The organism is Pseudomonas syringae pv. coryli str. NCPPB 4273 (assembly GCF_000972175.1).
GTDB lineage: Bacteria > Pseudomonadota > Gammaproteobacteria > Pseudomonadales > Pseudomonadaceae > Aquipseudomonas > Aquipseudomonas syringae.
The window spans coordinates 115344-159378 of the sequence record NZ_AWQP01000002.1 but is presented as its reverse complement, the minus strand read 5'-3'; the positions used below and the strand labels follow the sequence as shown (position 1 = coordinate 159378).

Sequence of the window (44035 nt, the reverse complement as noted above, 5' to 3'; positions counted from 1 at the left end):
GGCGACGGCCTGAAGAAAAGCATGCGCATCGTCAACAAAGACCCCGAACGCTACGCCCCGGTGCTCTTTGACCTGCTGCGCTTCGTGCTGCAGGAATGCGGAATCAAGACCAGCCCTGAAGAACTGCTCAAGCAGGTATTCAACGCTGGAAAACTGACGGCTGACGTGGACCAAATCATCACCGGCGTCAAAGGCTCCTCGACCTTCCAGAACCTGCCCAATTGGGCCAAAACCTCCGTGATCACCGTCCTCGCCGCCTCCCGCGACAATATGCCAGCAATAGTCGGCATCGTTGAGAAGCGACTGGTGAAATGGAAGGGAATGCAGCGAAACAGTTCGGCAGCATCATCCGGGTCCAGTCACCCGAAAAGAGTGGAGAAGCCCGCCAGCAAAGACACGACCGTTGCGGCGCAGGGTAAGGAAAACGCAAGCAGCACCCATTCCAATCAGGTCGAAGCCTCCAGAGTTGGCCTACAAGCGCCTTCAAGTATTCTGAACGAAGGACTGGGCGTCAGTGGCGAGCACATTGCCGACTATATCTGCGCAGTCGAATTTGGCTGGGGCAAGGACTGGGATGGGCATGACAAAGGCTCGGATGGGAAGTGGCTTGAGGGCGTGCCAAGCGCTAACAAGATGGGGAAGCTATCGGCGGGTGGGAGCCCCAAGGCAAAACATGTGCTTTACAAGCTGACTGATGGAGCGAATGGGACGGGGATTGATGCAGTTTGGCGAGCTGATCCGGCCACCAATGACGGTAAGAAATTCGCTATTGTCGAAGCTAAAGCGAGTCGTAATGAAGATGCGCCGAAGTTTATGCGCAAGCCTAACAATACCCGGAAACCTGGAATCAGCTCCAAACTAGGAGTATCAGGCTTGAGTGACCCAAGCGAACTGCTTGAGCCTATAGAAAGCGAGCAAGATGGTCGGCGCGGCAAACAGCCACAATCTTTCAGAGCAGGTAGAGCAAAACCGAAAGCCACAACGACTTCAAAGGCCACCCCTATCAAAGATAAACAGATTTTGGTCCAGATGAGCACTGAGTGGATACTTAAAAACATTCTTCAGGCAGTCTCTGTACGCGCTCTTCGTAGACAGATAGTGGTCTCCTTTAGTCGTCATCTTTTCTACTCGCCCCTCTATCATCAGAGCTTAAGCCCTAAACAGCACGCTGCGGCCAGATTGAACAACTCAAATGAAACCGAGCATAACGCGCACAGCTCATTCCATTACAAGGAATCTGAGGTTAAAGGCTTTGTTAATAAACGCAAGAAAGCCCTAGCAAAAAAATATGGCAACTTAAACACGTTGAAAGTTGAGGCTTAAATCAAATGGTTAAGCGACAGAAATTTTTTAGCCAGACACAGTATGAAAATTTCCTCATAGAATATGACGAGTCGATAGAGTTTTTCAAAGACAATAAATTTCAATCTGACTCTGCTGAAGAAGAAGCATCTCTTCGCTCAGCTTTTTTCCAGACTTTAGCTCTGGAGAAATTGATTATTAGCTATACGGCTGGAGAGAAGATGGAGTCTCTCATTCCGTTGCTTGAAATCCTGATTGATCAATATATAACCCGTCAAAAAACGTTGGCCATATATGAGAACGCCCCTAAAATCTCGCCACTGGCAATAGATGATTGGCCAGACCAGTACGAAGAAGCCGTTCAGGTCATTAGCCTGTGTGTATTATTGCACCGTACTGATCTGCTACCACGCTTTGTTAAGCTAATTGATGAAGCGGGCTATGCTGGTGACGACACACTTTATGAGGACCTACTAAAGAAAGTCTTACCTGATAGGCACGATATAGACCAGTGGTATCACGATGTATATACACTCCTGATACAGGCAGTTCATATGCAGAACAAAGACAAGGCCTCAGACCTAATAAAAAAATATTGCCAACAATGGTATTCAGCTTTTAAACAAGCTCCGTGGCATGACTCCCACCTTCAAGGAGAGGATGGTAGCTATGTTGGTTATTGGGCTTTCGAGGCGGGAGCCGTCGCTTTTTTATACGGCATCGACGACACCAAAATAGACCACATGGTCTACCCAAAAGACCTGGTCGAATACGCTAGAAATTACAATGGTGAAGCTGGCTCCCAAATCAACCGCATTGTCGCAGGCGATCCGTGCACCAAAACCGGCTACTGGTTTACTCCAGCACAAGCAAATTCGAGGCGCCACTTCCAGCAAGGCGAAATCATGCCGAGCATCAGTGATTCGACATGGGGCGATACGCTTTGGTATTGGTCTGGGGAGGAATAGCACGATGATGCTGGTGCTACTCCCTTTGGACCTGTTGTCTAAAACAACCCTCCTAATTCGGCGGGTTCCCAATTCATGATAACTAGTTCACCGCTGACATCAGCCTTCCCCTTTCTCTGGTTTGCTGTGCTGTAGCGAATGTCGACCGTTTCAAAATGGAAGCCTTCAAATACGCGCCGTATGTCAGGGTGGTCATTGAGGCTGACCATTACCTTCCCCTGACACCGCCGCATGAACTCCGCCATGCGCTCGTAGTTCTCAAACGGAAAATCCACACCATACCCAGCCGTCTGCCAGTACGGCGGATCCATGTAGTGGAATGTGTGGGGCCGGTCATAGCGCCCAGCGCACTCCAGCCAAGGCAGATTCTCAACATAGGTGCCCGACAAACGCTGCCAGGCCGCAGAAAGATTTTCCTCAATCCGCAGCAGGTTGATGGCAGGACCGGTTGTGGCGGTACCAAACGTCTGCCCACTCACCTTGCCTGCGAAGGCGTGGTGCTGCAGGTAGAAGAAACGGGCAGCGCGCTGGATGTCGGTGAGGGTTTCGGGGCGGGTCATCTTCTGCCACTCAAACACCTGGCGCGAGCTGAGTGCCCACTTGAACTGGCGGACGAATTCTTCAAGGTGGTTTTGGACGACGCGATACAGCGTCACCAGATCACCGTTGATGTCGTTCAAGACCTCAACGGGGGCAGCCTGGGGACGCATGAAGTAGAGTGCCGCACCCCCAGCGAACACTTCGACGTAGCATTCGTGGGGTGGGAAAAGCGGGATAAGACGGTCGGCCAGGCGGCGTTTGCCGCCCATCCAAGGGATGATGGGTGTGGACATAGAAAGCAAGACCTTTACTGTATATATAGACAGGTGCTAGGCTCGCTCCGCTTTGTGCACGAAGCGAGAGCCTTGGCTGGACTTGCAGGGGTAATCTGCGGGGACAGTGACCAGCCGCGATGTTGACGCATCTCGACTGGTCGCTCTTTTTCAATCTGCTGCGTTATCTCTTCAGCTCAATCAGACCAGTACCTTCAGGGCCCGCTCGTAAAGCGCCTGACGGTCGGCAAGGCCATTTGTGCCACCGTTGATCCGTTTGGTAATTGTCAGGAAGTCGCTTCTATCTGCGAAGGTATTAAGCCCAGCACGGTGCCAGAACCAAGCAGCCGACATGGCGGCATGCTCCGGACGCTCGAGGAGTTCAGGTTGCTGTAGCAGATCCAGGCCCAATGCCTCACCGCAGGCCGCGTAGTTCGCCCGCCCGGTAATTTGAATAAGCCCCCTGCCCCGGTATAACTGACCGTCGCCGTCGTCCTCTGGCGTGTTGCCCAGGCGTTCGGCGAGCCGCCCGGTATCGTATTTTTCGAGGTAGGCATCACTGCCCAATTCCCGCACGTAGCGAAGCTGGCCAGACTCATGGCCCACCTGCGCCAGGAAGGCAGCGATACGCAGCTTCGTAACGATGGCGTATTTGCTCATCGCAACGTTTAAGACGGGAACAAAAACGCCAGCTCGGGAGCTGGCGTTGGGGAGAATCTGCAGCAACTGCTGCACAGTAATCGACATTCAGACATCTCCTGAATAGAGGTGATTTGTGATGGAGGTGATGGTCAGAGCTGCACGACCTTGACTGGTTTTTTCTCTTTCTTTTTGCCTTTGGCTTTTGCCTTGCCCTTGTTGCCACCATTGCACTCGGCCGTGGTGGACCAGCCAGCTTGGGTAAATACCTGTTCGACCGAATCGGTCAGGTACTCGCCATCAAGCCCCTCCTTGAACCCCTGCACGCTGATCATGCGCTCCGCGAAAAGATCAGTACGCCCGACCATTTCAAGACGAATGCCTGCAGTGCTACGGTTGAAAGCAGCAAGACGCGCTTTCGCGGCCTGCTCCGCTGCGGTTTTGTTGGGGTAGATATGCCGGTCGGTATGAACAGGCGGGAGACCGTCCGGGGCCGTGTCGTTGTTAAGGGTCACGATCTGGAGCTTCCCGGTCTTCTTGTCCTGATGCTTAGTCGACACGGCTTTGTGTGTCGAACGATCACCCAGTCTGAACTGCCATCGGCTGACGTCTTGGCGCGTGATGGCCAGAACGCCAAACGCTTTCCCGGACGCGCTGACTCCGTTTTGCCTGGGCATGACGAGCAATTTGCCGTCGGCGACCTTGGCAGTGCAGTCGTACTTTTTTGCCAGCCGTGTGATGAAGTGGTAATCCGACTCGTTGAGCTGGTCAGCCCGTGGGACCTTTGTCGCTACGTTGCAGGCTGACGCCCAGCCATTGCGTGCGGCAATGTCGCTGACAATCTTGGACAACGGCACATCCTCCCAGCTACCGCTGCGCGTGGTCTTACCACTTCCACGCATGCTGCTGGCCTTGCCTTTGATGACCATTGTGTCGGGAGGACCAGACACCTCGATCTCATCAATGGTGTACAGGCCGATCTTGGTCAGCTTCTGGCCGTCATAGCCCAGATAAACCTCAACATCTGCCCCCCTCGATGGCAATGCCACTGCACCGTCGCGATCATCAATGCGCAGCTCGAATTCGTCTGAGTCCATGTCGGGCTTGTCAGTGGTACGCAGCTGGATCAATCGGTCGTTGATGAGCGCCGTAATGTCGGTGCCGTCGGCAACGATCCGGAAAGTGGGTTTCATGCGCAGATACCAAAAGAAAGCCCCGCACTAGACGGGGCTGGGCAAAAGGAAAGGTTCGTTACGCGTAACACCGAGGTCAGCCCCAGAGCATCACGGTTTCGTCGGAGGATGCGGGAAGGTCCGGCAGAGTGATGATCAGCCCCACCCGAAAGGGTTGAGCCTCATCAGCCAGGCCCTGATTGGCATCAAGCACGGCCTCCACAGAGCCGTTTAAATGGCCGTAATGGTTGAAACACAGGGTATCGAGGATATCCCCGTCAGACGTTCTGCATATCGTCGCCATAGCGTGTGAACTCCAACGTGAACGCCTGCTTGCGAGGGATACCCCCTTGCATCAGAGCGCTCTGGTCTTCCTGAACTTTCTTCAAGCACCAGTTACCTAGCACTGCCCCATACCCTGTGGTCAGGGCCAGAGGCACGCCCAGGCCTGCAATGCCACGCAAAGTATCGAGCTGTTTGATCCCGCCTTTGACGTTGGGGAACACCGCCCCCTTGAGCGTCAGAGACTCATCACCCATACCGATGTTCTGCTGTGCCGGCCGACGCGTGAGACGCTCTTGCGACGCCCAGCGGAACTCACTGGAACGGCTCAGTTCGTCGAACGCAGCGGTGTCCAGATTGAAGTAGTACGGCTCGGCTTTCGCGCTCAGCGGCTGCAAGATCAGCAGATGCTCAAACGGTTTGACCGCTTCGACAGCCGGGGTTTTCTGCGCGGCAAATGACGAACTGGGCACCACGTTGGCCAGCGCGGGACTGATATTGCCAGCCACCTTGTTGATGGCCGTCCCGGCTTTTGCCGCCTGCTCTTTGAGCACGTCCAGGCGCTCGTCAATCTGCGTTACCGCCCTTGATGCACGACTGTACGTCGACACGACAGACCCGACCTTCGCCTGGGCCGCGTTGACACCCCGCATCACGCGTTGAAGCTTGACCCCGATGGCGGGCCCCACGATGGGCAGGCCCTCAAGCTCGGCGGTCGCACCGCTGATTTCGCTGATCGCACCATTGACCGGCGAGAGCATGCCGTCCAGATCGCGACGACCAGACTCGCCTGCCGCCACCAGGTACTTCATACCCGACTGCAGTTGTTCCATGTAAGCCATATATCCCCCTACTCGACGTGCGGAGCATCAAACAGATTCGACCGTTGCGACTGCTGCGCCGAGTCGCGCATAGCTCGCTGAATCATCGGCTCCAGATCTCGCATCAGTTGCTGCGGATCTTTCACATCACCTTGAACGGTCAGTGTTATTGGCGCATTTATCGAAACCTGCTGTTCGTACTTGGGTGTCGGCATCTTGGGTGCCTCGGGCTTGATGACAATCGGCGCGGCAGGACTCGCTGCAGGCTTTTCTGTCATGGCCCGACCTACATCCCCCATCAGCGGCCCGGAAGGAGCCAACGCTGGAGCTGGCCCCCGAGCCATAAGCGGCACCCGGTCGTTATCGAAAGCCTTGGCCGTCGCACCCAGCGTGGGCACTACTGGGCCGGGCAGCGCGACCAAAACCGGAGGCGCAGCCAGCAACGACACCGGCTTGTTCTCTTTCTCCGGACTGCCGAATAGCTCTTTGCCCAATAAGCCGCCGACCTCACTGCCGCCCCAAGAACCCAGGGCACCGCCAATGGCCGCACCTATCGCCGTGCCCACGACCGGCAAAATCATCGTGCCAATCGCCGCACCGGCCGCAGCACCACCCCAGCCGCCCAGCGCGGAGCCCGCAACCTCGGTAGCCCCTTCCAGTTTCTTCTCGATAGGGTCATCTGACTGATACAGCTCGACCGCTTTCAGGCCAGCGCTGATCACCGCTTCGCCAGGCAAAACCTTGGCCTTGCCTGCCATCTTGCCCAGCAAAGGCATAATGCTTCGCTCAGCAGCCGCAGGAAGCGGCGGCACAGGGATGGGCAGACGTGGGACCGGACGAATCCGAGGGGCGTCGGCCGGACTCGGTGGCACCGGCCGGATGCGCGGCTCACCGGTCGGGTTTGGCGGTACTGGGCGAATACGCGATTCACCGGCCAGGCTTGGCGGTACCGGGCGGATGCGCTGCTCACCGGGCGGGCTTGGTGGTACCGGGCGGATGCGCTGCTCACCGACCGGACGCGGCGGAACAGGCCGGGTACGCGGTTCACCAGTTGGACGCGGTGAAACGACGGGCGGACGAGACGCAGCGCCTGCACGACGACGTGCACGGGCTGATCGCCGTCCTCGACGTGGCGTATCGCGCTGGCCCGGCAAACCCGATCCCGCCCCTATCTCCGAGGCGTTCACCACGAAGACGCGCTGCAGGCCGCCCCCTTCGCCAGAAGCATTGGAGCCGCCATCTGAATCGGCACCAGCCTCCAGCGTTTCGCGGTAAGCCTCCAACGCCGTGAACCCAACCCCGAGCAACCCTTTAGGCCTTTTGGCCTCACCGCCTGCATCAGCGTCTTTGGCTTCCTCGTCCTTGGCATCATCACCTTTGACGTCATCCGGCTTGTCCTTGTCGACCAGCTTCGCACCGGCTTTGGATGCCACTGTCAGGCCAACGCCCAGCAGCGCAGCGACACGCGCTTTGCGCCCAGAGGCTGCAGCACCAGGCGCGGCCGCTGCGGTACTGCCAACACCTGCAGCTTTTGCGTTGGTCACAAAAACCTGCTGGACCTTCCCGGCTCCGCCGCCGACCGACCCTCTGGCAAGATTCATCAGGCCCTTGCCGATTTTGAATGCACCGAAGGCTGACTTGGCAACCAGCAGAGCCCCGATGGTGCCCGTCAGTCCCATAGCCAGGTTCGGCATCTTGTCGCTGACGGTCGTGATGCCTTGGGCCACGGTCGTCAAACCTTGCGCCACAGCATCGGTTGCTGGACGGATCGCATCGCCCACGCTGCGCATGGCATCGTTGGCCGCCTGTGACAGCTCGGCCCACTTCTGTGACGAGCCTTCTCGGCGCTCGGCCAGGTTCTTGTCGAGAATGCCCGACGCGTTGCGGGACTGCGATTTCAGATCGTTGTACAGCTGCTTGTTCTGCAGATACGCAGTAAGCGCCGCCTTGACCTGCATATCCGCAAAAATGTCGCCGGTTTTCAAAGCCTGCGACAGCGATTCCATCATCGCCTTGGCCTTGGCCGGATCTGTTTCCTTGCTGATTTTAGCCGTGGCGGCCGCCATTGCTTCGGCCTTTTTCGGGTCCGTCTTCTGGATGTACTGCTGGGCCAACGCCATGCTGGACTCCAGCGTGGACATACCCTTCTGCAGGCCGGTTTGCATCGAGCCTTCGTAATCGATACCAGCCTTTTTGTAGGCATCCACCGTATCCGAAGCACCGATTTTGCCCATCCAGTTTTTCAGGTTGTTGGCCGCCTCGTCAGAGCTGCCCGCCGTCTTCATCTGGACCTGCAGCATTGCACCGAGCTGCGTCACCGCGTCCATGCCGGTGATACCGATACTGCCCATGTTGGCCAGCAGTTCGGGAAACCACTTTGCCATGTCGGAGGCTTCGAAGCTGCCCGCCTGCCCTTGATAGGCGATGGCCTCAAGAGCCTGCTGCATTTCCTTGGCGTCGGTGATCTTGGCGTTTTGCCCAAGGGCGTTGATCATCTTCGCTGTGTCGGTCCCTTCGGAACCCTGACCGACCACGAATTTGGCGGCAACCGGCGCGTACTCCAGCGCCTTGCTCAGTTCCATACCGGCACCGACCAGCTGGTTGACTACGTCAGCGACCTGATTGCGCTCCATGCCGGTATCACGCGCGGTCGTGATGATGGTTCGTGACATCTCCGCTTCTTGCGGTTTGTTGGCTATGCCTGCCTTGATCGCAATGTCACGAACAATCGCCCCGAAGTCCGCGCTGACTTTGGTCGGGATCGCCAAGGCCCCGGCCGCTACTACGGCTTGCCCGACCGAGCTTTTGACCGTCTCCCGTCCCTCGCTCATCTGCCGTCGGCCCTTGGCCTGCAACTCGGCAGAACGGGCCGTGCGCCCCATTTCCTTGTAGGCTTTGCTCAGCCGTCCGACCTCGACACCCTGCGCTTTGAGGCTGTCGAGGTTTGAATTCAAACGTGACAGTAGCGCGGTCGCGCCGGCCTGGCCCGTTGCATGGGCTTTGCGCCACTCCTCGCGCAACTTGATCGTTTCGCCAATCGTGCTCTGCAGGACGCGAGCCTTGGCGCCTTTGTCGTCCAGCGCCTTGATACGGCTCTCAACGTCCTTGAAGGCCTTGCCTACGGTTGCACTGACCGCGCCACCGATGACAAGGCCCAGCTTCAAACTATCACTCATAGACCACCCGAGGCGTTCAAAGGGGGATCAATCCATGATCCACCACAACATTCGATTGAAAGGCATTGCCTCAATCTCAGCAGCGGAAAAGCCCGTCTCCGCTGCCAACTTGCGCGCCGCCTGTCTCAGGGTCTGCGGATTACAATTCATCCTCTTCGACCAGGCGAAAATAACCTTCCTGCAGGCGGCGATAATCGCGCTGTTTCATCCGGTCCAGATCGTCCCGGCCAGCCTCGATCAGGCTGCAAAACAAGTTGAGTTCGTGGGCCTCGGGGTTGCCGTTGGCGGCGGCGGCGGCAGCCCGGTTATCCTTCACGCTGGGCGCACGCATATGCACCTTGTCGACTTTTACGGTGTTGATTTCCACCGGGTATTTCAGCGTGATGGTTGCGCCTGAATCCGTCAGAACGATCCACGACGGCAGAGGGGTGGTTTCGGTATTACCAGTTACTTGAGTCATGTTTATTCCTTAAAGGCCGAGGGCTGTGCGTTCTGCTGCGAGTTGGTCCACGCCGTCGATCACGCGCACCATGTTCACCATGTCGATCTCGTAAACAACACGGCCGTCGACTTCCAGCTTGTAGTAGGAGACGGCAAGGCTGTGCTTGATCTCCGCCACGGTGGCGGGCTTCCACTCGCCTGGATCGACTTCTTTCAGCATGCCCCGCAAGGTCGCCACCACGGGCGTGATAACGCCTTTCAGGCCCTTGAACGAGCCACGGAACGTGCCGTTGAACGCGGTCTGATCAGACAGGCCGAAAAATTTCAGCGACTCGCGGCGAACGCCGTTGGTCGTGAAACTGGCTTCCATTTTTTCCAGGCCCATGTCGATTTCGATAGGACCGGCCATGCCGCCGCCGCGGTACTCCTCGGTTTTGAGCGTCATCTTGGGAAGCGTCAGCCCCGGCACGTCGCCGCTGAAATTGATACCGTCGACGAACAGGCTCGTGTTGGAGAGGGTTTGCGGAATCATGTAGAGCGCTCCTTAAGCGGCTTCGAGGACTTCGGTCAGCCACTGATTGGTGACTTCAACGCGGAAATTCGGGTTTTCGGCAGGCGGCACATCGGTGAAACGGATGTTCCAGTACACCTTGCCCTGCTCCAGCTGGCTGGCAGTGTTCAACTCGGTGTCCGCGTAGACCTCAAAATTGATGATCGCCCCTTGGTTTTTCAGGTCACGCATGAAGGCTTCCAGGCCGTCGGTCACGTCCTTGACGTAGGTTTTGGTGATCGAGCGGTCGACTGCCCACTTGTGCCCTGCCTGTATCGCATCCATGACGATGTCGAGCGTGCGGACCCGCGTCACGAATGCCCACTTCGCATCACTGGACAACGTGCGGTTGCCCCACAGGCGATAGCCGTCGTCGCGGATGATCGTGGCGATATTGGCGTTGTTGAGCAGGTTGGCCCGGCACGTCGCGTCACCGGCCAGGTACTCGATGGACCGGGTAGTACCGGTGATGCCGACAAATTCCTTGTTCGACGGTGACGCCCAGAAACCGTACTCCGTGTCAGTCCAGGCAAAGAGCCCGGCGACCCAGGCCGACGCAGGTGCATCGATAGTCTTGCTGGCTATGGTGTCCCAATACTGAACGCCCGGATCACACATGAAGATGCGCTTACTGCCGAAGTTTTTCGCATAGGCCATCGCCGCTTCATCGGTCGTACCTGGCCCGTCAACAATGGCGATGGCGCGCAACTTGGCAGCCAAACCATCCATCGCGGTGGCCACGGCGAGCGTGGCCGAATGCTTGGGCGCGATCAGCAGTCGTGGCTGTGCGTTGAACAGGCTCTTGCCGTCAATCAGCGCTTGCAGGCCTGTACGCTTGCCGGACGCGAGCACACCGCCAATGACGGCAGAGGTCAGTTCGGCAGCGGTCGAACCTGCAGCAACACCACACCCCACGATCACGGCCTTGGCGCGCGTAAAGATCGCCTGACACGCTTTGGTGATCGGCGCATCTGCACCCCAAGCTGCAATAGCTTCACGCTCACTGGTGATCAGTTTCAGCTCGTTGACGGCTGCCAACTGGGCGCCCTCAGGCGCGGTACTTGGGGTGAAAACGTCGCACAGGCCGATGATCGAAGACGACGGCAGCGCGATGGTGCGCGCCCCGGTGTCAACGGTCGTCATGGTGATGCCGTGAAAAAAGCTCATAAAGCAAACTCCAGAAAACAGAAAACCCGCACTGGGCGGGCTATTGGATTGGTCGGTGTAGAGGGTCTATCTGAGCGATTAACGCTTGCAGGCGTCAGCTGGCCTCACTGTTTCGTTTGAATTGCAGGTAGCGCTCGTCGGTATCCTGGAGCTGCGCTTGGTTCGGGTAGTCGGTTTCATCCTGGGCGCAGGAGAACACCGCAACGACTGTTTCACCGTCATCGGAAAGCTGTGCGTAGATCATTGATCACCTTAGAACCTGTAGCCCGAAATATTGACTGCACCCTCTTTGAAGGTGCCTGACAGAACACCAGCCAGCCAGAAAATGGTTTGAGCGGTAATTACCTTGAGGTTCGAGAACGAGCCGGTACAGATGTTTTGGACCGTTTCGGACATGCTGTTACCCGCTACCTGTTGGAAACCAATTCCAGACGCAGCCGAGGCAATCGATATCTGGGCGTTTGAGGTATTGAGGCCCGCGACGGACAGCCAACCCGTCACGGCCTTAGCCGCCAAGGGAATCACGGATGCGATACTCAGCGACTTAAATACCGTGATTTGAGCTGTGGTCACTGCCACCTTTTCATAGGTAAAAATCACCTCTCTTCCCTCCATGAATCCGATCTGAAACAGAGAGCTTTTGATTCTCCACACGCTGACCAACGCCGACGCCGTGAACCCTGCGGGCATATTTGCTCCGGTGTACACCTCTCCCATCGCCACCGAGGTGGCGTCAGTAGCCAACAGTGCTGACACTCCGGTGATGGGGTTATAGATTGCGTAGATCGCGACGAAACCATTCGCCGGCACTGCGCCCGTGTCCATGCCTCCGCTACCGACGGCGGTCAGGTTGATCGTCTTATTGAAAGAACTCAGGCGATACCCCATGCCACCCACACCTGCCTCAACGATAAGCTCATCGGCAGTGATGACAGCAGAAGCCGACGAACTGGCCACGCTCATGATCACGTTGCGGGCACTGCCTACGATGGTGGTAGGGACAAGACCGGGATCATCGACAGAGACCACTTCACGCCAGTTGGTCCAGACGCCGCTGGCCTGCGTCCGCCAATACCTGCGACTGCCTCCCCCCAACTGCGTCAACGTTTGCAAACAACCACCATTGTTCCAAGGCACAACCTCGACCGAACAACTCGTGGCACCCGGTTGATTGGCGGTCGCCGGGTTGGTGCGGTAGAGGCCGCCCAATACGGCCGTGTTCAGATCCGAAACCAACGAACTGTTGACTGTGCCGAGGCCCACCCCCGCTAGGGTTGCCTGAACAAAGGCTGTATTTGCAAGGGACAGATCGTTATCACCCAGCGCAGCCGTCGGGGCTTTGGGATCGCCCGTGAACACAGGACTGTCGAGCCCACCCACCTCGCGCCAGACCGTCCAGCCGCCTGCAGCCTGAGTGCGCCAGAATAGGCGAGCGACCCCACCGCTACCCGCCAGTGCCGAAAACAGCTGAAACGCCCCGCCGTCGTTGTAGCGCATGTTCAACAGTGTCGCGTTCGCCGCCAGAGGTATATTGGCCGCGTCGGCATTCATCCGAAACATACCTGCCAAGGCGACACTGTTCGCGTCTCCGACCGTAGTCGCGTTGTCAGTGCCGAGGCCGAACAGCCCTATACACAGACGGGTAAAACCGGTTGTCGCAACCGACGTATCGTTGTCGCCCGCTGATACAGTTGGAGCCCTTGGGTCCCCGGTGAAAACCGGTGACGCCAAGGGAGCCTTGAGCGCGAGAGCATTGGCCGTACTGGCCGCAAAATTGGGATCATTCCCCATAGCCGCTGCCAGCTCGTTCAGCGCATCCATCGCCCCCGGCGCACCACCCACCAGCGCCGCGATTTTCGCCACAACAAACGCGGTCGTTGCAATTTGTTCGCTGTTCGTTGAGGCAGCTGGAGTCGGGGCTTTGGGCGTTCCGGTAAAAGTCGGAGAATCGACGTTCGCTTTACGCAAAAGAGCCGAATCCATCTGCCCGACTGTATAGACATCAGTCAGGCCATAACCGGCAACCGTGGTCGGACTGGTCCCGCCGAGAACCCGCCCATACTTGTCTACGGTGACACTGCGATACGTGCCTGGCTCGACGCCTGTGCGGCCCCACGCCATCTCAAAACTCAGGGCCGTAACACCCAACGAGATAGGCCCGTCCGTGACCAACTGCCAACCGCTGTCACCGTTGACAGTCCCTTGCTCGACCTGCACCAGCAAACCCGGCGTGACGCGTAGGTCGGTGTCAGCATCAGCCGCCCGAGCCCAGGTACTGGCAGCCGTTACATAAATGCCGTTCTCACGCGCAGCCGTCTGCTTGGTGACCAGCACACGACGGCCCGCTGGCACCGTCACCCCGTCAATGGTCTGCAGGCCGCTGAGCGCAATGTTAGCGGTGGTTGCCACGAGAACCGAATGCTTGAAGTCTTGCCGCGCCAGCTCGCTAAGCACGAACTCTTGAGTCGCCAGCACCACGCTAGGGTCAATTTTCAACTCGACGCTGGCCGAGTTGCTGACGATCAGATTCATGCGTACCACTTGGGTCCGGCCGGAGCCTTGAGCCAGCAGCGGCTTGAATGACGGCGCGCAATTGGCGACTGCCACAAGATCATTGTCCGCATCGTAAAGGCCGATTTCGCGAATCCATTTGCCACCGACTTCGGCAGGTATAACCTGTTCGGCGATGATGATGGCCGGATTGGTCGGGTCCTGCTTGAGCTGATTCAGCGGAGCTCGACGCCACTCGTTGATCAGCGCTTTTTGCTTGGCGTCCGGCTGCGGGTCTGCGCCGTTGGCATCGCCGACGCCCATCTGGGTAATCTTCCAGCCAATGCCGAGGGCATCGGCATTGGCCTGTTTGGCGACGCCGATATTGGTCAGGATGGCGTAAAACTGCGAGTTTTGATCGATCATGAATACACATCCAGGGTGTCGATAGTTTCTTCACGTCCGCCACGGCCGATCACACCCGAGACGACGATGTCTCGCGATTGCGGTGGGTAAACGTCGATGATGTCGCCCTCTTGCACAGAGGCGCTCAGGTAGGTGCTGCCAGTGGTTTCAAGGCTGATGGCAAGGCCGATCAGATGACGGGAGACCGGCTTGGCGTCATCGATCAGCGCCGTCAGCTCTTCATACATCTGTTCCGTGATGCCGGTGTCCAGCACGCCTACTTTCAGCTGGAACGTGCCGGGCTCGCCCAGCGGATTGAGCTGCCACCACTCCACGATGTCGATCAGATAGCCCAAAGGCTCGACCACCCGACGCAACGCGCCGATGGTGCCCTTGTGCGCGTGGACATAGAACGAAGCCTTGACGGCATTACGCTTGACCGGCTCCGACCATTTCTCGTCCCAGCGGTCGACGGACCATGAGGAGGCCAGGTGCGGCAGCAACTCCACCGGACAGGTGTCCGGGTTGTAAAGTGTGCGCAGGGGCACGGGCGTGGCATCGACTATCGCAGCCTCAATGGCACGCTCAAGCTGCGTACTGTTGTTGGGTAATAGACTTTTCATGTCAGTCACCCTTGGCCAGCGTGAAGCCCTTGCAATAGGCGGCCTGTGACTTGCTGGGAAGAATGTCGACCCAGTCGCCCAGGTCCACGCGACGAACGCCTGCAATGTGCAGCTGGGCGTCGATGGCCGAGCGAGCCACTTCAATACCCAAACGCCGCCGAGGATTGATCCAGGCCTTCAAGCGCGCTTCGCACTGCGCCAGAATGGTCTCGTTCTCCGAGCCAGTACCGACCATGTGCACCACCGCGTTGATGGTGTAAGGCAGGATTTCAGCGCTCTGCACTATCAACCGATCACCCAGCGGACGAATGTTCTCGTCGCTCAGATAGTCGCGCACCTCGTCAAGCAATGACTGGGGTGCAATGCCGGTTTCACTCAAAGCCAGCACCGTGACGACCACCGTAGAGGGTGACGGGCTTTCGGCTGTGGCATCAGCAACCAGCCCCGACGAGTTCCGGGCGTGCAGGATGTAGCTGTTACGCGGACCTGCAGTAGTCAGCCCTTCATAGACCAACTGGATACGCTCGCGCAGCGCGTCGTCCTCCTCCTTCACCTCAGCTGTTGGGGGAAAGGTCGTCAGGTCTTCGGCTTGGATCACCAGGCGTTTGAGGTTGACGTTGAACGCCAACTGATCCAGGTCAGATTTACGAGCGTAAGCCAGCAGCAAGGCCTTGCACCCATCGTTGACACGGGCGCGATTGCCGAGCTTGTTGTAAGCACCCAGTTCAATCAGCTTCGTGACGGGATCGCTCTCAAGCGCGGCATTCCAGTTGTTGCCCATCCAGTCCCGGAAAATGCCCAGTGCTTCCTCATAGGTGGTTTCAACGTCCAACGGTTCCAGCACTTGCGGCGCAGGCAGCGCCGACAGATCCACCGCACTCATGCTGTGACCTCCAACGTGAAGCTATCGCCCTGATACGTGCCTTTCAAAGCGAACGTGACCTGCCCATCAATCACCGATATAGCGCGCACGGACTCGAGCCTCACCCGCGGTTCCCATCGCCCGATGGCTCGGCTGACCTCGGCTTGCACCGCGCTGCGCCAACCGGCCGTGACCGGCAAATCAACGAACCGGGCCAGCTTGCTGCCGTACTCGGGACGGATTCTGCGACTGCCCTCTGGCGTGGTCAGAATGTCCGCGATGGACTGACGCAGGTGATCGAGACCCGACAAGGGCAAGCCCGTCTCGCGGTCCATTCCGATCATCGTGATTACTCCAGCGGCTCGAACTCTTTGTGCGCTTTCAGGTAGGCCAGCGCGTCGGCATCGGAGGAATTCACCGAGGCAACGCCCTGTGCTACGTCGACTAGGCCACCGTTGGGCAGCACCACCGTTCGGGAAGTGAATACCGTGTCCCGGAAGCCAATCTGTGCAGGTTCCGATGCAGGCGACGCTGCACGCGGAGCGACGGTGATAACGAGATCCGTAGACGCCGGCTCGGTCTTGGTTTTGCTCATGCTTTTCTCCAGACGCAAAAACCCGCATAGCGCGGGGGTGGTCAAACGATGGGATCAATGTTTGTGGTGATTGCTGTTGCCAAGGGTGTCGAGGATCGTACCCATACCTGTCACGTTGCCGGTGACCAGCAGCGACCCGTCGATTTTCACGTTGCCCGTGAGGTTGATCGAGGGCGATTGAACGGTCGCGGAATCATCCGTCACAACCACCGTTGAAGCGCCCACCTTCACCGTCACAGTGCCCGTAGGCAGGCTGATCGTGTAGGTATGGGCCTGCCAGTCGTAGACCAGAGAACCGCCATCGTCGAAGCGCCATACCTCTACGTGGTCGCGGTTATCGGGCGGCGCACCTGCATTGCCGTAAAGCCCAGGAACGAATGTGCCTTGCGCAGGATCTCCGCTGGGGCTGATGAGGGCACCCTGCTCGCCCAGCGTTGGGACCCGCCAATGGCGCGCCTTGCCCGCTGCCTGGCTATGCCAACGCACCCAGGCACTGGTCCAGCCAGCGCCATCGGTCACGCGGACCATCGCGGCACCGAGATCAACGGCCTCTACGCGGCAGGGAATGATGAGCGCCGCCAGCATTCGGTCATGCGCTGCGCTCGCGTAGCTCATTCAGCTCCTCCGCAGATCGATAGAACTCTTCATTGCCAGGCCCGATGTCAGGGCTGAAACCCCAGACCAAGCTGCCAGGCGGCTGATCGGGCCACGGCCACTCCTCGTCGCCCAGATAGATCCCCTGCGTCCACTCGATCAGCCAGACCGCGTACCCATCCAGCTCGGGACGGGACCAGTCCTGAGCGGCCCGGACAAACTCAGCTTCGTTGACAGACAGACCCCACGTCTGTCCGCGCAACAACACCGCCAGTTGGGTCGCGGCAAATGCCGCTTGCTTCTGGCACTCCTCACGCTCTGAACCGACAATGACACGCGCTTCGAAGCGTGCGATGAATGCGGACTCGCCGGTGCCTTGATCAACACCGGGCTCAAACTCCGATACTTCCAACAGCACTGCTGGCACGGCTATTTGTTGCAGCATGTCGGGCATGGTGCCGACATACTCCAGCCCGACAATCGCGTCGCGGATATGGTGCTCAATCGCTGCATAGAGCTGAGCAAGGCTGAAAGCTTCGTCAGACACGGGCTGTTCCTCTCAGATACTTCTGCAGTTCGAAGTTGAATTCCTGCTTGAGGATCTCAATCAAACGCGCGTCGGCACGTTTGACCCACTCATCAAAATGCAGCCGCGCCCCTTCGAGCGAGACCTTGGCCTTGGCGAGTGGGAAGCGGCTGCCATTCTCTTCAATGAAACCCGACCGGCGTTTTCCCTGACGAGTTTGCTCGTAATCGCTTGCATCAAAATGCTTGCTCGCCGTGCGGATCCATATGTCGGGACTACCGCCATACACCGTCTTCAGGAACGCCCCTTGATACCGGCGACCCGCGACCGTTACACCGGCACGGCTCTGCCGAGCCCGGCCGATTCGGCTGGCCGACATCGCGTCTAAACCCATCCAGAGTTTTCCACGCATCGCGCCAGCAGTGACCGGGTAAGCACGCAGACGCTGACGCACTGCGGTCACAGCGATGCGCTCTTGCCGGCCGATGGCCCTGGCGATATGCGTACGCAACCAACGAAGCGTCTTGTTGATGGCACGCCGCTGGGCCGCTGCCGCCGCTTTGGGAACCGCTGCCGCAAAGTCCTTGAAGGCATCAAGATCCCCCGCAGAAGGCTGCAGGGTGATCATGCCGTCCTTGGCCGACTGCTTGTAGAAACTGCCTATGCTCATCGCTTTAGCCTCAGGATAAGGGACACCCAGCCTGTACCGTCTGGCTCCAGGCCGACTAGGTCATACCGACCGCCACCGTCCTGCTCAGGCAGGTCGATGGAGACGATCTGACCAATCGCAACAGCAGTAGCGTCATGAACGCGTATCGTGAAGTGCGGTTCCCTGATGCCGGTGTTGATGCGTCCGAGCTTGGGCTGCAGCCACGGGATTGAAAGAAACCCTGCGATATCGCGTCCGTCGACGGTTGCGATATCGCCCAGAGATTCAAGGATCTGGGCGTCCATGTCCTCAGCCAGTTCTCGAAAGCTCATGTTCATTCACCGTCGGTGGCGTCATCAGTATCGCCAGGGCTTGCTGCCTGGGACTGGATAGCCGCTTGCGCCCGAGGGTCCGTGCTTATGGCGATACGCCCTTCTGCCACCAGCGCATCCTCCATCTCTTTGCTGGCAGGGGTGTATGGGCTGCCTCTGAGGATGACGTTGCGCCCCTCCTGAATGCAGCCATCCACCACGATATAGCCGGGCTTCTTGGCCATCTCACACCACCTTGGCGTAGATGAATGCGTCCGGCTCCAGCAAACCAGCGAGTGCCGCGCTCTGAAGCTTCAACCAGCGAGCGCTCGGCTCCTGGGTTGTCCAGCTCTTGGGGAAGCGGGCCGCTTCGACCAGCCCGCTCTCGATGGCTTCCAGATCCTGAATCGCACCGTAAAGCATGGCGTTACGTGTGGATGTCGCGCCCAGAATCAGACCGCCTGCTGGGATCATCGGCTGCTCATCACCCTCGTCATCCAGGTACCACTCGTCATAGCCGTAAAGGTCGACCCCCGGATCATTCAGGTAGCCCAGATAGGTGACGCCGTCCGGCAGCTCTTCGGGCTTGATCAGGCCCATGTCAACGCGGCGAGTATTCAGTTGCTTGATGACCGTCAGATTGGACTGGAATGCATCAAGCGCCTCACCGCTCAGCGCAGCAGTGTTGGCAGTGCGGCCAGAGTCTTTGGCGATCTTGCGTTTCCAGGTGCGCAGGTTGCCAATCGGATCAGAGTTGTCAGTGCCCCACTGGCCGGTGCCCAGCGTGATCTTGTGATCGTTGGCCATCAGGAAGTCGATCGTGTCGTCAACGCCGTCGCCCAGCACGCGGACCTTGCCGGTGGTCAGTGCCTGGGCACACATCCACTCCTCGCGACGAATGATCTCGTCATCCAGATCGCGCAGATCCTTGCCCAGCATCTGGCCTGCCCGCTCCAAAGGCGACCGGCTGGAGAAAGGGTTGTCCCCTGCCGAGCGTTTGAGGACCAGCTCAGCGGTCGTTTCACGCTTAGGCTGAATGTAGGGCGGGGCATAGGAATCAGTCCGGTAACCGTCACGCAACGAAATGCTGCCGGGCAGGCGAGGATGAACAAACGGCGCCATTTTGCGCTGGCCTTTGACGATATCAATGTCCACCGTTTTGGTGGGGAACGTCACGGGGCTGCCGCCATTGAAGAACGTGTTCAGCAGAAAACGTCGCGCCGTGGGCATCTGCTCGACGGCTTCAAGCATGGTACGGGTGTCAAAAATATCCATCAGAAGCTCCGGTTAACGAATGAACAGGCACAGCGGCCGCAGGGCTGCTTTTGCTTTGGCGAGTGACAGGCCTTCGCCCAACATGAGCTCAGAGCCCAGCACCTCGCCGGTGAGAAGGATCGATGCTGGAAAAGCACCGCCGGTGGTGTCTACGTCTTGGTCGAGCACAGCCTTGGGTGCCTGGGAGCCGTTGTCGGAAGCGGCGGCGCTGAGTACGTACTCGCCCGAAGCGTCGACCTGGCCGAGCACCGCGCCACGCTTGAGCTTCTGGCCTGCCGCAATGATTCCGGTCTCAATCACCACAGGGAATGCACCTGCAGAGAGATGACTGGGGACGTAGGTCTGACGGGTTGGATTACTCATGATGTTCTCCTGATCAGCGACGCGAAGCGCCCGCGACAATGGCTCCGACTACGGCTTTGCGCTCACCCTGAGCGTTGCCATCGGCGGGTGTAGAAGTAGATGCACGGGTGCTGTCGGCCTTAATGGCGCTCAACGAAATGCCACGGTCCTGGGCAGCCTTGAACAACTGCAAGGCGGTTGCCTCGACCGAGGCCCCGGAATCAATGGCTGCCGTGATCTCAGCCTCGAAGCCCTTACTGGCCAGACCGTTGATGCCCTTGATGCGCTCACGCTCAGCGGTGACCGCCTGCGTGCTGGCTTGCGTACGTGCAGTCTCCAGTTCGGACTGGCTGGCCTGGGCAATTTCGATGGTGTTTGGGTCGGTGCCAGCGGCCAGCGCTTCGCGCAGCTGAGCGGTGGAGTTGACGGTGGTCATAGTGAATGTCCTCGGTTGTGTCGCGGCCGGTTTGGCCAGTTCGGTAATTAGTCCTTCTAGTGAGCCCAAGCGGTGAGCAAGGCCCGATTCAACGGCTGCGGCACCTACCCGCAAGCCGCCAAAATCTCCCATTGCAGGAACAGCGTCGGATGCCACGCCAAGGTTGCGGGCGACCTTGGCCACAAACACCTCGCCCATCGCGTCCACGGTTTCACCGACCTTGGCACGCCCCTCTTCGGTGGCCATGTCCAACCGCTTGTTGGGGGCGTTGCGACTGACGATCTGGTAACGCTTGCGGCCGCTGCTGGCCTCACCCTCGACCACGGCTTCCACCACAACGCCGATGCTGCCGAGCAACGCCGTCTCATCAATGACAATCTCGCTGGCCGCAGACGCCAGCCAGTAAGCCGCGCTGGCACCCGTTCCACCGACGTAGGCCACAATGCGCTTACGCGCACGTCCCGCATGGATCTGCTCAGCCAGCTCGTTGATGCCCGCCGCCACTCCGCCAGGGCTGTCGATGTTGAGGATGATGGACTTGATGCTTGGGTCATCCAGTGCCGACTGCATGTCGGTGGCCAGCACCTGGGTGCTGGTCGCGCCACTTATCTCGGTGAACAGATTGGCGTAGCGAAAAACCGGACCGACCACCGGGATGATGGCGACGCCGTTGCGAACGCTGACCGTGCGGCTGTTCTCCAGTCGAATACCAGTTTTGCTCTCCAACGCCCCCGGATCGCCCATGCGGTCGGCAATGGTCAGCAGGTTATCCAGGGCGTCAGGCAGCATTAGCCAAGGCTGCGATGCAGCCAGCTCCAATGCGCGGGGCATGGTTATTCCTCGTTGGATGGTGTGGGTGCCGGGTCGGCTATGACGCCGCCTTTGGGCAACATGTGCAGGTTGTCGGAGCGTCGCTGCTCAACTTCGCGAACACGCTGGCGGTAGACTTGCTGCCAGGGCTCGCCCGTCATCGCGGCCGTTTCGAGGGTTTCGTTGCTGACCCCGATTTCGATTCGCTTACCGGCTGCATTGGCCTCTTTGAGCTCATCGATAGCGCCTCGCGCCGGCCCGATCCAGATCCCCTGACAGTAGGCTTTACGCTTTGCAGGGTCCGCGTAACCCGGCAGGTGGATCAGCCCTCTCGCCACGGCCTCATCAATGATCAATTCACGGCTGGGCTGACAGAAGTCACAGGCCAGCCACCAGCGCCGAACGCTGTAGAACCGCCACGCCTGCAGCATCGCAGCGCGAGCCGCGCTGTAACTGCTGCTGTAATGAAGCAGCAACTCCTCCATCGGTTGCTCCAGCGCCGCGCCGATCTCTTTCACGACCGCCGTGAAGAAGGGGTCGAACTGGGCATTGGGTCGAGCCGGATTGGCAACCACCGGCTCCTCGCCCATTCCCAGGTCAACAATGGCACCCTCCCCCAATGCCAGCTCACCATCGTCGGTGGTATCACCACCCGCGCCCTCGTTACCCATGGCGGACATGGGCAAGTTGGAGACGTTGAAGTCGTTGTTCTTTTTGATGAACACGGTGAACATCGCCGAGATAACTGCCGCCATCAACTCAGCACTGCTGTAGCGCTCCAGCTTCTGCAGCGGTTCCAGTACCGGAGCCAGGTAGGGAGCGCCTCGCTTCTGGCCTGGCCTTTCCTTGTCCGACATGACGTGCATGACCCGACGTCTGCCGGTGACATCACCGAACGCAGGCAGACGCTCCCATGCCAGGTTCTGGCCTGCCAGATACTCATTGGGATAGCCGTTGCAGACGTGATACGCCAGGGGGGCTCCCAACCTGTCAAACTCGACACCTTCCACCATATCTGCGCGGTCCATGCCCCCGTCCGGATTGCAGACACGGTCCGATTCGATCAACTGCAAACGGGTGCTGAAGATGCATCCCGGACGCTCATCGTCGGGGCTGGCGATCAGAACGTCGCCGCAGACCATGGCCGATATGAGCACCAGCGCCTGCAGTTGGTAGTGATTGAGCGTGGCTTCGGCGTCACACTCGCGAGGGTCGTCGGCGTACAGCGACCAGATCCTGTCCAGTTGGGCATTGAGTTGCTCGGCCTGCTGCTCGTCGATGCCGACAGCGACATGATCGATCTGTGCACGGCAGACCAGGCCGGTGCCGACCACATTGGTGCGCAGACGGGTAATCGCCGCCCGAGCGATCAGATGGTTGCGCATGGCATCACGCGACCGGGCTACCAGCATGCGACGCTCGCTGTGGTGCAGGTCGCGCCTGGCACTGCCCAATCCAGGAATCCAGCCCGCCATGCTGCGCAGCACACGGGATGCGCCGCGCCAGCGGGTTTCGACTCCGCCACCGCCCCCCTGCGCTTTAGCAGGGTGCCCTTCAGACACAGACTTGGCGAGCTTGAGTGCCTCACGCATCAACAACTCGGCAGGGTCTTTGCGGAAAAAACCCATAATCAGATCACCATGTAGGAGATGCGATTTCGTCCCCTACCCTGCAGCGACGCCTGTTCCAGCGCGACCTCTTTAGCGTATTGCTGTTCAAGCAACCGCAGGCTGTCGAGCTCGGCCCGATAGATCTCGCGATCTGCTCTTTTGAGACGCTGACCTTTTTTAAGGACGTCAGAGATCGCCGCCCGTACTTGCTCCAGGCGCATTTGTGCGTCAGTCATGATTGAACCTCTAGTAGCCTGCACGGCTGCGCGTGCCACGACCGCGAGCATTCGCTTTACGTGGCACAGGAGTGACGGCCTGCTCGGTGTTGAAAAGAGTGGGTTGCAGCAGTTGCTGCTCCAACTGATCCCACTCATGTTCGCGTAACAGATGTGTCTTCAAGCTTCTGGCCGCATGTAGTGCATACACTTCGCAGTCCAGCGCTTCGTTACGGCGGCCCGCCTTCTTCTGCCACACCATCTTGCTGGGGTTGCGCGCGTGCGGGGCCAGTACTTCATTGGTGAGCTGCTCGTAGTAGTCCGAGCGGATCTCGCTGTACCAGTGCATCCGGCCCGGCCCTGAGCCGGTGAGTCGAAGACGTCCGTCGATCAGCGTCTTTGCCTTGTGGGTTCCGACGATGTAGACGCGCAAGCCATATTTCGACGCTTTGGTGTTGTCCTGGGAGGAGTCAACCGACGGGGATGGCCGGGTGAAAATCTCCTTGTCACGGCTGTCAATGGAAGCGCCCTTGATCGCCATGATGTTGTAACGCTGCCGATCCCGGACGTACCCGTAAACCGCGTCGCTGGTGTTGCCGTCCGAACTGTCGATACTCACGGCGGAAATGACCAGCTGCGCGCCGCCCTCTGTCGCCACCGGCTTAGCAATCAGCCGATCCAGCTCCTGCCAAACGGCGTCATGCGGATCAATGGGATTACCGTACAGCTCACCCCAGTACAGTCGCCACGATTCTTCACCCCGGCCCCAGCCGATGATGACCAGCGCCAGCCGGTCCCCCTGAACGTCGACGCCCACCGTAATCAGCAGCACCCCATTGGGTGCCGTCAGCTCTGCGTAAGGCTCAGCCCGCTTTTCCAGTTCATCCGTTTTGGGTGCATCGCTTTTGTATTCGTAACTCTCCCCCTTGGAGCTGTTGACGAAGGCGATCATTGGCCCGATGTTGCCGTGGGACGCGGCGTGCTCGGCCTGAAGCTTTTTCTCCATCAGCGCCTGGAAGCGCGATCCCCAGAACGTGGCGTATAGCTCGTTGAGAATGTAACCGGCAATGCCTCTAAACTCGGCCGTAGCGACCCAACGGCCGTGTTTGAGGTTCGCGTTTTTCTGGTTGTCATCCCACGAACAGCCGCAGTGCGGGCAAGCGTAATACGCATGCTCGGGCCGTTTCTTGCCATACACCTCGTGGTAATAATCCGGGTCGTCGGCGCAGAACAGATTGTCGAAGCTCAACGCATGCGACTGGCCACATTCGTGGCAAGGCACGAGCCCTTCGCGCTTGTCCGAGATCTCCAGCTCCGCATCAATGGCCGACAGCCCCTTGATGGTCGGGGTGCCGCCGATGATGATTTTCGAGCGGCGAAACGTCTTCAAGCGTTCCTTGGCTAGCTTGATGCTGTCCCCCTGCCCCCGCAGGTTGAGGTTGCAGTCATCAGGCTCCTCGACAGCGACTCTCGGCACCGGCGTGGACTTCACACTCGCCGGACTGTTGGAGCCCACCATTTTCAGAAATCCGCCCGGAAAACGCTTGAAGTCCTGACGCTGCTGCAGCTTGCGACTGCGTAGATCGACCTTCTTGCGAAGCCTGGGCGTCGCCTCGATCATCGGCTCAAGCTTCTCGCCCACATACTGCTTGGCCGCTTCTGCTTTGGGAAACAGCACCAAGATCGGAGACGGATCGATGTCGATCCACTTACCGAGGGCGTTACCCAGCACGCCCGATGTCCAGGCCACCTGGGCGGACTTGCGGCCTACGATTTCTGTAACGTTTGGATCGTCCAGTGCCTCAAGCGGGCCGCCTGGCCAGACCAGATGCGGGGTCACATCGAACCGGTATTTACCCGGCCGAGCCGCCTCTTCGGCGGACAGCCAGCGATACTTGTCTGCCCATTCGATGATGCTCATGCGCGGCGGTGGAGCCCACTTTAAACAGGCTTTGTGCAGGGACTCACTCGCCGTCTTCCTCAAGGCCCTCCGGGTATGGCGATTCGTCAGAATCTCCAACTGAGTCAGCATCATTGTCATAGTCCGATAGCCTTCTCAGGATGGCCTCGATGGGCTCACGAATCAGTAGATCGTCCACCTCAATGCCATACCGGGCTGACAGCTCAGCGGCGAGCACATCTGGAAATGTATTAAGCAGTTCGACCTTGGCCGACATGATCATGGCCTCGAAGCGCTGGATCATGTCGGAGGCGATCACCACCTCCCCAAGTTCCTTGGCCAGCGCCAGCTCTTCACGGTTGGCCCGGACCCGGTCAAGCCTGTCACGGGACGATTCCTTCTTGCCGTTGAGCGAGGCCTGCTGCATCAGCCACTGGACCACCGCTTCGGTGTCGTACTGGTTTTCGTTGCCACGCCCCAGACCAAACTCAACCACCGGCATGCCGTCGCGTTGCCACCGGGTCAGGGTGCGTTCGTCCCGGCCAACGATCTCACTCAAGTCGGCCTTGCTGACTTTCCTGCCCATACACAACCCTTTAGAAAGACGGACATCCCTGCAAAAAACTCAGCTGCACAAGAACCGCGAGTCCACGTACCCGTGTAGGGAGCCCCCTTCTGGGAGGACCCAAATAGCAGCGGCTCGCGGGTGCTGTGGGCGCCGACTCGACCACTGAAACCGCCGCCTATCGCCCACGCCTCAAGCCTGAGGGCCATTTGCCGAAAAATTGGTAACTGCAAGACATTCACCACCTCTTAAGAGCGAAGTGCAAACATGAATGATTCGGAAAAGCAGCTCTGTGGATACATGTCGATCGTTGACATGCTCATAAGGATGAAAGACACCAGCCTCATTGAAGACCCGATGGTCATAGCCCAACTCAAAGAGCTTCGGGTCGCCATGGCAGAGCTAAACGCGATGACAGATCGACTGCAACAAGCAGTAGATCTGCATAAAGCCGCGACTCGACGCTCGCCCCCTCGTTTGTACGTGGTGAAGCGTTCACCGGACACGTCATCTGGCATTAGTAAATAGCTCTGAAACTTGGCAATCGGCTTCACTGACTTTGACTGCGCAGTATCTGGGCATCAATCTGGTCTGCGCAGGTGTCGAGCAGCCTGATGGCCTGATCCTTGAGCTCCCAGACGTCGCCGTTCGAACGAAGATCGGCCTCATCTGTGTCGATGCGCTCGCAAGGAATCAGCTCAGGGGATTCGATTCGAACCGCTGATGTTTTTGTGACCACCACCGGCTTTGCCGCGCAGGCCGTCAGGCAAAGGCTGAGAAGCCCAATCACGAACGGGCTTGCTGTTGCGCTTGAGGTCTTCAAACTCTTTCCTCGCCTGTTTGGCTTTTTTTTCGCTGACCTTGATCCGTTGATTCAGATCCTTCAGATAGGCGGCGTTACGTAGGGCCTCAGCCCGAAGCGTGGTAATGGTGGCCTCGCTTTCACGATTAGCATCGAGCGCTTGCTTCTTGGCCGTGGCTTCCACTTCCACTTCGCCGCGCAATACGACGACCCGGTACTGCTGAATGCCGACGAGCAGCACACCTACCAGCGCAATGATGATTGCGGCAGCGATGGCTTTCATACGGAATCCACCTTGCGGCCGATGAAGCGGGTGACCAGCTCCCGAATGGCCGTGACGCCGAGAAAGCCGATGGTCCCGCCAGCGGCCACCGACAGGCTGGGCGGCCAGGTCATCCACTCGATCAGACTCGACGCCACCAGACTCAACGCCCCGCAGATCAGCGCTTCGAACAGTATCCGGCGCTTACTGGTTTCTTTGGCGTCGTACAGGATGCGCAGTAGAGAGACGACGATGGCCATGATCATGCCCTGCCACAGTGGGTTTGAAATGACCGCCACGATCCTGGCCCACGTATCTGGTTTGTCGGGCATGGTGCGCATCCGGTTACCACCCTTGGGGTGAGCTAAAAATAAAAACCCCGCCGAAGCGGGGTGAGTGACAGCCTGGGGATGGCTGGGTTGAAGCATGCACAGCAGGTGCTCTGTAGGCGATTCAGGCGCAAATCGCAGATCGTGCCCACCTTTTACCTGCGTTCGGAAAAACCGAAAAGGGCCTGTTAACGGTTGGGCCAAATGTGTCCGCGATAGAACACCAATGCGACCACAATGCGACAAACTACCCGGACGAACGGTCATGCTGTCCTAGAGGGCGCAGCGAGTCGGATTCCCTAACCGACCTCGGCAGTTGAACGCTGCATTGTCGATCTGGCGGCAGCCCACGATGTGCGCGGGTACGTGCTTTAAGAATCACCAACACCTGCTGGTGAAGCCGAGCCACCCAATTGCGGTAAGTACGATCAGCACCCTCCGTGATACCGGCACTGCGCATCTGCTCTCGAACGGTGGTCTGCGTGCAATACCGGTCACGTGCCAGACGCGCTAAAGGTGCTTGCCCGGAACGCTCCAGTTCAGCTATCGCTGCACCTACCTCACTGGCGATGTGATCTATGCCGTACCCGGCGCTACCAGGTATCCGTGAGCCCGGTGTACCACGCGGCGGCGCACCGCCCCATTCGATGATCGCCCCCATTTGGCTGCCCAATCCACCGCCTTGGCCGCGCTCTCGCGTCTGCTCGCCCCAATGCACCATCAACGCTTCGATTTCCTTGATCACTGCCCTTTCCTCTCGAAATCTAAACCCAACACACAAAACGCCCTACCCAACACAGACCCAACACAGTTAAAACCCTTTAAAAACAAAGAATTAATAAAGATCGTGTTAGGTGTGTTGGGTTTGTCGGGTTTATAGGTCCTCGCATGGAGAAAAAATAACTGCGCTTTAACCGGCATAGATAACTTCACGCATGCGCGCGCGCGACGCCAAACCCAACACACCCAACACACACGTCTGCACCCCGCGAAAAATGGGCGTTTGATCTGTGTCGGGTTGCCAAAACCAACCCAAAACATACCCAACACACCCGACACACTTTTAGAGGTACTCATGCTGCGACCGCCTTCACGTGTTCCCAGCTGTCGACGTTCCACCCCGCAAGGCGCGCCTTGGCCCGCCAGGCCTCGACGGCAACGCCTAAGTCCGGTGCTCTCATTGATGGGGGAAGGGAAGCCTCAGGATCATCGGGCACAAAGAAAGCGCCGAAGCGCCGATCATTGCGTTCAGTCCAGGGTATTGACCGGGTCTTCTCCACCTCCGAGCTGATGAATAGCGAAAACTTCGTCTGACTCATCACATGCTCTTTGTTGCGCTGACACCACTCGATGAACAATGCATACAGATCAGTCGAGAGGCATGCCCCCCAAAGGCCCCGGCCCAACTCGCCATAGCGCCAGAGGTGCAGGAACGTTTGCCACCCGGCCCGACTGAGCGCAACTAGCCGCTCGCGTGACGCAGTGCTGGGCGGGCGGGTGCGTTCATTGAAGTCCCCCAGATCCACACGCAGCAGCCAGCCGTAAAGCGCGGCGACACCGCCATTCTCCAGCTCGCGGCCGATGGCTTTCTGTCGGGCGACCGGTAAGGTCTCCATCGGCCACATGACCAACATTCGTCGGTCACTGTCGCTGATCGGCCACGGCAGGATCTCGTTGCTGAGGAACACTGCGTTCATGTGGTTGGCCTCCTCCCAGCCGTTGATGAACTTCGACTCCATGCGCACGGTCTTGCCGGTGACCAAGTGCTTGATCTTGCCGACCTGGTTGTAACGCTGATCGCGGCTGACCACCTCTTCGAACACGGCCCACATCTTCCTGCTTTGCCAGGCGTTGAAGTTGCTCTCCAACTGTGTCTGACCCACTGTTGCGGCGTACTGGCCGTAAAGCGCGCCGAAGGTGTCGGCGAACAAAAGGCTTTTGCCCGAGCCTTCCATGGTGGAGTGCATCAGCACCGCCGTGTCCATCTTGGCCCCGAGGTGTTGCAACGGATATGCAAGCCACCGAGTCAGCCACAGTGCAGCAGCCTCATCATGGTTGCAGAGGAATGAGATCAGCCAGCGCAGGTTGGCGCACGCCGCATCGTCGTTGACCGGCTCCAATGGCAGACCGTCAAAGGTATTGATGTAAATGCTAGGGTCCTTCGTCATGGTCGGGTCGAAGACGATGTGTTCGACATCCACCACCCGCCGCTCGCTGCTGTTCAACCAGAGCGCATAGGTGTCGCCCAAGGCCATTTTGACGGCCCCCTCGGCGATCCGGCGTTTCTTCTCCCGGTCCCAAACGTCCTTGGTTCCGTCGATGTACACATAACGTTCCGTGGGGCGCATACCGAGCGCACCGCCCTTCTTGCCCGCCATTTTCCGGGCTTGCTCGATATCCTTCACCTGATCATCGGCGATCAGCTTCTTGTCCGTGGCATCGAGCCAAAGCTTGGCAATGGGTTTGCCCACACGCGCTTCAAAGGCCGACTTCTTCATCGCCCGAGATTTATCGAAATCCCACACGTGCGTCGTGCCTTCGACCAACGCAAAACGCCGCAGCACCTGCTCGATGGTCAGCTCCTCCCCCGCCCCCCCGTCAGGTGCAGGAGCCGCCTCGCTTGTGTTATCCGGTGCTGCCGCATCTGGCTTGTCGCTACCCTCAGTTGGGGCCGGGGGAAGATCGCTTGCGTTTGGCCGGGTCGACTGCATGCCGAGCATCCGCGCCGCTTCCTTCACCGCCTTGGACTGATCACCGCCATGCTCCAGTAAACAGAACACTTCGAACGCGTCGTTTTGGTGACCGTTGGCCAGAGGATCAGCTGCATGATGTGAATACACCTTGCCTTCCGCCACGGTGATCCCAGGCAGCCCCGTACTACTCTGCGGATAAAGCCATTTGCTCCCGCGCTTGGTGTAGCCGTGGCTGCGCAACATCTCTTCGACGTCATGGCAGTTGTTGAATTCGTCAATGACAGACGGCCGCTTGCCGCCTGCAGGGGCTGGCTTCGGTTTCGGCTTTTGTTTGCCAGCAGTCTTGGCGTCCTTCGGCAGCCATGGGCACGCAGCTTCCGCGCCCTTCTTGAAGACGTCCCAGTTGTTCCAGACATTCAGCAGGTCGCTGATCAGAACAGGAAGCCCCGAAGCATCAGGCGGCGTGCGCCAGGTGTATGGCTGGCCGGTACCTGGATGAATGGAGGGAGGCAGTACGTCCTGCACCAATCCTGCACGCAGTTCAAACACTGTGAATCGCTTGTACTGCTCGGCGTCTGCTCGATACAAGGCCTCTCTGGCCATATCGCCCGCCTCCCGAGCAGCGTTGGCCTTCAGCATGATTGACTTGTGTTTTGACCCGTCCGGGTCGTTTTCATTGGGCCAAGACAGAGAGTGCCGCGTCAGTTCCAGCCCTTCAGGCACCCGAAACAGGATTCGGAATCGCAGCGGGTTGCCAACGACGGTCGGGAAAGCCAGCGCGAGCGCATCCAGATCCAGACCCAGCAAATCGTACAAGACAACTCGCGTCCATTGAACATCGTCGACGTCCAGCGAACACACCCGACTCGGCCCCAAAACGACACCGAGGTTATGGTGAGGATTTTTCGTCCAGAACGCCTCGGCCTTGGCAGGATCAACGATGTACTTACCGGGCTGATTCCAGCCCCTACCCTTCGGGCCTTTTTCGCCCGGTTGAATCGGTACCAACGCAAAGTTGAATGTCTCGCAGTAGCGACGTGCCCAAGCTGAAAGCGGGATTGGACGATCACTCATCTACGCTGCTCCCGCAGCGACTGACAATCAATGCAAGTTTCGCAGCCCCGAGAGGCGGCCCGGCGTAGCTCTGGGATCGGAACCCCGCAGTCGCCGCAAAATTCAGCACTGATCAAGTAGACAGGGCTGCGGCCATGCCGATGCAGAGCCACGTCCAAGAGATACTGCGCCTGTTCATTTGCGCGGTCGATGTCGTCAGCCATTGACACGATCCTCCATCGCCAGACGAGCGCCGGCCATGATGCCAAGCACCGCACGGATAATGTCGTTACCCTGCTTTTCCAGCAGCGCCACCTCGTGCAGCTCCCATATCTGATCGGCTGCACCGCTATGCATGCTCGAAACGAACGATCCCGTTTCCGTCAGCAGCTTGCCAACCGATTTGAGCGCATCCTGGGTGGCTGTGACGGCCTCAGGTTGATACCAAACGGCCCCTGCAGGGCGCATCAAGGCATCGAGCAAAAGCGGGCTGCGAGTCAGACGGACGATCTCTTCCAGTTCGTCCGGGTTGAGCCAGCGTCGCTCTTCATCAAGCTTCAGCTTTTTCTGGAGGGTGTCGTTGTCCAAAACCATGTCGTGGGCAAGGGCAGTAACCCCGCCCTTGTAATCGCGCCCTGCGCGGTAAAGCGCCTGACGCAACGAAAGCACCTGACCAGCGTCAGGCAAAAGATCCGTGCGACTCATAACCGTAAAATCCCCGTTTACGGTGTAGCCATAGGCAGGGGCACGCCCTATCCTATGACCACGACCGATGTGCTGTGCTAAACGTGCTGTGCGGCACGCATGTCGTTTGAGCCATTGGGTTGAATCTTGTGGTGAGAGGAACCCAATGGCGGGTCACTCAGCGCTCTGCGCTGCTCGGCTGGGTCGGAGGATTTCTTGTGGTGAGAGGACTCCGGCCCTCGTGACTTATGCAGCTGACTTCTTCGAGGCATCTGATGTTTCTTGGGCGTGCATGCGCTCAATCGCCTTTCCGGTTTCATATCTGATATCTGCACCTCTGGTGGCCCTGTAGATGGTTGGCTGCGTGGTACCTACCTGATCGGCGATACCGCGCTGCGAGAAACCAAGCCTCATGAGTTCATCCAGCATCTGTTGAATCGTCATCGTTTTCACCAATGCATGTTCGCATGAGCCGGATAATACGCATGCGTATTGGATGAGGCAATACACTTTCGATACGTTTTCGAATCAAAGGGCAAATAAGTGATAGGTCAACGTATCGCTGAGCGTATGAGTGAACTCAACCTATCGGAAGGTGAGTTGGGTCGGAGATCAGGCGTTTCGCAGCCTACGGTGCATCGAATCGTGACGGGGGAGTCTGCGAGTCCGCGTCATGAGAACGTAGAAAAAATTGCTCGTGCATTAGGCGTAAGCGCGCATTGGCTATGGAACGGCGGCGAAGCAGTCGAATTTAAATTCGGTTTGAAGCGCAAGCTCTTTGAAGATAAGTCAAACGTCGAGCCCGGCCCGGGAATTAAAGGAAATGTACCATTGATCTCGTGGATTCAAGCCGGAGCTTGGTGTGAGATTTCGGAGGTCCGCGCCTCTTACGACCCCGAATCTTGGCTTCCCTGCGCAGTTTCACACAGTCCTCAGACATACGCGCTGCGCGTACGCGGACTTTCCATGTTCAACCCGCACGAGAGGCGCTCGTTCAGAGACGGGGACATCATATTTGTGGACCCAATGAAGGTCTATGAGAATGGCTCTCTGGTTGTGGCAAAGCTAAGCGACAGCGACGAGGCAACCTTCAAGCAGGTTGTAGTCGAAGGTCGGCGAACGTTCCTTAAACCGCTGAATCCGACTTGGCCGGATCCCATCATTGAACTCCCTCCTGATGCAATTATCTGTGGAGTGGTGATTTCGAAGCTGGAAATTTTCTAACCAACTCAAAAATCAATACATTTACGTATTGACTGAATCAATACGTATTTGTATTGTTTGTCTCGTACCCCCTCTCACCACAGAGTACGAGCCATGCTAACGACCCAACGCAACACCCGCTGCCCGGTGTATCTCCACCCTTCAGCAGCCTCAAACCGCGAATCTATCGCCACCATTCAGCGCCAAACAGGCCTCCTCCTGATCATCCCGCCAAAAAGCAGCGCCGTGAAAGCAGCGGCTGTGAAGGCAGTCGATGATTTCGGCCCATGGGGAGGTGACGCAGCATGAAGACCACCCACCAGGAAATAGTTCTCCAGATCCTGACGGCAGTCATGCTGGTGAATGCGCAAGGCAGACTTCTCGGCTTTTTCGATTACTCCGGGCATGTACAGATGGTCAGCGCGCACTTCTACGCCGCAGATGCGTTCGATGACCTCAACGCTCCTAGAAAGGTGCTGCACTCAAGCCACGCTTGGCTGGACGTAGAGCACCCTGCGCTGGGGTCGCTAAGCGACAGCGGAGAAGAAAAGATATCCGTGGGACTGACAGGCCTGCTGGAGTTTGTCCAAAGCTTGCTGCAACCAACCGACCAATTGGAAGGAGAGCAAGCAGCATGAAGCAGATCCTGATAGGCCTCACCGGCCCTGCCCGCTCCGGCAAAACCACTGCCGCCCACCACCTCGCCCACGAACACGGGTTTGAGTGCTACGCGTTCGCCGACCCGTTGCGCGACGGCATCATGGCCATATTCAACCTCAGTCCCGAGGATTTCGAAGGCGACAAAAAGGAACAGCCCATCGACTGGCTGGGCCGTTCACCTCGCCAGTTGATGCAACTTCTCGGCACCGAGTGGGGCCGTCACATGATCAGCGCCAACTTGTGGGTCGACCTTGCTGAACAGAACCTTGATTGCCTCAGTGCGGTGTTCGACGGCGCGCCGGGCTTTGTCGTGAGCGATGTCCGCTTCGAAAACGAGGCTGACTTCATCCGCAAACGGGGCGGGACGGTCATTCACCTCTACCGGCCAGACGCAGCCGAAGTTAATCCCCACATCAGCGAAGCCGGTGTGTCAGTCCATCCGGACGACTTGGTACTAACCAACGACAGCGGCCTTCAAGAGCTGTATGGCGCACTGGACGAGCTGTATCGCGCCATCCGCACGCGCGGTTTTCTGGCCGTGGCCTGAGGGACTCGCCATGAACAGAACCCTCGACGCTACAGCAACGATTCTGGGCATAAAGCCACGGACATTTCGAGCGAAGTTGCGAGAAATCGGCGTGCTGACCCAGGCAGGCGAACTTGCTCCCAGGCACCGCGACAAAGGCTACCTGTACGAAGATTCGCGCAGCCGCTGGAACAAGAACATTCACGCCTACAGCCACTATGCAGTAGTGATGGTCAAGGAGGCAGGGGTCACCTGGCTTGCGGACCAGCTTGGCATTACCACCATGAAGAAGGACGCCGCAGCATGACTCTGAACGCAATTACTCACGCCGTAGGCGCGCTGAAACTGGTTCCGATGCACCTGAACCACCCAACCATCATAAGTCGCTCAACATTGATCGGAGCAACGTCAGAGGCACTCAGCATGCTGGACGGTTTGCCACCTGTAACTGCCGAATTGGCGGAAGTTTTTCGGATGGTGGACGCCGTGCTGCTTGAAGGCCAGGTCGCGTATGTCACCCCAACACGCTGCCCAGCGCGCCCATACGGCGCAGTGGTGGCGGACGCGAAGGGACGACTGTACGCAACGGCAACCGGCAAATCGAAAGAGGGTCTCGCGGAGCTGATTCGCCTTCAGTTGGTGCCCCAAAAGGAGGGGCACGGGGAGGACGCTGCGTGAGTGAAACGTTAAGTCAGCTCCGGGAAGAGTTCGCCACACCCTGCCCCACGCTGAGCACTGTGCGAGAACGTTATTTCTCGCACATATCGAGTGATCGCTACCTGCTCCGCAAGATCAACGCAGGCGGAATCAATCTCAAGGTCACTCGGCTGGGCGGATCGAACAAGGGCCAGCCAGTGGTGTACCTGCACGACCTCGCGGCCTATCTCGATGCACAGGCCAAGTTGAAAGCAGCCTGATTCAAAGGTGGTCACTGCCTTCCAGTGACACAACGCACTAACCCGTCGCCGTCCTCTCACCACCGATCCGGCGACGGGCTCATTCCCAAGGACACAGCAAATGCAAGCACAGCACATCATCATTCTGGTAGGCATAGGGGTCTGCTTTCTGCTCCTCACCGTCTTCATCGAGAGAGCAATCAAGCGGGCGTTACGTAGGTCGTACTTGGCGGGAAAATCAGCAAGTATCGCCGACAGCAGCGCACGGATAGATGCATTGAATGCAGACATAGCAACACTTGCACTCCGCCGAGAATATGATCGCAAAGGAGATCTGCACGCTTTCGAACTCAAAAACCACATCATCAGGCGTCTTCGAGAGCAGTTGAAAGCTGGCAGTACGGGCTCGCTCACCAAAGCCGATCTCCAAGTTCTGTCAGACACGGCCATCACGCTGGGGCTGGCCCATAAAACGTGGGCGCACATCACGGGTACAGAGCCATGGTGCACGCGTGCAGCAACGCAACTTGAGCAACTGAACGCCATAGTGCTCCGAATCCTTGGCGAGATTCGCAGCAGCGATAAACCAACGGACAGCCCGATTGACGTGGGGGAAGCGGCATGACCTCACTCAATCGCCCACCATTCGATTTCAAAACCCAATACAGCCTGGGCTTCAACGCGCAAGACGACGAGATTGTTGTCGACTTTTTCTGCGGAGGTGGCGGCGCTGGTACTGGGTTGGAAATGGGCCTCGGTCGAAAAGTCAGCGTGGCCAAGAACCACAGCGCTGCAGCGATCAGTATGCACACCGTCAACCACCCAGGCGCGAAACACTTCACGACCGATGTGTTTGACGGCGATCCTGATACGGAATGCAGCGGCAAGGCCGTGGGCTGGTTCCACATGAGCCCGGATTGCACCCACCACAGCCAGGCTGCTGGCGGGCAGCCACGCAAGCGCGAGATCCGCAATCTGTCTTGGATCGGCTTGAAGTGGGCAGGCAAGAAGAAACCCCGCGTCATCAGCCTAGAGAACGTAAAGCAGATCCTGCAATGGGGGCCGCTGGTGGCCAAGCGCTGCAAGTCGACCGGGCGGGTCGTGAAGCTGGGCGGCGGCATTGCAGCACCTGGTGAGGTTGTGCCGGTCGATCAGCAGTTTCTGGTGCCAGACCCTGCCCGGCGTGGCCAGACATGGGCGGTGTTCGTGGCCGAGCTGGAGCGCCTGGGCTATGCCGTCGAGTGGCGTGTGATCCGAGCGTGCGACTTCGGCGCGCCAACCAGCCGGGAACGTTTGTTCATGATTGCCCGGTGCGACGGCCAGGCAATCGTATGGCCAGAGCCGACACACGCCAAGCGCCCTACTAAAGGCCAGAAACCTTTGAAGACCGCCGCCAAGTGCATCGACTTTTCCGACCTCGGCAAAAGCATCTTCGAACGCAAGAAAGACCTGGCTCCAGCCACCCTGCGCCGAGTAGCGAAGGGCATGAAAAAGTTCGTCATCGACAATCCGACGCCGTTCATCGTACCGATTGCGAACTGGTCGGGCGATACGGTGCAATCGGCCAACGAGCCGCTGCGCACGGTGACGTCATATCCAAAGGGCGGCGCATTCTCGGTGGTCAGCCCGGTCATCGCACCAGCGACCCACCAAGTCAGCGACCGCATCAATGATCCGCTGGAGCCATTGCCGACGATCACCTGCGCCAACCGTGGCGAGCTGACGCTGATCAGCCCTACTTTGATCCAATCTGGTTACGGTGAGCGCGAAGGCCAACAGCCCCGCGTGCCGGGTATCGATCAGCCGTTAGGGACAGTCGTTGCCGGTGGCGTTAAGCATGCGCTGACAAGTTCGATTCTGGTGGGTGCAGGCGGGCCAGTTTATGCAGGCAAGCCAGTAGCAACTGATCAGCCGGTCGGTGCTTTAATGACGAGGAGTCACCGAGCGGTAGCCACTGCATTCATGGCTCAGATGAACGGCGGCTTCAACACGACGCACGCCAAGGGTGTCGACGAGCCGATGACAACGGTCACCAACACCGGAAGCCAGCAGCAACTGGTGGCCGCAAACCTGGTGCATCTACGCGGCAACTGTGATGCGCGGGACGTGAACGATCCTCTACACACCATCAGCGCCGGCGGCCAGCACCACGGCTTGGTCACTGCGTTCATGGAGCGGCAGTTCGGGGCCAGCGTCGGCCAGCCGATTGACGAACCTGCGCCTACCGTCACGGCCGGAGGCGGAGGAAAAAGCTCTGTCGTATCGCTCAGACTCTCCCCAGAGCATGAGGAAGGCGCACTGCGCGTAGCCGCGTTCCTGATCAGCTATTACGGAACCGAGAACGTCAGCAGCGCGGGCGAGCCAGCACCCACGATCACGACCAAGGATCGCCTGGCGCTGGTCACCGTGATGGTCAAGGGTACGCCCTACGTGATCGTAGACATCTGCCTTCGAATGCTCAAACCGTCCGAGCTGTATAAGGCCCAGGGCTTCCCGGCCGACTACGTCATCACCCACGGCGCCGACGGCAAGCCATTCACTAAGACCCAGCAAGTGCACATGTGCGGCAACAGTGTCAGCCCACCGCCGATGGCCGCACTTGCCAAAGCAAACGACCCATGGCGGCAGATCGAACTCTGCAGGGAGGCAGCATGAGCCGCACAGGAGCGCGTGATAGAGCGCGCAGACAGCTCACCGAAACCTTGGTGCTCTTGAGTGAATCCGTGGCCCTTCTTGGCAAGTCTCGCTCGCTGATTGAGCACGTCGATACCCCGAACGCAGCCCAGTATCTTGCAGATCTGGACGTTTTTTGTTCCCGCCCGTTTCCAGCACAGGTCGACCAGCACCCTGATAACCAAGCCGTTGATACATTCGCTGCTGCAATGAAAACCAAGCTTGCCGAGGCCCGCGCTAAAGGTCGTCATGGCTGGTTGGAGTCATTGGTGCAGGACAAGCAACTAGCCGAACTGATGGTTAGGCATATTCCCAAGGGCAATGCTGGCAACTTTGAGGACATCGCGAACTTCGCCATGATGCTGCATCAAAGGGGCGCGGATCCGATGGAGCTGTCACTGGCTTTCAACAACGTCTATCAGCAGGCCGAACCAGTCGCCTGGGATGTTCTCTCAAGTCGTGGAAGCTGGTGCAAGACCGTGAGAGGGCGTGAGACCGCCAAGGCTGCAGAGCAGCGCGGCTTTACGATAGAGCCGCTTTACCGTTACGCACAGCCCTTCAGGACAATTGCAGGCGGGCAAATGGAGAAACATGTATGAGTAACCTAAGCACAGATCCTGAAAGTGCAGACTTGCTGATGACTCTTCGAGCCCTGGTGAATGAGTTGAGAGCACCTAGGGTCTCAATTGATGACGAGTTGTGGACTTTCGATGACATCGCTCAGTACATGAAGCTTTCTCAATACACGGTAGAGAGGCGCGTTGTCGTCCAACCTGGGTTTCCTGATGCAATCCAACCTTGTGCGATAGGCAAAGGCTCCAAAGCAGTCAAGCGTTGGTTTGCTGGCGAAGTAATAAAGTGGGCACGCCAGAACCGCGCCAAGCTTCCAATCGCACGCAGCACTAAACACGCCGCATGAATGTTATTCCGATGTAGCGGTTGATCGTCTGTTACATCGGCCTTGAGCATCAAGCTCTTGAGGTTTTGATGCGAGAAAATGGCAGACCCTGCCTTGCGAGGGATCCGGCACTACGCCGGGAGCGAACGTATACCAACCGTGCGCTCCCGAGGTAGCATTTACCAGGTATGAAAGACGCACCCCGGCCGCAACCGACCATGTAATTTGTTCGGAAAATGGAACAAAATAAGGAATAATTTAAATACCTGTAGATAGGGTCTGTTTCCCAGAACGCACAAATGCAACATAAAGCTCATAACATTCTGTTCCGAGAGTATTGAGCTCCCCAATTTTTTTATCGACGTGCTCCGGCCAATCATCCGAGCCGCGATAGGCATTTGGAATACAAGTGAATCCTGGACCGCCATTTAAATCCCAAGCCCCCAAAGACAGTTTGTAATTGAACTCTCTACACTTACCCCAAAGCTCTTTTCGCATCTGCTCTAATTCAGGATTCAGAAACTCTCGCTCAACAATATCCCACTCACTTGCAAACCTATCAAGGTTTGCCAATGTATCGATATTAAAAGAGTTAGCAAAATCATGATGCCGCAGCATATTCACCGAATCTGAACCGCTAGGAAAATCCTCAAGAAACTTATCAAACAACTTCCTATCATGAGCATAACCCCGTTCATTAGCAGCTGCCAATGAACCTTGCTTCTCCTTGTATAAAAAGTACCGATATAAAATATTATGCAATAAGGCCACAACGATCAATCCGAAGCCAACCCAGTAATCTGCAGCGTCTGGGACCAGCTCAGCCAGGGAGAATTTCTTTCCCGAGTTAAGATTGAACGTATCTATCAACCAGTTGTAAATTATAACTTTCAGAGGGGTGGGGGTGACTATTATCGCACCTCCCAACCCAGCAACAAACCATGTGAGCTTATTAGTAAAGTCAGGAAATAGCCATTTCCTACCATACTCTAATGCGAAGCTTTTTATTTCTTTCCCTGTAAACATTGATCGTTCCTTTCCATTTAATTATGACGGGCATTGGGTATGAGATGGCGAATTAAAGCATTCATAGCTTAATACTTACGGAGCGGCATGTCCACTTGCCAGCATGCAGGAGCAACCCTCAACGTACGTGTTGCTTCTATAGTTTTTGCACGTAGCAAGGCTTCGCTGACATGCCTTATGAAAATTGGCCGTGCAGCGATTTTGGATTCAGCTGTCAGTCAAGCCGCGCCGCCATTTCGGCGGCTGTGGCATTGTAGTAGACCATCAACGAACGAGGATCTTTGTGCCCAGTGATTCGAGCGAGATCCAGTACATCTACTTTACGTGCGAGCCGAGTTGTCGCTTCATGTCGGGTATCATGGAAATGAAGATCCACAATATGTAACTCGTCTCTGATTTTTCGAAACATAGCATCAGCAGACGCAGAGCTGAGTCTGAACACCTGGCTATCGCCTGAACGCTCGCCCAAAAGCACTTCCAACAACTCGCCTGCTCGCCGCGTCAACGGTACGTTGCGGCTTTCCCCATTTTTGGTCATTTCCAATCGGACGTACCTGTCCTTTATAAGGACGTCTTTGACCTTCAGGCCAAGAATCTCACCCTGCCTCATTGCTGTTTCAAGTGCCAGCAAAAATGCATAGGCCAGCTCCTGCTGCAGAGTAACTGGCGCAACACCTTCGATGAACCCCAAACGGGTGGTGAGGGCGCTCACCTCAGACAAAGATACGCGACGATCTCTCGGCCTGCCATTACTTGGGCGTTTAACTTCGCGCACAGGATTGATCGTGCAGCACTTCCATTCTCGCTTAGCAATCTCAAAAACGGACGACAATAAAGTCATATCGCGTCGGACTGAGGGACTAGACACCTTTTTCAGCCTGAGATCACGCCACTCAGCGATCTGGTCAGCAGTGATGTTACCGATCAGCTCACCCACGAACGTCATCTCGTTGTCCATCTTATCCAGGCGCAGTTCTTCCCAACGTTGACCGGCCTTTGTAGTCGACACATCGCGCTTGTATCGTCTCAACGCGTCCGATAACGTCATTTGATTGCCAGCCTTCGGCTTTCCACTTCCTGCTAAGATCTCTGCTTCACGATGCGTTGCCCATGCAACGGCAGCTGCTTTCGTTGCAAAGGTCTGCGAGTCACGGGTCCCTAGCTTGACTACCTCTGCTCGCCATCCCCCACTGCGCTTTCGATACGACGCCACGTCCGCCCCCTATTGGCGTAAATTTGGCGTAAAGACTACCACGCCAATGCAACCAGATGCCCCTAGCTGAACATCTTCTAGCGGAGAAAAATCAATAGGAACAATCAGTTGCACCCATAAGCAACTTATAGCAGCTTTCTGTGTAATGCTTTAAGATTCCCCCTCGGGGCACCACCTTTAAAAAAGACCTTGAATTTCAAGGTCTTTTTTTTCGTCTGGTGGAAAGTGCCTTGTTGTCGTTTACCGCATGCATCTCCTGAAAAAAATCTGCCTGGCTCAATCTCTAAAAACGCCGTTCTCTCCCATGATAGGCTGCCTGGAACCATGAAACAGATTCACGGCAAACCTGTGTTCGAGCAAGGGAAGGATACGCCGGAGAATGGCCCCTCAGGTCCGTCTTCCTGGCCCCGCGCCTTTGGGATGTTCAGCAATTCATAATCATTCCAACCTGAACGCAGGGTTGTCGGGATTGTATCCGGCGCTCTTGAAAGCATTGCGCAGCTTCTTCTCCAGTGACGACCTGCTGGTGTCTGCCAGTGCCGACTCGATTATGCTGGCGCGCGACATTCCGTGGCTTGTCCTGTCCTGCGGTGTACGCTCGGCGTAACACAGCCCCTTGCCCATGGATTGCATTCCAGCTGGCGTATGATTGATAAACGCATCGTCAGGGAGCAGTGCCTGAAGCTCTTTTGCAAGTGTCTGCGCAGCGGAAAAATCTCCGCTTACATAGAAAACCGCTGCATCTGTAAGCGTGCCAATCTTTGCAGGACCGGCCACTTTGGCAGTAATGATATCGTGACGGTCAGCAGTCAACCTGACCGCTGCGTCGACCATGGCCTTCTGGAATTGAGGTTTGACATTTATCGTCAGGCGCGCCTTGACAGCCTCATCCGGAAATTGCGTGCCCGAACGTTCGATCTTGTAGAACTCGTCCGCTGCTTTGGAGTTGTCCATCATGAACACTTTTGTGTCATGTTTTAGCTACACCCCGCGCACGCCATCCAGAAACTGCGGCCAAATACTGATACCGTCCTTACCGTTCAGCTTATACATATGCGCCAGACACGCCCGGTGCTCAGTGCGTGGCAGCAGTTCTACACGCGGGAGTTCTTTTGCGTAGATCTGATAAAGCGCACTGGAGCTTGTGTTGCCATTGGCTTTCGCCTTTTCGGCCCATTGCAAAATACTGCTGTTTACCAGGCGGCCATTGGGTAGCCTGCTGTTCTGGACGGACGTGGCGGCCGAACTGCCTTGCCCCTCTTCGATGTTGAATGGCATACGGCCCAGATGGGTCTGCCCCTGGCGTATGAGACGGGGACCGGAGGGGCCGCGCTTTTCATTCAGTACCTGCGCAATTTGATCGGACTGACTGCCGGAACTCCCACTTAACCCTGCTTTTTTGAAAAACTTGCTCATCGCCATCTGTTTGTCAGAACGCTGGACAGTCAGGTCGTTATTGGCAGCCGCGCGAATGTCGTAGCATTTGCCACCCACTTCTATTTGACCGTGTGCTTTGAGCGCCTGTACATCCACCTCTGAATGTCTAAGTGCCTCGACATTAGAGAAGCGCGTCTGTATCGGGTTCATGACTCATCCTCTTTCAGTGCGCGTCGCGCCACGTTTTTATCCACTCTACAAGTTCAGCGATCGCCTGCTTGAGCGTCACCACACTCACCTTTTCTCTGGGAATTGCCTTAAAGCCGATATACAGCTCGCTGCCTGCATGCCACCCCAACCCGGGTCCATCATTGAACAGAGGGTTAAGTGCGCCACTCACCAAACGCTCCAAGGGAAGATCGGGGGAAATGTCCATCAGTCCGATCAGCAACAGACGCTGGAACACGGGGTCCACGACCACCTTCAGCGCTATCTCTTCATCGACCACCACGTCGCAAGCGCCTGTGTCGTCGAACATCAAAGGTTGCATCGTCAAAGACGTTGATAAGTCGGCAAGAACAGTTTTGTATAATCGGTCAGTCATTAGTACACCTCGGTGTCCTGAACACTGTACGAATGAACGAGGTCGATAAATCACTTCCCCAGGCGGGGTATTAATCATCGAAGTCTGCAAAACAACGCATTCTCGGAACAGGATGGAAAATAACGCCGCCGCCCTGCTCCATTGCATCAATGCGCCCTGTCAATCCCGAACTGATCCAGCACCGGGTCAACGTTATGATCAAACGCCTTCTGCGCCTTGTGCTTTTTGACTGCGTCGATAATCGCCGAAATACCAAAACCCAACGCCATGGCGCCGTCGATGGCCCAGCCGATGACCGGGATTGCAGCACCCAGCGCTGCGCCTGCGGCAAGCCCTGTGGCTTCACCGGCAACCAGACCGACGGCACGGCCGATCATCTGGCCGCCCAGACGACCAAGACCGGCGGACGCCTCGCGGCCCATCATTTTCGCGCCGGTGTCTATGCCGCCCTTGATTGCCTCCGCGCCCAACCTGGAGCTGTCGATGATGCTCTGAGCCGCGCCCAGCTTGTCGCCGCTGGCGAGCCTGTCAGACACTGACGCGAAGCCCATGACCGAGTTGAACGCCTTGCCTCCGATACCTTGCTCGGCGAGCTGCGCGGCCAGCGAAGGGCCGCCCTCTTCATCGGTCTTGCCCTCCAGTAACTTGCGGCCTTTTTTGGAGTTCTGCAGCTCGGACAAGGTGCTGGCGGTGTAGCTCTCACGCTCACCATTGACGAAATCAGCGGGCAGCACACTTTCATACGCCGCTTTCTGGTTATCTGCGGTTTGCAGAGACTCACCGGCGTCAGATTTTTTCTGGCCAAGCAGTTGTTTCAGAGCCCCCCCTTCGCTGAAGTTGCGCACGTAGGAGTCGGCGATCTTCGTTTGCAGTTCATCAGGCTGGTTGTTGAAGACTTGCTGGGCAGTGGGTACCTGGGCATCCGGAAACAGGTCTTTTTGCAGTTGCAGTTGGGCCGACAAGCCGGTGATGGCTCCGCTGTAATCGGGGTTGGGGTTGTGTTTGTCGACGGCCTTGTCTGCGGTTGCCATGTCGGTTTGCAAGGCCTTTCCGCTGTTGACGTTTTGAGCCTGCTCAGTCACGGCCTTCTGCAGCGCCGAATCGCTGCGAACCAGGCTGCGCTCCTGTTCGGGAATACTTTTGTTGAGGTACTCCTGAACGTCGGGATCGGCTTGCAACTGAGCGATTCGCTCGTTGAGGCCCGCCTCGGTCTTCTCGGTATTGCGCAAATCCCGCCCGGCTATCACGCTCTGCTGAGTCTGCTGCAACTTGATCATCACAGCGGCCTTCTGCGCGCCGGTGTAAGCCTTGGGCTTCTCGAAAACCTGGGCGTTGAGTTTGCTGATATCGATACCGGCTACCGAATTCAACGTCGCGGCATCGCTGAGCATGCTGGCGAACTGGCCACCATTTTTGGGGGCGCTCTTTCTGATCCACTCGCTCATATTGGACGCATCGAACACCTGGTCGGGACTATGCGCAGCCTTCTTGCGCCCGGTCAGACCGGCTTCGTCCACCTGACTGAGGAAGCCCGCCTGCGACCACATGTTGGACGACTGTTTGAGCGTACCAGACAACCCGGGGTTACTTTTAATCAG

The 44035-nt window shown here is 57.7% G+C and carries 53 protein-coding genes (1 of these 53 running past the window's edge); 13 read left to right on the top strand and 40 right to left on the bottom strand.

Annotation, left to right across the window (positions count from 1 at the left end; genetic code table 11):
• The coding region (locus P406_RS01220) for a hypothetical protein (protein WP_052739309.1) at window positions 1-1323 on the top strand (1323 nt) is incomplete at its 5' end.
• Between the two features lie 5 nt (window positions 1324-1328).
• On the top strand, window positions 1329-2270 hold the full coding sequence (locus P406_RS01215) for a PoNe immunity protein domain-containing protein (protein ID WP_046235088.1): 942 nt from the start codon (window positions 1329-1331) through the stop codon (window positions 2268-2270).
• Window positions 2271-2308: 38 nt separating this feature from the next.
• Here the strand turns inward: P406_RS01215 and P406_RS01210 are convergent, their stop codons facing one another.
• From P406_RS01210 to P406_RS01080, 27 genes are all read right to left on the bottom strand, one after another.
• Window positions 2309-3103 carry a DNA adenine methylase gene (locus P406_RS01210; RefSeq protein WP_046235087.1) on the bottom strand — a complete coding sequence of 265 codons (795 nt, stop codon included), beginning with the start codon at window positions 3101-3103 and terminating at the stop codon, window positions 2309-2311.
• Between the two features lie 180 nt (window positions 3104-3283).
• Window positions 3284-3829 carry a glycoside hydrolase family 19 protein gene (locus tag P406_RS01205; protein ID WP_046235086.1) on the bottom strand — a complete coding sequence of 182 codons (546 nt, stop codon included), beginning with the start codon at window positions 3827-3829 and terminating at the stop codon, window positions 3284-3286.
• 44 nt (window positions 3830-3873) lie between these two features.
• The gene (locus P406_RS01200; RefSeq protein ID WP_004663001.1) at window positions 3874-4914 is read right to left on the bottom strand and encodes a phage late control D family protein; all 1041 of its coding nucleotides are present in this window, start codon (window positions 4912-4914) and stop codon (window positions 3874-3876) included.
• A 76-nt stretch (window positions 4915-4990) separates the two neighbouring features.
• Window positions 4991-5197 (bottom strand): tail protein X, encoded by a 207-nt coding sequence (locus tag P406_RS01195; protein ID WP_003342371.1) that lies wholly within the window; start codon window positions 5195-5197, stop codon window positions 4991-4993.
• Entirely contained in the window at window positions 5172-6017 is an 846-nt protein-coding gene (locus tag P406_RS01190) for a phage tail protein (RefSeq protein ID WP_046235085.1), read from the bottom strand. The genes P406_RS01195 and P406_RS01190 overlap by 26 nt, the downstream gene beginning before the upstream one ends.
• An 8-nt stretch (window positions 6018-6025) precedes the next feature.
• On the bottom strand, window positions 6026-9172 hold the full coding sequence (locus P406_RS01185) for a phage tail tape measure protein (RefSeq protein ID WP_046235084.1): 3147 nt from the start codon (window positions 9170-9172) through the stop codon (window positions 6026-6028).
• Between the two features lie 139 nt (window positions 9173-9311).
• Window positions 9312-9632, bottom strand: a complete 321-nt coding sequence (locus P406_RS01180) for a phage tail assembly protein (RefSeq protein ID WP_046235083.1) — start codon at window positions 9630-9632, stop codon at window positions 9312-9314.
• 9 nt (window positions 9633-9641) lie between these two features.
• Entirely contained in the window at window positions 9642-10145 is a 504-nt protein-coding gene (locus P406_RS01175) for a phage major tail tube protein (RefSeq protein ID WP_046235082.1), read from the bottom strand.
• Window positions 10146-10157: 12 nt separating this feature from the next.
• The gene (locus tag P406_RS01170) at window positions 10158-11330 is read right to left on the bottom strand and encodes a phage tail sheath subtilisin-like domain-containing protein (RefSeq protein ID WP_046235081.1); all 1173 of its coding nucleotides are present in this window, start codon (window positions 11328-11330) and stop codon (window positions 10158-10160) included.
• Window positions 11331-11424: 94 nt separating this feature from the next.
• Entirely contained in the window at window positions 11425-11574 is a 150-nt protein-coding gene (locus P406_RS28525; protein WP_156174816.1) for a hypothetical protein, read from the bottom strand.
• Between the two features lie 8 nt (window positions 11575-11582).
• Entirely contained in the window at window positions 11583-14246 is a 2664-nt protein-coding gene (locus tag P406_RS30040; RefSeq protein ID WP_370737579.1) for a phage tail-collar fiber domain-containing protein, read from the bottom strand.
• Window positions 14243-14848, bottom strand: a complete 606-nt coding sequence (locus P406_RS01155) for a phage tail protein I (protein WP_046235080.1) — start codon at window positions 14846-14848, stop codon at window positions 14243-14245. The genes P406_RS30040 and P406_RS01155 overlap by 4 nt, the downstream gene beginning before the upstream one ends.
• Window position 14849: 1 nt before the next feature.
• Window positions 14850-15731: a baseplate assembly protein gene (locus P406_RS01150; protein WP_046235079.1), complete on the bottom strand. Its 882-nt coding sequence runs from the start codon at window positions 15729-15731 to the stop codon at window positions 14850-14852.
• The gene (locus P406_RS01145) at window positions 15728-16054 is read right to left on the bottom strand and encodes a GPW/gp25 family protein (RefSeq protein ID WP_024683894.1); all 327 of its coding nucleotides are present in this window, start codon (window positions 16052-16054) and stop codon (window positions 15728-15730) included. The genes P406_RS01150 and P406_RS01145 overlap by 4 nt, the downstream gene beginning before the upstream one ends.
• Window positions 16055-16059: 5 nt before the next feature.
• On the bottom strand, window positions 16060-16305 hold the full coding sequence (locus tag P406_RS01140; RefSeq protein ID WP_046235078.1) for a hypothetical protein: 246 nt from the start codon (window positions 16303-16305) through the stop codon (window positions 16060-16062).
• 54 nt (window positions 16306-16359) lie between these two features.
• A complete protein-coding gene (locus P406_RS01135; protein WP_046235077.1) occupies window positions 16360-16920 on the bottom strand; it encodes a phage baseplate assembly protein V in 561 nt (186 codons plus the stop codon).
• Window positions 16895-17446 (bottom strand): hypothetical protein, encoded by a 552-nt coding sequence (locus P406_RS01130; RefSeq protein WP_046235076.1) that lies wholly within the window; start codon window positions 17444-17446, stop codon window positions 16895-16897. Before P406_RS01130 ends, P406_RS01135 begins: the two co-directional genes overlap by 26 nt.
• Window positions 17439-18095, bottom strand: coding sequence for a phage tail protein (locus P406_RS01125; protein ID WP_046235075.1), 657 nt, complete (start codon window positions 18093-18095; stop codon window positions 17439-17441). The genes P406_RS01130 and P406_RS01125 overlap by 8 nt, the downstream gene beginning before the upstream one ends.
• Window positions 18092-18406 (bottom strand): head-tail joining protein, encoded by a 315-nt coding sequence (locus P406_RS01120; RefSeq protein WP_010425610.1) that lies wholly within the window; start codon window positions 18404-18406, stop codon window positions 18092-18094. Before P406_RS01120 ends, P406_RS01125 begins: the two co-directional genes overlap by 4 nt.
• 2 nt (window positions 18407-18408) lie before the next feature.
• Window positions 18409-18630, bottom strand: coding sequence for a hypothetical protein (locus tag P406_RS01115; protein ID WP_046235074.1), 222 nt, complete (start codon window positions 18628-18630; stop codon window positions 18409-18411).
• Between the two features lies 1 nt (window position 18631).
• On the bottom strand, window positions 18632-19660 hold the full coding sequence (locus P406_RS01110; RefSeq protein ID WP_004663036.1) for a major capsid protein: 1029 nt from the start codon (window positions 19658-19660) through the stop codon (window positions 18632-18634).
• A gap of 12 nt (window positions 19661-19672) precedes the next feature.
• Window positions 19673-20023, bottom strand: a complete 351-nt coding sequence (locus P406_RS01105) for a head decoration protein (RefSeq protein WP_024692785.1) — start codon at window positions 20021-20023, stop codon at window positions 19673-19675.
• A gap of 13 nt (window positions 20024-20036) precedes the next feature.
• The gene (locus tag P406_RS01100) at window positions 20037-21269 is read right to left on the bottom strand and encodes a S49 family peptidase (RefSeq protein WP_046235073.1); all 1233 of its coding nucleotides are present in this window, start codon (window positions 21267-21269) and stop codon (window positions 20037-20039) included.
• Window positions 21270-21271: 2 nt separating this feature from the next.
• A complete protein-coding gene (locus P406_RS01095) occupies window positions 21272-22876 on the bottom strand; it encodes a phage portal protein (RefSeq protein ID WP_046235072.1) in 1605 nt (534 codons plus the stop codon).
• A 2-nt stretch (window positions 22877-22878) separates the two neighbouring features.
• The gene (locus P406_RS01090) at window positions 22879-23094 is read right to left on the bottom strand and encodes a hypothetical protein (protein ID WP_004663043.1); all 216 of its coding nucleotides are present in this window, start codon (window positions 23092-23094) and stop codon (window positions 22879-22881) included.
• Window positions 23095-23104: 10 nt separating this feature from the next.
• Window positions 23105-24994 (bottom strand): phage terminase large subunit family protein, encoded by a 1890-nt coding sequence (locus tag P406_RS01085; RefSeq protein WP_046235071.1) that lies wholly within the window; start codon window positions 24992-24994, stop codon window positions 23105-23107.
• Window positions 24995-25037: 43 nt separating this feature from the next.
• A complete protein-coding gene (locus P406_RS01080; protein ID WP_046235070.1) occupies window positions 25038-25559 on the bottom strand; it encodes a DUF1441 family protein in 522 nt (173 codons plus the stop codon).
• Between the two features lie 246 nt (window positions 25560-25805).
• On the opposite strand from P406_RS01080, the gene P406_RS01075 reads away from it, so the two are divergent.
• Window positions 25806-26066 carry a hypothetical protein gene (locus P406_RS01075; protein WP_144431033.1) on the top strand — a complete coding sequence of 87 codons (261 nt, stop codon included), beginning with the start codon at window positions 25806-25808 and terminating at the stop codon, window positions 26064-26066.
• 170 nt (window positions 26067-26236) lie between these two features.
• On the opposite strand, the gene P406_RS01070 is transcribed toward P406_RS01075, so the two are convergent.
• From P406_RS01070 to P406_RS26975, 7 genes are all read right to left on the bottom strand, one after another.
• The gene (locus tag P406_RS01070) at window positions 26237-26623 is read right to left on the bottom strand and encodes a hypothetical protein (protein ID WP_046235068.1); all 387 of its coding nucleotides are present in this window, start codon (window positions 26621-26623) and stop codon (window positions 26237-26239) included.
• Window positions 26620-26943 carry a phage holin, lambda family gene (locus tag P406_RS01065; RefSeq protein ID WP_003342436.1) on the bottom strand — a complete coding sequence of 108 codons (324 nt, stop codon included), beginning with the start codon at window positions 26941-26943 and terminating at the stop codon, window positions 26620-26622. The genes P406_RS01070 and P406_RS01065 overlap by 4 nt, the downstream gene beginning before the upstream one ends.
• A gap of 235 nt (window positions 26944-27178) precedes the next feature.
• Window positions 27179-27676, bottom strand: a complete 498-nt coding sequence (locus P406_RS26980) for a hypothetical protein (RefSeq protein WP_082100665.1) — start codon at window positions 27674-27676, stop codon at window positions 27179-27181.
• Between the two features lie 328 nt (window positions 27677-28004).
• Window positions 28005-30698, bottom strand: a complete 2694-nt coding sequence (locus tag P406_RS01060) for a bifunctional DNA primase/polymerase (RefSeq protein ID WP_046235067.1) — start codon at window positions 30696-30698, stop codon at window positions 28005-28007.
• Window positions 30695-30901 (bottom strand): TraR/DksA family transcriptional regulator, encoded by a 207-nt coding sequence (locus tag P406_RS01055; RefSeq protein WP_046235066.1) that lies wholly within the window; start codon window positions 30899-30901, stop codon window positions 30695-30697. The genes P406_RS01060 and P406_RS01055 overlap by 4 nt, the downstream gene beginning before the upstream one ends.
• A complete protein-coding gene (locus P406_RS01050; protein ID WP_046235065.1) occupies window positions 30894-31382 on the bottom strand; it encodes a phage regulatory CII family protein in 489 nt (162 codons plus the stop codon). Before P406_RS01050 ends, P406_RS01055 begins: the two co-directional genes overlap by 8 nt.
• 225 nt (window positions 31383-31607) lie before the next feature.
• Window positions 31608-31805 carry a hypothetical protein gene (locus P406_RS26975; RefSeq protein WP_082100667.1) on the bottom strand — a complete coding sequence of 66 codons (198 nt, stop codon included), beginning with the start codon at window positions 31803-31805 and terminating at the stop codon, window positions 31608-31610.
• Window positions 31806-31904: 99 nt separating this feature from the next.
• Between P406_RS26975 and P406_RS01040 the strand changes: the two genes are divergently transcribed.
• The 10 genes from P406_RS01040 (at window position 31905) to P406_RS00995 (ending at window position 38238) form a co-directional block, all read left to right on the top strand.
• On the top strand, window positions 31905-32585 hold the full coding sequence (locus tag P406_RS01040) for a helix-turn-helix domain-containing protein (protein ID WP_052739307.1): 681 nt from the start codon (window positions 31905-31907) through the stop codon (window positions 32583-32585).
• Window positions 32586-32869: 284 nt separating this feature from the next.
• Window positions 32870-33202 carry a hypothetical protein gene (locus tag P406_RS01035; RefSeq protein ID WP_046235062.1) on the top strand — a complete coding sequence of 111 codons (333 nt, stop codon included), beginning with the start codon at window positions 32870-32872 and terminating at the stop codon, window positions 33200-33202.
• Complete coding sequence (locus tag P406_RS01030) at window positions 33199-33771, top strand: deoxynucleotide monophosphate kinase family protein (protein WP_046235061.1); 573 nt, start codon at window positions 33199-33201, stop codon at window positions 33769-33771. The genes P406_RS01035 and P406_RS01030 overlap by 4 nt, the downstream gene beginning before the upstream one ends.
• A gap of 49 nt (window positions 33772-33820) precedes the next feature.
• Window positions 33821-34057: a hypothetical protein gene (locus tag P406_RS01025; protein ID WP_052739308.1), complete on the top strand. Its 237-nt coding sequence runs from the start codon at window positions 33821-33823 to the stop codon at window positions 34055-34057.
• Window positions 34054-34428 (top strand): hypothetical protein, encoded by a 375-nt coding sequence (locus P406_RS01020; RefSeq protein WP_046235059.1) that lies wholly within the window; start codon window positions 34054-34056, stop codon window positions 34426-34428. The genes P406_RS01025 and P406_RS01020 overlap by 4 nt, the downstream gene beginning before the upstream one ends.
• Window positions 34425-34667, top strand: coding sequence for a pyocin activator PrtN family protein (locus P406_RS01015; protein ID WP_046235058.1), 243 nt, complete (start codon window positions 34425-34427; stop codon window positions 34665-34667). The genes P406_RS01020 and P406_RS01015 overlap by 4 nt, the downstream gene beginning before the upstream one ends.
• A gap of 100 nt (window positions 34668-34767) precedes the next feature.
• Complete coding sequence (locus P406_RS01010; protein ID WP_046235057.1) at window positions 34768-35271, top strand: hypothetical protein; 504 nt, start codon at window positions 34768-34770, stop codon at window positions 35269-35271.
• Window positions 35268-37301, top strand: coding sequence for a DNA cytosine methyltransferase (locus P406_RS01005; RefSeq protein ID WP_046235056.1), 2034 nt, complete (start codon window positions 35268-35270; stop codon window positions 37299-37301). The genes P406_RS01010 and P406_RS01005 overlap by 4 nt, the downstream gene beginning before the upstream one ends.
• Window positions 37298-37918, top strand: coding sequence for a hypothetical protein (locus P406_RS01000; protein ID WP_024659964.1), 621 nt, complete (start codon window positions 37298-37300; stop codon window positions 37916-37918). Before P406_RS01005 ends, P406_RS01000 begins: the two co-directional genes overlap by 4 nt.
• Entirely contained in the window at window positions 37915-38238 is a 324-nt protein-coding gene (locus P406_RS00995; protein ID WP_046235055.1) for a hypothetical protein, read from the top strand. The genes P406_RS01000 and P406_RS00995 overlap by 4 nt, the downstream gene beginning before the upstream one ends.
• A 237-nt stretch (window positions 38239-38475) precedes the next feature.
• On the opposite strand, the gene P406_RS00990 is transcribed toward P406_RS00995, so the two are convergent.
• From P406_RS00990 to P406_RS00970, 6 genes are all read right to left on the bottom strand, one after another.
• Window positions 38476-39243: a hypothetical protein gene (locus P406_RS00990; RefSeq protein ID WP_046235054.1), complete on the bottom strand. Its 768-nt coding sequence runs from the start codon at window positions 39241-39243 to the stop codon at window positions 38476-38478.
• Window positions 39244-39457: 214 nt separating this feature from the next.
• Window positions 39458-40291 carry a tyrosine-type recombinase/integrase gene (locus P406_RS00985; protein WP_080267591.1) on the bottom strand — a complete coding sequence of 278 codons (834 nt, stop codon included), beginning with the start codon at window positions 40289-40291 and terminating at the stop codon, window positions 39458-39460.
• Between the two features lie 603 nt (window positions 40292-40894).
• Complete coding sequence (locus tag P406_RS29625) at window positions 40895-41410, bottom strand: T3SS effector HopA1 family protein (protein WP_235810286.1); 516 nt, start codon at window positions 41408-41410, stop codon at window positions 40895-40897.
• A 27-nt stretch (window positions 41411-41437) separates the two neighbouring features.
• Entirely contained in the window at window positions 41438-42043 is a 606-nt protein-coding gene (locus tag P406_RS29620) for a hypothetical protein (RefSeq protein WP_235810284.1), read from the bottom strand.
• 13 nt (window positions 42044-42056) lie between these two features.
• On the bottom strand, window positions 42057-42437 hold the full coding sequence (locus tag P406_RS00975) for a type III secretion system chaperone (protein WP_046235053.1): 381 nt from the start codon (window positions 42435-42437) through the stop codon (window positions 42057-42059).
• 146 nt (window positions 42438-42583) lie between these two features.
• Window positions 42584-44035, bottom strand: the 3' portion of a protein-coding gene (locus P406_RS00970) for a type III effector HrpK domain-containing protein (protein WP_046235052.1). It continues 858 nt past the right edge of the window; the window shows 1452 of its 2310 coding nt (coding positions 859-2310); its start codon lies beyond the right edge, outside the window; its stop codon occupies window positions 42584-42586.

Bases quoted from the DNA above. Each gene is read 5' to 3' on its own strand.
- P406_RS01215 (WP_046235088.1), top strand. From the start codon at position 1,329: ATGGTTAAGCGACAGAAATTTTTTAGCCAGACACAGTATGAAAATTTC.
- P406_RS01210 (WP_046235087.1), bottom strand. From the start codon at position 3,103: ATGTCCACACCCATCATCCCTTGGATGGGCGGCAAACGCCGCCTGGCC.
- P406_RS01205 (WP_046235086.1), bottom strand. From the start codon at position 3,829: ATGTCGATTACTGTGCAGCAGTTGCTGCAGATTCTCCCCAACGCCAGC.
- P406_RS01200 (WP_004663001.1), bottom strand. From the start codon at position 4,914: ATGAAACCCACTTTCCGGATCGTTGCCGACGGCACCGACATTACGGCG.
- P406_RS01195 (WP_003342371.1), bottom strand. From the start codon at position 5,197: ATGGCGACGATATGCAGAACGTCTGACGGGGATATCCTCGATACCCTG.
- P406_RS01190 (WP_046235085.1), bottom strand. From the start codon at position 6,017: ATGGCTTACATGGAACAACTGCAGTCGGGTATGAAGTACCTGGTGGCG.
- P406_RS01185 (WP_046235084.1), bottom strand. From the start codon at position 9,172: ATGAGTGATAGTTTGAAGCTGGGCCTTGTCATCGGTGGCGCGGTCAGT.
- P406_RS01180 (WP_046235083.1), bottom strand. From the start codon at position 9,632: ATGACTCAAGTAACTGGTAATACCGAAACCACCCCTCTGCCGTCGTGG.
- P406_RS01175 (WP_046235082.1), bottom strand. From the start codon at position 10,145: ATGATTCCGCAAACCCTCTCCAACACGAGCCTGTTCGTCGACGGTATC.
- P406_RS01170 (WP_046235081.1), bottom strand. From the start codon at position 11,330: ATGAGCTTTTTTCACGGCATCACCATGACGACCGTTGACACCGGGGCG.
- P406_RS28525 (WP_156174816.1), bottom strand. From the start codon at position 11,574: ATGATCTACGCACAGCTTTCCGATGACGGTGAAACAGTCGTTGCGGTG.
- P406_RS30040 (WP_370737579.1), bottom strand. From the start codon at position 14,246: ATGATCGATCAAAACTCGCAGTTTTACGCCATCCTGACCAATATCGGC.
- P406_RS01155 (WP_046235080.1), bottom strand. From the start codon at position 14,848: ATGAAAAGTCTATTACCCAACAACAGTACGCAGCTTGAGCGTGCCATT.
- P406_RS01150 (WP_046235079.1), bottom strand. From the start codon at position 15,731: ATGAGTGCGGTGGATCTGTCGGCGCTGCCTGCGCCGCAAGTGCTGGAA.
- P406_RS01145 (WP_024683894.1), bottom strand. From the start codon at position 16,054: ATGATCGGAATGGACCGCGAGACGGGCTTGCCCTTGTCGGGTCTCGAT.
- P406_RS01140 (WP_046235078.1), bottom strand. From the start codon at position 16,305: ATGAGCAAAACCAAGACCGAGCCGGCGTCTACGGATCTCGTTATCACC.
- P406_RS01135 (WP_046235077.1), bottom strand. From the start codon at position 16,920: ATGAGCTACGCGAGCGCAGCGCATGACCGAATGCTGGCGGCGCTCATC.
- P406_RS01125 (WP_046235075.1), bottom strand. From the start codon at position 18,095: ATGAGCATAGGCAGTTTCTACAAGCAGTCGGCCAAGGACGGCATGATC.
- P406_RS01120 (WP_010425610.1), bottom strand. From the start codon at position 18,406: ATGAGCTTTCGAGAACTGGCTGAGGACATGGACGCCCAGATCCTTGAA.
- P406_RS01115 (WP_046235074.1), bottom strand. From the start codon at position 18,630: ATGGCCAAGAAGCCCGGCTATATCGTGGTGGATGGCTGCATTCAGGAG.
- P406_RS01110 (WP_004663036.1), bottom strand. From the start codon at position 19,660: ATGGATATTTTTGACACCCGTACCATGCTTGAAGCCGTCGAGCAGATG.
- P406_RS01105 (WP_024692785.1), bottom strand. From the start codon at position 20,023: ATGAGTAATCCAACCCGTCAGACCTACGTCCCCAGTCATCTCTCTGCA.
- P406_RS01100 (WP_046235073.1), bottom strand. From the start codon at position 21,269: ATGCCCCGCGCATTGGAGCTGGCTGCATCGCAGCCTTGGCTAATGCTG.
- P406_RS01095 (WP_046235072.1), bottom strand. From the start codon at position 22,876: ATGGGTTTTTTCCGCAAAGACCCTGCCGAGTTGTTGATGCGTGAGGCA.
- P406_RS01090 (WP_004663043.1), bottom strand. From the start codon at position 23,094: ATGACTGACGCACAAATGCGCCTGGAGCAAGTACGGGCGGCGATCTCT.
- P406_RS01085 (WP_046235071.1), bottom strand. From the start codon at position 24,994: ATGAGCATCATCGAATGGGCAGACAAGTATCGCTGGCTGTCCGCCGAA.
- P406_RS01080 (WP_046235070.1), bottom strand. From the start codon at position 25,559: ATGGGCAGGAAAGTCAGCAAGGCCGACTTGAGTGAGATCGTTGGCCGG.
- P406_RS01075 (WP_144431033.1), top strand. From the start codon at position 25,806: ATGAATGATTCGGAAAAGCAGCTCTGTGGATACATGTCGATCGTTGAC.
- P406_RS01070 (WP_046235068.1), bottom strand. From the start codon at position 26,623: ATGAAAGCCATCGCTGCCGCAATCATCATTGCGCTGGTAGGTGTGCTG.
- P406_RS01065 (WP_003342436.1), bottom strand. From the start codon at position 26,943: ATGCGCACCATGCCCGACAAACCAGATACGTGGGCCAGGATCGTGGCG.
- P406_RS01060 (WP_046235067.1), bottom strand. From the start codon at position 30,698: ATGAGTGATCGTCCAATCCCGCTTTCAGCTTGGGCACGTCGCTACTGC.
- P406_RS01055 (WP_046235066.1), bottom strand. From the start codon at position 30,901: ATGGCTGACGACATCGACCGCGCAAATGAACAGGCGCAGTATCTCTTG.
- P406_RS01050 (WP_046235065.1), bottom strand. From the start codon at position 31,382: ATGAGTCGCACGGATCTTTTGCCTGACGCTGGTCAGGTGCTTTCGTTG.
- P406_RS26975 (WP_082100667.1), bottom strand. From the start codon at position 31,805: ATGACGATTCAACAGATGCTGGATGAACTCATGAGGCTTGGTTTCTCG.
- P406_RS01035 (WP_046235062.1), top strand. From the start codon at position 32,870: ATGAAGACCACCCACCAGGAAATAGTTCTCCAGATCCTGACGGCAGTC.
- P406_RS01030 (WP_046235061.1), top strand. From the start codon at position 33,199: ATGAAGCAGATCCTGATAGGCCTCACCGGCCCTGCCCGCTCCGGCAAA.
- P406_RS01020 (WP_046235059.1), top strand. From the start codon at position 34,054: ATGACTCTGAACGCAATTACTCACGCCGTAGGCGCGCTGAAACTGGTT.
- P406_RS01010 (WP_046235057.1), top strand. From the start codon at position 34,768: ATGCAAGCACAGCACATCATCATTCTGGTAGGCATAGGGGTCTGCTTT.
- P406_RS01005 (WP_046235056.1), top strand. From the start codon at position 35,268: ATGACCTCACTCAATCGCCCACCATTCGATTTCAAAACCCAATACAGC.
- P406_RS01000 (WP_024659964.1), top strand. From the start codon at position 37,298: ATGAGCCGCACAGGAGCGCGTGATAGAGCGCGCAGACAGCTCACCGAA.
- P406_RS00995 (WP_046235055.1), top strand. From the start codon at position 37,915: ATGAGTAACCTAAGCACAGATCCTGAAAGTGCAGACTTGCTGATGACT.
- P406_RS00990 (WP_046235054.1), bottom strand. From the start codon at position 39,243: ATGTTTACAGGGAAAGAAATAAAAAGCTTCGCATTAGAGTATGGTAGG.
- P406_RS00985 (WP_080267591.1), bottom strand. From the start codon at position 40,291: ATGACGTTATCGGACGCGTTGAGACGATACAAGCGCGATGTGTCGACT.
- P406_RS29625 (WP_235810286.1), bottom strand. From the start codon at position 41,410: ATGGACAACTCCAAAGCAGCGGACGAGTTCTACAAGATCGAACGTTCG.
- P406_RS29620 (WP_235810284.1), bottom strand. From the start codon at position 42,043: ATGAACCCGATACAGACGCGCTTCTCTAATGTCGAGGCACTTAGACAT.
- P406_RS00975 (WP_046235053.1), bottom strand. From the start codon at position 42,437: ATGACTGACCGATTATACAAAACTGTTCTTGCCGACTTATCAACGTCT.